The sequence below is a fragment of the Mesoplasma grammopterae ATCC 49580 genome, assembly GCF_000701525.1.
GTDB classification, from domain to species: Bacteria; Bacillota_I; Bacilli_A; order Mycoplasmatales; family Mycoplasmataceae; genus Mesoplasma; species Mesoplasma grammopterae.
In genome coordinates, this window is record NZ_KL370789.1 from 115,344 (window position 1) to 173,014 (window position 57,671).

A 57,671-nucleotide genomic window follows, 5' to 3' on the forward strand; every position below is an offset into this window, starting at 1 on the left:
AAGAAAAATAAATTGGAATTGTTTAATTATCAAAAGGACGTTATTGAAGTTATTAATCAAAGGGAAAAAAAGGGAATTAATAAACACTTAATAGTAATGGCTACAGGAACTGGAAAAACAATAACAATTGCTAAGTATTTTGAAGAATTATTTTATAAAACGTCTAAACCTTTAAAGATTTTATTTTTAGCCCACCAAAAGGAAATTTTAGAACAAGGAATATCAACTTTTGAAAAAGTTATTCCAGGTTTTAAAAATCAAGTTTGTGAGTTTTATGATCAAAAAAGTAAAATAGAAGACTTAAAACTAAAAAATTATATTTTTGCCACTTTTCAAAGTTTACTTAAAAATTTAAACTTCATACAAAATTATAATTTTGATTTAGTTATTTTAGATGAAGTACATCATATTGAAGCGAAAAGTTATCAAAAAGTTTTTGATTTAGTTTCTTCAAATACAAAAACTCTGATTGGATTAACAGCGACCCCACAAAGAACAGAAGGAATAGATATTAATAAATATTTCAATTATGAGTATGCATATGAATTGAGTTTATATAATGCATTGTCAAATGATTTGCTTGCTCCATTTGATTATTACTTTATTCAAGATAAAACAGTTGATTTAACTGGTATTGATTTAAATAAAATAGAAAAATTAAGTGAAATATTAAGCTCTGAACAAAGAAATAAATTTGTTTTAGAAAACATTAAAAAAATGATAGGAATAAATAATCGTGATACTTCAACGGTTCTATTTTGTTCGTCTATTGAGCATGCAAATAAATTAAAAAAATTCCTGTGTGAAAATAATTTAAGATGTGAAACATTAACTAGTGAAAATAATAGAATTGAACGAGAAAATATAATTAAAAAATTTAAAAATAAAGAAATAAATTATTTATGTGTAAGGGATATATTAAATGAAGGGGTTGATGTGCCTAACATTGATAGAATAGTATTTTTAAGACCAACAAATTCATTGCTTATCTACTTGCAACAATTGGGAAGAGGTTTAAGAAAAACACCAGATAAAAAATTACAAATTTATGATTTTGTAAATAATGTTGATTTGTATGTTAACAAGCAATATGATCCATTTTTATTGTATAAAGCATTTAGAAAAGAAACAAATATTAAAATTAGTGAATTAATAAATAATAATTTTAAAATTGGTTCTTTTTTACCAGCAGGGTCAGAACTATACATAGATTATTTAACTCGAAATGATTTAATTGAAAAAATTAGAAAGTATGAATCAAATAAAAAAATAGATAATATAATTCTTGAATATTCTAAAGAATTAAGCTATGAAAATTACAAAAAAATGTTTATTGAAAATCAAATAAGAAATAACTTTACTCCATTTAAAATTTATTCGAAAGGTAAAACATTTATAAAGAGTAATTTTGATTTTGCAAAAGTTTTATCAAGAATGTCAATTAATAATAATAAACAAATTATAAGTAGATGAACTAAAATAGTAAAAACAAAAGAAATAAATTTAAATAATTTGGAAGATAAATTATTTATGGCAAATTTTTGTAATAATAAAATAACAATGAATAATAAAGAATTTGAAAAAAACCTTTTAAAATATTGAGAGTTCATAAAAACTAGAACAACTGTCTTTGAAGAATTACTTTATTTATTTCAATTTAAAATTGAATCTGAAACACTAATTGATAATGATATAGAAAATTACGAGTTATTAAGCATTGAATATTTAAAAGATATGTATGTTACTTATGACCAAATTTATGTTCTTCTAAATAATGGAATAGAAAAAAATGAATTTAAAAAGAATTCATCTGTTCAAGGCATATTTAAGGCTTCTGAATCAAAATATGTAATATCAGCATCTTCTTTAACTCAAGAAAAAGAGCATAAGCATGCTAATTATTTTTCTGACAAAAATAAAGAATTAATTTGAGAATCACCTGATTCATGAAAATATGAAGATAAGGAAAAGATTGATTTAATATTAAATAAGTATTATGTTTTTTATCAATCACAAGAAACTGTTGAATTATTTGATGAAACTATTAGAAAATACATAGGTAATGTTAAGTCTATTGAACTAAGAGAATCAATAACTAATAATAAAGAGAATAAGAAAGAAAAAATTAGATATAAATTTAAAATTTCATAAACTAAATTATTATTCTTGCAAAAAAAAAAAAAAAAGATAGAATCTTTCTTAGATGGGAAGATTTTTTTATGCAAAAAATTAAAGTTTTCGAAACATTTTCGGGTATAGGAGCTCAACATAAAGCTCTTGAAATTTTAAAAAGTAATCATATTCTTGATTATGAAGTAGTTGCCACAAGTGAATGAGATATTTGAGCTAATATATCTTATAATGCAATTCATTATAATAATCTTAATGTTGCTGTAAATTTAACAAATGATGAATTAGATTCTTTTTTATTAAAATTTACACATTCAAATGATTCTAAAAGTCCAATGTCCAGACAACAAGTTCTAAATTTGCCTCGCTTAGTTAAAGAGAACTTATATAGTTCTATTAAAAATTCCAATAATTTAGGAAGTATTACTGAAATAAAAGCTGATGCCTTAATTAAAAGTATAGATAATTTTGATTTACTTACTTATTCTTTCCCATGTCAAGACTTATCAACTGCTGGAAGTTTTCATGGAAATAATAAAGGAATGAAAAAAAATAGTGGCACAAGATCTGGATTATTATGAGAGATTGAAAGGATACTTAAAGAATTAAAGAAAATTAATCGATTACCAAAATACTTATTATTGGAAAACGTTAATAATATGCTCTCTGAAAGACATAAAGATGACTATATAGATTGATTGAACTTTCTAAATACAATAGGTTACAATACTCAAACTTATGCACTAGAAGCAAATGAATATGGAACTCCTCAAAACAGGAAAAGAATTTTTGCCTTTAGCGTTAGAAAAAATTTAACTAACGATTTTAAAGATACTTTTCGTGAGAGTAAAGGTCAAATAATTAAAGAAATTAATACTCCTATTGACGTAAGCAAAAAAATGAATATTAGAAAAGATATATTTGAAGTTCTTAAAGAAAACTATTCTATTAAAAAATACAAAGATGAGGCAATGAAAGCTACTCCTAATAAAACAAGAAGCAGAAAAAAGATGTTTGAAAATAATAAAATGCTTTCAACTAAGGTTGACACCAACATAAATAAACATAAAAATAAAACTTTTATAAAAGATGACAAAACTTATAGTAAATTTTCCTCAACAATTACAACCAAGCAAGATAGAGATCCTAACGGAGGAGTTATAAACTTAAAAAAAACTGTTTTACAAGATAAATTTAATGACAAAATGAACATTCAAAAAGCTAACTTCAGACTTTTAACGCCAAGAGAATGTTTTTTATTAATGGGTTTTGAAGAAAAAGACTTTCAAAAAATTTTAGATATTTCAAATAAAATAAATCTTTCTCATATGAAGAAAAATAAATATTTAGGTGAGGCAGTTTTATATAGACAAAGCGGCAATAGTATAGTTGTTAATGTTTTAGTCGCCATATTTAATAAAATTGCAGAAATCGAGGAGAAGCTCAAAAATGAAAACTAATGATTTTGAAAATGAAGTTAAAAAATTATATTTTAAAATTTCTGGATTAGAATTTGATTTAACAAATCCTAAATGATGAAAAGTTAAAACAAGTGTTAAAAGCATGATAGAAACTTTATATAAAATTAAAGGTAATTTTAAAGAATTAAATTTTACTTATAATGCAGAAACTAATAAGTTTTTTGTTAACGGAGATTTACAAGGTATTGTTGATAGCACATTTAGACAATACTTTATTATCGGTTACATTTTAGGTGTTTTTGAAATTGATAAAGACATTATTTTTGCTTCATCATTTCATGATTATGTTATTAAAAAAGAAAAATTTATGCTAACAAAAGAATTTTGTAACAAAGTTAATTATCAAATGTTTTTGATAGATTTAAATTTATTAAAAAGAATTAAAGAAGTTATAATGTGAGCAAATCCTGATTCATTTATTTGAGAACCAACAGTAAAATTTGTTTTTACTTTATGTAGTTATGCTGTTGCTTTCAAAAATAATTCACTTGAACTAATGATAAATTTTTTAGATTTATATAAGCAAAAGAAAAATACAAAAATCACAGGTGCAATTGATGAATATAATTATCAAAAAGAAATAGCAGTTAAGTTTGCTAATTTTATATAAAGGAGTTAAAGATGGAAGTCAATTTATTTAAAAAATTTTATGATTACTTATCACCACAAGAAAGATTAGATTTAAAAATTATTGAAACAAAAATATCAAGTGAGCAAGATGAAATTGCCAATAATATTTCAATTGAAGTATCTAAGATATTAGAATCAAAAATGAATCGAATTTTAGAAGAGAATCAAATTTATCTATCTATATATGAAAAAACTTCAAAGGTAATTTTTGATAAAATTTGCTATTTGTATTCAGAAGAAAAAAAGCTTGAATCAGGTTATAGAAAAAATACTCAAATACCTAAGATAATATTCTCAACTTTTTATTATATAAGAAATTGAAGAAATGATGAGGGTCATCCAAGCGAGATAGGAATTAAAAGAAGTTTTGCGGATACAATTCACTTAGTTAAGTGTTTTGATTTAGTATTATCATTTTTAATTAATTTTTTTAATGATTCAGACTTTATGATAGATGATTTTGATGAAGATTTTCTTTTAAAAATTTTAAATCAACGCAAACATTTTATAGATGAAATAATCGATGAAAATAAAAAAGCAGATGTAGGATCTATTAAACTTGGAAAAATAGATATAAGTTCGTTTGTACTTAATCCTGAAATAAATTTCTTTATACCATCTTATCAAAGAAAATATAGATGAGATTCAGAGACTTGTAAAGAACTAGTAAATGGAATACTAAAAAAAGCAAACAGTATTGATGATGAATATTTTGGAACAATTGCTGTAACAATTGAAGAAAATACAAGAAATAATGATGTTAGAACAGTCAGATTAATAGATGGACAACAAAGAGTAACAACATCACTTATTATTTTTAGAGTAATTTTTGATTTATGAAAAGAAAAACAATTAAACTCTTATGAAGAAAATATTTTAGAAATGCCAAATGAATTACAAGAAACCTTTGTTAACGTAGGTTGTTCTAATAAATATAAAAATGTAACAGGAAATCAAGTTGAAAATAAATCAATAGATTTTATTTTAAATGAAAATTTATCTTATAATGAAAGAAAAACGAAAATAACAAATTTTGAAACAATCGGTAAATCACAAGTTGCTAAAAATTATTTTGCCATTCATGATATGTTGGTTTCATTGTCTCAAGATGAATTAAGTTCTTTCTATCAAAGATATGCATACAAATTTTTAATTTCATGTGTTGATTTTAATAAAACTCCTGCCGAAGAAATGGAAATATTTGAAACATTAAATTCAAAAGGCACTGAATTAGATTCTTTTGATATGATTAAAAACTTTTTATTTAATCTAGTAGATAAAGATATTTTTTTAGAAAAAGAAGAAGAAATTACAAAAATATTTAATGAATATATCAGCTTTGATGATTTAAAAATTGAAGAAGATAAAAAAAGAAAAGTTCAAGAAGCATTTTTATTTAGTTATTGTGAATATAAATTATTAGAGTTTAAACAATCAGATAATAATTTAAGCAAAAATAAAAAGTCAATTTTAAAACATTTTAAAAAAATATATGAAACTAAAAATAATATTGATGTAGATGAATTTAAAAAAATAGTTTCAGAAATTGGAAAATATGTTCTTTTAGCTAAATCATTTGAGTCAAAAAATTATGAAAATAATACGTATGATTTATTATTTCCATTAAGATATAACATTGCAAATATTGCACATAAGGATATTTCTTTATTTATAATCTTTTATATAATTGATGTTTTTGCAAAAAATAAATGAGATTCTTATAGTAAAACAATAAATTATAAACATAAATTAGAATTAATGAAAAATACCTTATTTGAATTTGAAAAATGAATAATTTCATTATTGCAAGTCTCAGGAACTGGTCAATCATTAACGAAACCAATTTTAAGATTATTTAGATTTTTAAATTTCTTTGATACCTCTAATCGTGCTATACAAGAACAAATTCCAAACATGATAAAAAAATGATTATCAATGGAAGAAGAAAATTCATTTACATTTCAAAGTAAAGAACAAAAAAAATTATTACTTGAAAATATTGATTTAAAAATTCCTACAAGTGAACAGCTATATAATTCTTTAATAAGCAAAAAAGTTCAAGATAAAAATATAGCAATGGTTTTACTAAAAAGATTAGAAAGTAAATTAATTAATAATTGAGAAATAAAACGAGACAAAAATTCATTAGAACATATTATGCCAAAAACAATTAAAAAAACAAAATGAATAGATTATTTAAAAGATAATAACTTACAATTAAATGATAAAGAAATTTTTGATAAACATGCAGAATATATAGATAAGATAGGAAATTATTTAATACTTGACAAAAATAAGGAAAATTCTAAATTATCAAATGCTGAATTTAGTTTAAAAAGAATGGATTTTGAAAAATGAAATAATCCATTGTGTACATTGATTTTTAATTTTAGCAGTAACGCCAATTTGTTAACAACAGAAAAATTTGGATTTAAAGAAATTGATGAAAGATCAAAAGCTATTTCAAAAATCATAGTTGAAGAAATTTATTTTAAAAACAATTAACTGCTTAGTATATCTAAGCTTTTTTTGTTAAAATTAAATAAATATTATAAAGTTAAAGGGGTATAATGAGCAAAAAAGTAACATTGATTTTAATAGCTGGAGGAACCGCTTCTGGTAAGACAACTGTGGCTGACAGAATTGCAAATGAAATACTTAAGGGTAAATCAGTTACCCATATTTCAATGGATAATTACTATAAAGATTTTGGTGAATTGACTTTAGAAGAAAGAAGAAAAATAAATTTTGATCACCCAAATAGTGTTGATAGTGAATTACTTTTAAAAGATTTACAAGCTTTAAAAGATTATCAACCAATTAAAGTGCCAGTTTATGATTTTAAATCTTCTTCAAGAACCAAAGAAACAATTACAGTTAAACCAAGTGATGTTGTAATACTTGATGGAATTTTTGCATTAGCAATTAAGGAAATAAGAAAACTTGGTGACATTAAAATTTTCATTAAAACATCTAATGATTTAAGATTTATTAGACGTTTACAAAGAGATATTAATGAAAGAGGCAGAACTTTAGAAAGTGTTGTTGAGCAATACCTAAATGAGGTTAAACCAATGCATGACGCATTTATTGGGCCAAGTATTGAATACGCTGATTTAATTATTCCTTATAAAGAAGGAAATGATGTTGCTGTTGATTTGGTAGCAACTAAAATATTGAGCTTAGTTAGCTAATATAATTAAAAAAATCAAGGTATTGTTCTTTTGATTTGTAAAAGTTCAAAATTATCATTAATTATAGCTAATGTTTTGAACACTATAATGTGTTCATTTTTTTCTTCTTCTACAAAAATATCCAGCTGAGTTTTGCTTTTTAAAACTCACAAAATTTTAGCTTCGCATTTAAATTCATATTCTTTTTGCCAAATATTAGTTATTTCAATATCTTTAATCTCAATATTTTTCACATCAATATTGATCTCATAAAAAAGCTCAGGATAATTTAATTTAATTTCTTGTAATAGAATTTCATTATAAATAATCGGTTCAATACTATCATTAATTTCTTTATTAAAAAAATTAATGTAATTATAATTAATCATTTCTAATTGTGAACAAGCTTCGCACTCATTACAATATCCTTTTTCACAAATAATATGTCCATTCTTTTCATTTAATTTCATGTCTAATTCATTTTTATTTTCAAAATTTATACAATTAAAATTTTCATAATTAATGAAAAGGTAGTTAGCCATTTCCAATAAATCTAAATCTTCTGTTAAAAAATAAAACAAGTTATTGTTTTCTGATTTGTTAATATAATAATTAATTTCCATTAGAATAATAAAATCTTTTACTTTTATTTGTCTTTTCCCTGAATTTTCTTTTCTAAATAAAAAATCTATAAACTCACTTTTGCATATTTGCAATTTGAAGTTGTTCTTTATCTTTATATTTTTTTTCTTATTTTGCATTTTAAAAATTTGTTTAATAGCTTCAGAATTTATTTTTTCTTTTCTTACTGAATTCGGAATAACTATAATTGTTTCCTTTTTATTAGAAATGTATTTTATAAAGGGAACAGATTTACAATTTATAACAGAAGAATCCAAAAAAAAATATTTCATCTAATTAACACCTCATTTTATAAATAATTATACAAAATAAATAATGATGATTACTATAAATTAAACAAAAATATTTTGATTAATTTATAATTAATATATTATGAGATTTTATGTGTAGAGGGAGAATACATGGCAAAAGAAGTAAAATATGATGAATCGGCCATTCAGGTCCTTGAAGGTTTAGAAGCTGTTAGAAAACGTCCAGGGATGTATATTGGTTCAACTGATGTTAGAGGACTACACCACTTAGTATGAGAAATTGTAGATAACTCAATCGATGAAGCTTTAGCTGGATATTGTACAGAAATTAATGTAACTTTAGAAAAAAATGGAAGTGTGACTGTTGCTGATAATGGACGTGGAGTTCCAATTGGAATGCACTCAACAGGAAGACCAACACCTGAAGTTATTTTTAGTGTACTTCATGCTGGAGGAAAATTTGGTGGAAGTGGTTATAAAACATCAGGAGGACTTCATGGAGTTGGTTCATCTGTTGTTAATGCTTTATCTAAAAAATTTAATGTAACAATTTATCGTGATAAAAAAGTTAATGAAATTGAATTTACTAATGGGGGAAAATTAAATTTACCTTTAACAGAAGTTGGAACAACTAACAAAACTGGTACTGTTGTTAACTTCTTACCAGATGATTCGATTTTTAATACTACAAAATTCAACTTCACAACAATTAGTGAAAGATTAAAAGAATCAGCTTTACTAAACTCTGGTTTAAAAATAACTATATCAGATAAAGTTAATGATAAGTTTGTTGAATATCAATTTGAAAATGGTTTAGTAGAGTTTGTTAAAGAATTAGCAAGTGAGTTTACTCATATTACTGATCCTGTTGTTATTACTGGAGAATCAAAAAGAATTGCTTCAGAAATTTGTATTCAATATACAGAAGATTTTAATGAAACTATTTTAGGTTTTGCTAATAATGTTAAAACTGGAGATGGTGGAACACACATTACAGGTTTTAAAACTGGATTAGTTAGAGCAATTAATGATTATGCTAAAAATAATAAAATTTTAAAAGATAAAGATCCAAGATTAGACTCAAATGATTTAAGAGAAGGATTAGTAGCTATTGTTACTGTTAAAATTCCTGAAGACTTAATTGAGTATGAAGGACAAACTAAAGGTAAGTTAGGAACACCAGATGCTAAAACAGCTGTTGAACAAGTTACTTATGACTTTATGAACTTCTGATTAATTGAAAATAAAGTACCAGCAACTAAAATTATTGAAAAAGCAATGTTAGCAAGAAGAGCTAGAGAAGAAGCTCGTAAAGCAAGACAAGCTATTCGTGATTCAAAAGGTAAAAAAACTACAAGAGCAATGTTAGGAAAATTAACACCAGCTCAAGGGAGAAAAAAAGAAATTAATGAATTATATCTTGTTGAAGGGGATTCAGCTGGAGGAAGTGCAAAATCTGGAAGAGATCGTACATTCCAAGCTATTCTACCTTTAAGAGGGAAAGTTATTAACTCTGAAAAAGCTAAATTAACAGAATTAATGAAAAATGAAGAAATTCAAACAATCATTACTGCAATTGGTGCTGGAATTGGTCAAGACTTTGATGTTAGTGACATTAACTATGGAAAAGTAATTATTATGACCGATGCTGATACTGATGGGGCGCATATTCAAACTTTATTATTAACATTCTTTTACAGATATATGAAAGATTTAATTATTAATAAGCATGTATTTATTGCATTGCCCCCATTATACAAATTAACTTTTGCCGATCGTAAATTTATTTATTTATGAGATGAACAAGAATTAGCTGATTTTGCTAAAACAGCTACTAAAAAATATGAAATCCAACGTTATAAAGGACTTGGCGAAATGAATGCTGATCAATTATGAGAAACAACAATGAATCCAGCAGAACGTAAATTAATTGTTGTAACTATTGAAGATGCATTAATGGCGGAAAAATCATTCAGAACTTTAATGGGTGAAGATGCTGAAAAACGTAAAGTATGAATTCAAGAAAATGTTAAATTCACTTTAGAAGATAATGATGATGCAATCATCTTAAATGAACAACAAGAGGAACTCCACAATGGAAACATTAAATAATATAAAAACTGATCCTAAATTAATTTCTATAAAAACTTTAATTGATAATAAGGAAAATAAAATATTGACTTTGCCTCATTTTCAAAGAAATAAAGTTTGGACCAAAAAAATGAAGGATGATTTTAAAGAAACTTTAAAAAAAGATTTTCCATTTGGTTCAATTCTTATTCATAAAAAAGCTGATAGTGACAAACAAACTCTAATTGATGGGTATCAAAGACTTTCAACAATAGAAGAATTTTGTAAACAACCGTTCAATGATTTAAAATGAAATGATCTTGGTGTTGCTGATGATTATTTTGTGAGTATTTTTGATGAAAACATAAAAAAATACAAAAGTTTTCAAAAATTTTTTGTTGAAAACTTAAAAGAGATAAAAAACAATTTGGATACTTATACTATTGTTGAAAACACTATTTTACAAATTTTTTCCAATGAAAAAATTGATCAAAATCAAGTTTTTATAAAAGCAAGCAAAATAACTAAGGAAATTTCAACAAAAATTCTCGAAATTAAATCAATAAGTGATGAATTTCAAAATAAACAAATTCCTGTTATTTATGTAACAACGTTTAAAGAACATGGAGTAATCACTGATATATTTACAAAATTAAATACTTCAGGACAAAAACTCTCTAAGTATGAAATTGCAGCATCTGATTGAGAAAATATAAAAGTGTCAATAAAAGATTACGAAAAAAGCCAATTGGCAGAAGAAATTATAAATAATTTAAAAAATAAGTATGATTATTATGAACATAATAAACATAAAACTGGTATACAAATGAATAAAAACTTCAATGATATTGTATTCAATGAGGAAATAGATCTATTTGAACTTTTATTCGGCTTTTCAAAAGTATTAGAAGAAAATTCAACTAATTTATTCAATAAAACTAAGAACCAAAAAATTGATATATTTGAAGAAGGTTTTGAATTGATAAATTATTGCTTAGGTGGTACAAACAAGACTTTTTCAAAATTAAATGATTTATTTATTGATAAGTTTAAAACAAATGAAGGATTAGTGAGTTTATCGAAAATTTTATTATTTTTTAAAAATGTCAATATTGTAACCAAGTCAGTTAATGATTATTTTTTAGAAGATAACACAAAAATACTATTGGGATCAGTAAATAATAAAAATATATCTTGAGGTAAAACCAAAAATGATAATAAATTATTAAAGCCTAGTAAGTTTCAATCAATTTCGTTTATAGTTGAAATTTTCAAATCTGTTTTTAAAAATGAAAATGATTTTAATTTTAACGACAGTGACAATGATATTGTTAAAAAAATAATAAAAATAATAAAAGATGAATTTTATATAGGACACCACTTTATATATGATACGTTCACAGATCTATTTTCAAGTTCTTCAAACAAAACTGTTGATGCTATAGTTAATGAAAATAAATTTAGATATTCAGATTTTATACCTAAAGAAGAAATGAAAAAAGTTATAGAAGAAGTGATAAGAAAATATAATAATTCAGTTTCTCATACAGTAAGACCAAAAATTGATAAATCAATAAAAATTATAATATCGATAGCATATAATGGAATATGAAATAAAAATTTAAATAATCACAATTGTAATATTGATCATTTAATTCCGTTTGATTTAAATAAAAAACTTAACAAAAAAATAAAAATAAATAGTTTAGGAAATCTTGCATTGTTGAATTCCACTTCAAATTCTATAAAATCTGATAATGATTTATTAAGATTAATACAAGAAAATAAATTTAATAAAACTGATGTTTCAAATTGAACATTTTTGGAAGAAAATGATTTTAAATTATTCTCATTTGAAAATAAGGAAGAATCAGAAGTAGAAAAAGACTTTGAAAAATTAGCAAATATTAGAGAAAATGAAATTAAAAATAAATTACTTAATTTCTTATATAAAAACTAGAAAGGAGAAATATACATGGCAAAGAAAATAGATAATTCAAATATTGAATCTGAAAAAGGAATAATTAGTTATGCTTTAGAAGATTTAATGGGTGAACGTTTTGGTAGATATGCAAAATATATTATTCAAGAACGTGCATTACCAGATGCTAGAGATGGTTTAAAGCCAGTTCAAAGACGTATTTTGTACGCAATGAATGAGTTAAATCTAACTTATGATAAACCATATAAAAAATCAGCTAGGGTAGTTGGAGAAGTTATTGGTAAGTACCACCCACATGGTGATACTTCAATCTATGATGCAATGGTTCGTATGAGTCAATGATGAAAACTAGGAATGCCTTTAATTGACATGCAAGGTAATAATGGATCAATTGATGGTGATAGTGCAGCTGCAATGCGTTATACTGAAACTCGTTTAGCTAAAATTAGTGATTTAATGTTAGATGACTTAAATAAAAATACAGTTAAGTTTGCGCCTAACTTTGATGATAGTGAAAAAGAACCAACTGTTTTACCAAGTTATTTCCCTAACATTCTAGTTAATGGATCAACAGGGATTGCTGCTGGTTATGCTACAAATATGCCACCACACAACCTTGGTGAAATTATTGATGCAACAATTAAATTAATTAGAACTCCAAATACTAGAATAGACACTATTTTAGAAATTGTTAAAGGACCAGATTTTCCAACTGGGGGAACTGTTCAAGGACGTAATGGAATTAAAGATGCATTTACAACAGGTAAAGGTAAAGTTATTGTTAATTCAAAATGGCATGAAGAAGATAATAATATAATTATTGATGAAATCCCATATGAAGTTGTTAAACAAGATTTAGTTAAAAAAATTGGTGATGTTATTGATGCTAATCCCGGTTTAGGAATCTTAGAAGTAAGAGATGAAACTGATCGAAATGGATTGAGAATAGCAATTGATTTAAGTGATAAAGCTAATTTAGATACAGTTAGAAAATTTTTATTTAAATCAACTCCATTAAGTATTTCATATAACTATAACAATGTTGCTATTGTTGATCTACAACCTAAACAATTAGGAATTGTTGAATTAATTCATGCATATATTGCTCACTATAAAGAAGTATTTACATTTAGAACTCAATTTGATTTAAATAAAGCTGAAAAACGTTTAGAAATTATTTTAGGTTTAATTAAAGCAATGAGTATTTTAGATCAAGTTATTGCAGTAATTAGAAGTTCAACAAACAGAAGTGATGCTATTGAAAACTTAATTTCAAAATTTGTATTCTCTCAACCTCAAGCAGCAGCTATTGTTGATATGAGACTTTATCGTTTAACTTCAACTGATGTGGTTAAACTACAAAACGAAAAAGAAGAGTTAGATATTAATATTGCTAATTTAAAAGCTATTTTAAATAGTGAAGAAGTAAAGGATAATGAAATTATTAATCGTTTAAGAGAAGTTAAAAAACAATTCCCAACTCCAAGAAGATCAATTGTTGAAGACAGTATTGAAAACTTAGATGTTGAACAAAAAGAAGTATTAGTTGAACACGAATATAACTTATGAATTTCAAAAGATGGATATTTAAAAGCTATTGAATCAAAATTAATTAGTAAAAATGATCCAGCTGTATTTGGTAGAAAGCCAAATGATATGTGAATTGCAGCTGGAGAAGTAAGTAATTTACAACATTTAATCTTAATTACTAATAAAGGAACATACTATTCAATTCCTTTATATAAATTACCAATGAGTAAATGAAGAGACATGGGAGTTCATGTTAACACTATTGCTACAATGGATCCAAGTGAACATATTGTTAGTGCATTTGTAGTTAAAGAATTTGTGGATGCTTTACAACAAATCTTAATTACAAGTAAAAATGGAAACATTAAACGTATACCAGTTAAAGATTTAGAAACAAAAATCTTTACACGTGCATTTAGAATAATGAAATTAGATGCAGCTGATGAAATTATCAGTGCTAGTTTAATTACTTCAAAAACTAGAACTTGTGGAATTATTACAAGAAATGGTTATGGAGTAAGATACCATATTGAAGATATTCCAGTTCAAGGAACTAATTCAAAAGGGGTTAAAGCAGCTAATTTAAAAGAAGATTATATAATTGCAGGTTTAGGATTAACAAGTGAAGATACTATTATGTATTTAACTGAAAAAGATGGAGTTAAAAAATTCAGAAATGAAGATTTACCAATCTATATTAGACCAAAGCGTGGAGTAAGAGTATTACCAGAACGTAAACGTGGAACTGAATACATTACTTTTGCATTTAACTTTAATGCAAATAATGAAAACATTATTAAAGCAATTGATACTCAAGATATGTATCAAGAAGTTAACGTTAATAAATATCGTCATATTGAATTAACAAGTGTAACTGGTAATTTTGATATTAAAGATGTTGCATTTGCTAGTTTAAGCGAAATTAACATGGTTAAACCAAACGATATGCCACCAGGTGCTTTAAATGCTGATGATGATGCTGAAGGATATGTGTCTAAAGAAGAAATTAGAGCACGTCAAGAAGCTTACAAAGGAAAAGTATCAGCTAAAGTAGTGGTAAGCAAAAATGTTAAAGAAGAAAGCGAAAAACGTATTCAATCATTAACTGGTGGTTTAAGTGATTTACTAGGAGATATTTCTTCAGTATTAGGAACACCAAGCAAACCAAAACCTAAAAAAGAAGTTAAAGATGAATTTCAATTAGATCTAAGTGATCTATTAGAGGAATAATATGGAAATCCATGATAAATATGATTTTACAAATAAATTATTGCCTATTTTTAAAACTAAAATTGATTCTTGATTTAATGTAAAAGAAAATAATGAAATTAAGTCTTTTGGCTTGTATGGCGAATGAGGTAACGGAAAAACAACACTATTAAAGTTATTTAATGAAAAATATAAGGCATATAATTTAATATTTGTTGATCTTTGAAAATATGAAATATTACTAGATGATAAAACTAAAATACTTGAAAATATATTAGAAATGTTAATAAATATTTTGGAAATAAATATCGATAAAAAATATGAAAAAATTAAAAAGGCAGCGAAATATATATATAATACTGGTGCAACTTTAATTAATTCAATTAGAATTAAAACTGACAATGTAACTTTTTTTACTGATTTACCAAAATTAGATTTACGTGAAGAAGAAGACTTATTTCTATTTGTAAAAGAAATTAATGAAAAAATTAAGGATAAGAAAATAATTGTTGTTTTTGATGATTTAGACAGATGCTCAAGAAATAAAATAGAAGAATATATAAGTTTTATAAAAAATATAGCAAACTTAATAGATGTAAAAATAAAAACTTTAATGGTTTTTGATTATACTTTTGTTAATAGTCTTCTTTTTAAAAATGATTCAATTTTGAATTATTTTGACAAAATAATTTACGATAGTTTCATGATCGACGAATTTGTTGAAAAAATATCTGATGTGAATTTGTCAGAAAAGATATATCAAGAGATATTTGAAGATGCAAAAAAAATAGGCTATTCAAATCTTAGAAGTAGAGAAATCATAGACTTAAAAGTTGAAGAAATAATTACTTTGATAAATTCACAAAACATAAATATTATTTCTAATAATGAAAAATTTTACGTAAATTTTATTTTTATTCTTTGCGTTTATTCTTATTATTTAGACAGAAAACTTAAAATTAAAATTAAAAGATTCATCGAAGAATTAATATTAGAAATTAAAATTTATAGAATTTTGAAAAAGAAAATGAAAAATAATTATAAGCATCAAATAGAGTTTTATAAAAGGTATATTAAGGATTTTTCTTTTTCATTTGATTGAAATAACATAAACTCGGAATTTAATTCTTTACTAAAAGAAACTTCTATTAAACTAAACAATCAAAATCAATATAGGTATTTGGTTTTAGATTCCGAATTTTCTCTTGAGAATCAGAGTAATAAAATATTGGATGCTTCAAATTTTTCTATAAAGGATTATAATGTAAAAGCTGAAGTAGAAATGTTTAATATATTTATGGGATTGGTTTATAATAAGGATAATTTTAACGATACCAGTAATATTAATTTTGAGATTTTTTTAAAACATTTTGAATTAGATTTTTCTAACATTAAAATCGAAAGATTAAATTATTATTACAGTAGTTCTAGCAGCAAAGTGAGAGATTTCATATTAAAAGAAAAAAATAGTGAATATTCAATTAGTACTAAATTTGATAAAAGCAATAAATTAAATGAAAAAATAATTAAATATAATCAAAGCACTAATGATGAATTAATTAAATTTAATGATTGTTTTAATATTTTAGCTAACTACTTTGAATTTAATGATCAAGATATTTTAAAATTAAATGAAGATGTTTTAGAAGTTCTTGAATTAATAAAGGATCAATTATAAACAAAAAATGCAAATACTTTAAATTTAATAAGTTTTTGCATTTTTTATTTTACTGCAATTATGAGAAAATAATTTAAAGGAAAAGAACTATGAAAGAAAAACTATTCACGAATAAAGATGAACAAAAATTATTAGAAGAAATAAATAATGAAATATTAACTTCTAATGAAGTTTATTTAATCTACCCTTTCATATCAAAAAGTATTCTTAATAAAATAGCTCCAACTTTTGAATTCTGTGCTAAAAATAATATTAAAATTAAAATCATTTCAACAACATTTGATGATCTAGCTCAATATAATAATTTAAATGAACTTAAACTATTAGCTGATAAGTATTCTAATATTAAAATTAAAATAGAGGATAATTTAGAAAGAACTAGTGAAAGAATTCATATAAAAGCTTCAATTTTTAAACGAGATCATGAATTCTCAACAACAATTATTGGTTCTTCTAATTTAACTGTTAAAGGAATGGTTTCTGGAAGAGAATGAAACATTAAATTAACAGAACAAAATAACAAAGAATTAATAAATAAAATGATTAATGAATTTGATAATTTATGAAATGAAGAATTTGTTGATTTTTCAGATGAGTTTGAAAGAGAATTATTAATTCAAAAGATTAAAGAAAATCAACAAGCAGTAGTTCAATCAAAAATAGAATTATTATCGAATAACTTAACTAAAAAATACTTATATAAATTTCAAAAAGAAATTATTGATAAATTAAGTTATCGAAGACATATTAATAAAAATAAGAACTTGGTAATTATGGCCACAGGAACAGGTAAAACACTAGTTTCTGCATTTGATTACAAAAGACAAACAGAACAAGCTAAAAAAGACCTTAAAATCCTATTTTTAGCACATCAAAGAGAAATAATTGATCAAGCAATCAAAACTTATCGCCATGTGCTTGAGAATAATGAATTTGGTGAAGTTATGTATGATGGAAGTATTAATAGTGATAAACCAACTCACTTATTTGCAACGATTCAAACTTTATCAACAAGATTAGATAAATTTGGTCCAAACGATTTTGACATTATTGTATATGATGAAGCTCATCATATAGCAGCAAATACTTTTGATAAAGTATTTAACTATTTTAAACCTCAACAAATTTTAGGTTTAACAGCAACTCCTGAAAGAGAAGACAATAAAGATATTAAAGCATATTTTGATGATGAATACGCTACTGAATTAAGACTATGAGATGCTATTGATCAAAAACTATTATGTCCATTTGATTATTATTGTATAGATGATAGTAATACTAATTTACAAGGAGTTGATTTAAACTCTGACAAAGATATTTTTAAAGTAGTTAACACTGATTCTAGAAATGAATTGTTATTTAAAACAATTGAAAAGTATTTAGGTATTTATGCAAGACCAACAGCATTAATCTTTTGTGTTACAGTTGAACATGCTATTAATATATCAAATTACTTAAACTCAAAGAATTTAAAAGCAGAAGCTTTAACTTCACAAAATACAAAAGATCGTAAAAGAATCTTACATGAATTTAGTACAGGAAGAATTAACTATTTATGTGTTGTTAATATTTTTAATGAAGGAGTAGATATTCCTGAAATTAATACTATTATTTTGTTAAGACCAACAAATTCTAAAACAGTATACTTACAACAACTTGGTAGAGGTTTAAGAAAAACAGAACTTAAAAATAAACTAGAAGTATATGATCTAATTTCTAATATAGATAATAAATATGATATTACTTTAGGAATTAGAAATTTATTTAATCCTGCTATTAGAAGTAGTAAGTCAATTAGTGCTAAAGAAGGTTTACCTTATAATTGCACAATTAACTTAGAAAAGCATACTGAAGAAATTATTATTAACAGTATGAAGAGTTGATATTTAAATAAAAACTCAATGAAATCATATATTGTTGAATATTATGAAAGATTTAAAGAAAAAGCACTTAATAACATATTGAAAGATTATGACTTAACTTTAATAGATTTTTATAATAACTTAGATAATTTATTTATCCCAATAGCTAAACAAATTAATAAGTTTAATCAAAATGAAAATAACACTAATAGAAACAAAAATATTTTAAAACAGTTTTTATTTTTAAATAATCATAAAATTATTGATTACTTTTATAAAAGACTATCAAACCAATTATCAAGTGATCAAATTAACTTGGACTTAGATAATTTATTAATTACTTCATGTTTATATGAAATAACTAGTTTTGATAAATTCTTAGATATTTATCCTAACTATTTAGAAATTAATGATTTAGTAAAAAATTTTATAGATGAACATAAAGTAATTGTTGAAGAGTTAATTATGATTCTTAAGTATAAAATAAATAATGAAACCTTAATATTTGAAAACGAATATGAAATAAGTTTGAATATAAATTCAACTTATACTGTAAAACAAGTTTTATCATTAGTTAATCGTACTAACTTTTTACACTATCGAACTGAAATGAAAGTTTTAACATTTCAAGCAGGGTTTTTAACTTTTGATAACTCAAAACAAATCATTTTAGCTGATGAAGACAGTGATAATTATGGTAAAAAAACTAAATATGATGAATTGAATAATATATTCTATTGATCATTACCTGAAAAAATGACAATTAAAAATAAAATAATTAAAGATTTTGAGAATAAAAACATTAGAAAATATTTGTTTATTCAAGATAAACAAAACGTAGATAAAAAGAATTTATATTTAAAACTTTATAAGTTTACTGGTGTAGGAAAATTTGAAAAAATGTTAATTGAAGATGTTCTTACAGCTAAATTTAAGTTAAAATAGTTTAAATAAAAAGTACTCAAAAATTGAGTACTTTTTATTTAGATTGATTATCTAGTATTTCTATTAAGTTTGTAATTATGTAATTATTTAAAAAAATTTGTTGTATTTTAGAATTTTTAACAAGTTTAGGTCTTTCCATTTTGGGAAAAGCAAAGAAATTAATTAAAAAATCTATTCTTTTATCAATAAAAAATTCATTTATTGAAGTTATAACGCAAACCTTAACACTATTTGATTTTATTATATTTAATAACTTATGATAATCAGCTTGTGCGAATAATTCTGAAAAAAATATAACAATGTCATCTTTCATAAGAGCTTTAAATTTTGGAAGGTTACCATATACATCATTTGTAGAAAATGATACAAAATCCAAAAGATTTAACGAGTCGCTGAAATCTCTTGCAGCTAAGTAGCTATTACCTGTACCAATACATCAGATTCTTCTAGTTTGAATTAAAGTTTTAGAAAATCTTTCAATTTCATGTAGATTCATTTTTCTAGTTGTCTCATTTAAAACATAAAAATTATAATTTTTTAAACTTACAATCTTTTTATCATCTTCTTTTACGTTAAAAAGTGTGCTTTCATTTCTTAAATGAAATGTCTTCGTTAAATAAGATTGAAATGATCTATAATCTCTAAATCCTATTCTTCTAACAAATTTACTAACTGTTGAATTAGAAGCACCAATAAGGTTACCTAATTCATTAATAGACAAATTTATGTATACTTCTGGATTATTATTTATTTTTTTAACAAAATCTTTATCAGAAATAGATAACTTATTGCTTAATCCGTCCAATATATTATTCATAATTTGTACCTCTATTCTAATAATAGTAAAAAAATTTTCCTTTTTGTAAAAAATTTGGAAAATTATTATTTATTTTGGAAATTATTCTAACATAAAGATAAGGAGTAATTCTCCTAGGAGGGAAAATGAAAATTTTTAAAAAAGAATTTATTCAGTTTGCAGATTCTGTGTCTGATTGAAAAGAAGCTTTAAAATTAGCTTCAAAACCTTTAATAGAAAATGAAAATGTTAAATCAGAGTTTGTAGAAAAGTTGATAAGTGAAACAGAAAGATTAGGTCCTTACTATATATTAGCGAAGGATCTTGCGCTAGCTCACATTTCACCAGAAGAATCAATAAATAAAAATGGTTTGAGTTTATTATTTTTAAATAATCAAGTTAATTTTAAAAATGATTCATCAGGTAATGTTAAATTCTTGTTTATTTTAGCTGCTGTTGATGGTGATTCTCACCTTGACATATTAAAAGATTTATCTTTAGCTTTTGGAAATAAAGAATTTTATGAAAAATTTTATAATGTTAAAACATTTGAAGACATTATAGAACTAACAAAAATATTAAATTAAAAAAGGAGAAATTATGTTAACTATAAGCCTTAATTTTTTGGCTGACGTAAGCAACAATGTTGATAAAACATTTAGTGATTATGTTATTAACTTTATTTCTGGATTCTTTGGAACACCAGCGCTTTTAATTGGATTATTTGCGCTAATTGGTTGTATTATACAAAGAAAAAAATTCGCAGAAATAATAACATCAGTATTTAAAACAGTAATTGGTTTTTTAATTATTGGTGGTGGAGCCACAATTATTTCTGGTTCAATTGGAAAATTTGGAGAAGCCTTTGTTCTATTATTTAATAGAGAAGGTTTTGTTGCAAATAACGATGTTATGCCAGGAATTATAATGAGTTTTGAAAAATTACAATGAATTGCTACAGCAGGTTCATTAATTTTAATATTAGGAATGTTTTTAAATTTAGTAATTGCAAGATTATCAAGTTTAAAATACGTATACTTAACAGGACATTCAGCATGATATTTTTCAACAATGATTGCTTCAGTAATGGCTGTTGCAGGTTTAGATAAAGGAGACATGTGATTAATTGTTTTAAATGGTGCTTTATTAGTATCAATGTGAATGGTTATTTCCCCAGCTTTACTAAACAGACATATGAAAATGATTACAAAAGGAGATAAGTTAGCTCTTGCTCATACTGGATCAATAACATATGCATTGAGTGGATATATTGGTGAAGGTGTATTTAAAATTAAAAAAGGAAATGTTCGTTCAACTGAAGACGTTAACTTTCCAAAAGGTTTAAATTTCTTAAGAAATACAAATGTGTCAATTGCACTAACAATGTTAATTTTATTTTTATTTGTTTATTTCTTAGCTTGAGGTGTTCGTGGAAATGAAGCCATGATTGAAGCTGGAATTGTTGGACAAAATGATTCAATTTTTGTTCAAGGATTAATTCAAGCGTTCACTTTTGCAGCTGGAGTTGAAGTATTATTAATTGGAGTTAGAATGTTTATTGCAGAAATAACACCAGCATTTAAAGGGATTTCTGATAAATTAGTTAAAGATGCAAAACCTGGTATTGATTGTCCCGTTGTTTTCCCATTTGCACCAAATGCTGTAATTATGGGATTCATAGCATCAGTACTTGGTGGGTTCACAGCTTTTGCTATTAATATTGGTGTTTCTGCTTCAATAGGTAGTTCAGTTGCTAGCGCAACATGAGCAGCTATTATTATCCCATCTATTGTTCCTCATTTCTTTACAGGAGCTTCATCAGGAATTTTTGGAAATGCAAAAGGTGGTATTTTAGGATGTTGAATTGGAGCATTTGTTAATGGGTTTATAATTTCAATGGTTCCTTGAATTTTCATAGGATTACAAATGATACAGCCAGAAATAACAAATTCAACACCTGTTGTATGAGGAGACGCAGATTTCATTTTAGGAATAATTCCATGATTTATTATTAAATACATGGGTGGTAAATATGTGTTACTAGGATTAACAATAATTGCTTGAATTTCTATTCCATCAATTGGTTATGCAATTCATACAAGAAGAATGAATAATAATGAAGAATACAAAAATACATATAACTTAGTAAAACAAACAAGAAAAGAATTTAGTGAAAAAATAAAAGAAGAAAAAAATTCTTTAAAATTAACAATAAAAAATGTTAAAGAAAATGAAATTGACAAAAAAATAGCTAAAACTGAAGTTGAAAAATATAAATTAGAATTTGAAAAAAAATATAAATCATTAGATAGAGAACAAGAAAAAAGAGTTGCTGAAATTAGAGCAATTAAATAAGAAGGTAGGAATAATATGAAATTAATAGCAGTATGTGGACAAGGATTAGGTTCATCATTAATAATTGAAATGAATATGAAAGATGCAGTTGAGGAACTAGGTCTTGATGTAGAAGTTGGGCATACAAATCTTAATTCATTTGATCCGACAGATTCTTCAATAACAGCAGTTGTTTGTGGCTTAGACTTAGAAAGTTCAATTAATTTTGATAAAAAAATTATTTTGAATAATTTATTTGACAAAGATGAACTATTAGAAAAAATAGAGAAATTCTTTAATGAAAACGTTTAAAATAACACCTTCTCTTTATATGTGTGATACAACCAAAATTTTTGACGAAATTAAAAAGTTAAAAGAAGCGGGTATTGATCATTTGCATTTTGATGTAATGGACGGACAGTTTGTTAATAATTATGCTTTTGGTCCTAAAATATTAGATGATATTAAAAAACATTTTTCAGAAATTGAAATAGATTCTCATATTATGGCTAACAATCTTAATGACAAAGTTGAACTTTTTAAAAATTCAGATTACATAACATTTCATATTAATTCACTACAAAATGAAGGCATTGAAAATTTGATAAAAAACATTAAAAGTTTAGGTTGTAAAGTTGGTATAGCTTTGGATTTAGAAAATAACGTTAATGATATCAAAAAATATATTAAAGATATTGATCTAATTACAATCATGAGTATCAAATCAGGCTTTTCAGGCCAAATATTTAATGAGTCTACATGATTTGTAATAGATGAAGTCGTACAATATAAAAATTTAATAAAACCTGAAATTAAAGTGCAAATAGATGGTGGAGTTAGATGAAACAATATTAAAAAATTAATTGATAGCAAAATAGATTGGATTGTAGTGGGTTCTTTACTTTTTGGAGAAGAAAATTACAACGAAGTAATCAAAAAAATTGAAAATTTAAAGTAAAAGAGGAAATAAAATGAAAACTATAGAACAAAAATCAATAGATAGTATTAGATTATTAGGTATAGAACAAATCGTTAATGCAAAAAGTGGGCATCCAGGTATGGTCATGAGTGCAGCTCCAGGCCTACATGAACTTTATATGAATCACTTAAAAATAAATGTAAAAGACCCAAAATGAATAAATAGAGATAGATTTGTTCTATCAGCAGGACATGGAAGTGCTTTATTATATTCCATTTTATATGCTGCTGGTTTTAATATCAAAATTGAAGATTTAAAAAACTTTAGAAAAATACATTCTATAACACCAGGTCATCCAGAGATAGATGTTACTGAAGGAATAGATGTTTCAACAGGTCCGTTAGGTCAAGGATTTGCCATGGGTGTTGGTTTAGCAATTGCGGAAAAGCATTTAAGTGCTAAATATAACAAAAAAGAAAATAAAATAATTGATCATAAAACTTATATATTATGTGGAGATGCTGATTTGCAAGAAGGAGTAACTCAAGAAGCTATACAATTAGCAGGAGTTATGAAATTAAACAAACTTATAGTTTTATACGATTCAAATGATGTTCAATTAGATACTAAAGTTAATAATGTTCAAATAGCGAATTATAAAGAATGATTAAACTCAATGAATTGAAATTACATAAAAGTTGAAGATGGATTTAACCCAGAAAAGATAAATAGCGCTATTAATTTAGCTAAAACATCTGACAAACCTACTTTAATTGAATTAAAAACTATAATCGGTTATGGACATGACAATCAAGGTACACCAGCTATGCATGGTAATCCATTTAGTAATGAAGATTTATTTAAAATTAAATCAAAGTTTGAAATAGAACAAGATTTTGATTTAAATGAAGATGTAAAAGAATTTTGAAAAGAGAAATTGAATCTTAGAACTGATAAAGAGTATTCAGAATGATGCAATCAGAAAGATAAATACTTAATAAATTATCCTGATGATTGAAAAGAATTAAATAACATCAAAGATTTAAAATTAGATGATTTTAAAGAATTACTGCATAATGAAAGAGAAGCAACAAGAATTTCTTCATTTAAAACTTTAACAAAAATGCAAAATTTATCTGATCATTTAATTGGTGGTTCAGCAGACTTAAGTGCAGCAACAAAAGTTTTTGGAATTCATGGTGATTTTTCTAATGAAAATCCACTTGGTAACAATATACAATTTGGTGTTAGAGAGTTTGCCATGTCATGTATTTCAAATGGTATACAATTGCACAGCAATTTAAAAGCTTTTAATTCTACTTTCCTAGTTTTTTCAGATTATATGAAAAATGGTATAAGATTATCAGCTATTCAAAAATTACCTACTTTGTATGTATTTACACATGACTCGCTTGCGGTTGGATTTGATGGTCCTACTCATGAACCTATTGAGCAATTAGCGGGACTTAGAGCAACACCTAATTTATATAATTTTAGACCTGCTGACATGAAAGAAACTATAGGCGCATATGTTTATGCTTATAATCAAAAAAAAGCACCTTCTACATTGAATTTTTGTAGACAAGATGTTTCTCAACTAAAAAATACTTGTTGAGAAAAAACTCAAAAAGGAGCATACACTGTTTCAAATAATGAAGAAGATTTTGATATTATTTTAATAGCAACTGGTAGTGAGGTTAGTCTTGCACTAGAAGTTTCAGAATTACTAAAAAATGATGACATCATAGCAAAAGTTGTATCTATGCCATGCATGGAATTATTTGATGAACAAGATGAAGAATATAAAGAATCTATCATACCATCTAATTTTGAGAACGTATGTATTATTGAAGCTGGAGCATCATTTGGATGACATAAATATTCAGGTAAAAAAGGTAAGTTATTTACCGTTGATATATTTGGTCATTCTGGAAATGGTGAAGATGTAATGAAAACTTTTGGATTCGAAAAAGAATCAATAAGATTAGAATTAAAAAAATATTTAAAAAAATAAGAATACAAAACAAAAAATGATTGATTCAAAAAAATTTTAGAATCAATCATTTTTTATTATTTTAAATATAAATTAACTTAGGTATTTATCATTTTTATTTTTTAAGTTAAAATAAACTAAATTAAAGTATTAAAGGCGGAACAAATAATGGAAAATATAAATTACAAAAAAGCAAAGAAACAAATTAGAAAATATAAGTATACTTTTTTAAAAGTTTTAGGAACAATTATTTTATTTCCAATAGTATTTATCGTTAGTATAATTCTATCAAAATTCTTTACTCCATACTTATTCAAATATCCAAGGGCAGGTAATGATGAAAACGGACATGAAGTGAATAATTTAAATCATTATTTAGCCGATATAAAAGAAAAGAAACTAAAAAATTGAGAACTTACTAAAGATCAAATTGAAGAATTTGAAATAGGATCAAAAGAAGCAAGTATAAGTTGTTTAATCTTGAAAAATAATTCAAATAAATGAGTTGTTGCATTACATGGATTTAAAAGAAATAAATATATGGGTGTTAGAAACGCAATTCAATTTTATAAAAAGGGATATAACGTAATATCATTTGATGCATATGCTCATGGAAAAACATATGGGAAATATTCAGATCTTGGAGTTACTAATTCAAAAGTTTTAAATGAAGTTATTAATTGAGTTAAAAATAATAATGATGTTGATGAATTAGGTATTATTGGTGTAAGTATGGGAGCGGCAACAGCTGTTTATTGAGCGCAACAGTATTATCAAGTAAATAAAATTGATTGATTAATCTCTGATTGTGCATTGACTCAACCAGTAGAACAAATTAGATTTTTTCTTAAAAAATATTTTAAATGATTACCTTGATGAATTGCATCTTTTAAAATTAATTGATTCTTCAAGAAATATTCTAAGACTAATTTAAAAGATATGAATTTGCAAAAAAATTTAAATTCATTTAGAGATTTACCTGTTTTATTTATTCATGGTAAATTAGATTCATTTATTGATTATAATAATTCAATACTTATGTATTGTGAGAAAACAAAAGATTTAGATAATAATAAAATTAAAATATTTGATGATTCAGAGCATAGTAGCTCAATAGTTGATCATCAAGATGAATATGTTATAATTACAATTGATTTTGTAAGGGAAATAATGAGAAAAAAGTAAAAAGTAACTAAACACCAAATGGTGTTTTTTATTTTAACTTTAAAGAAATTCAATTTAATCATAAAATAAGTATAATGATATTAGAAATGAGGTTTTTTCAAATGGATCATGATTATATATATTCTTACATTGAAAATAAAATACTAAGTAATGAATTTAGTGCAGATCAAAAAATGCTTTCAGAAAATCAAATATGCATAAAATTTAATGTTTCAAGAACTTTAGCTAGAGATGTTTACAAGGAATTAGTAGTTGATGGTTATCTGTATAGTATTCATGGTAAAGGATATTTTGTAAATGACAAAAAATACTGAATGAAAAATATAGGATTAGATAAAAAGTATCCTCATTCAGAATATAAAAATGAAATTCTTGACTTCAAAATTGAATTACCTAATTGATTTATTGAAAATTATAAATTAAATAAAAATGATTATAATTGTTTTACAAAAGCAAGATATTTAAATAATAAACAAAGACATTTATCATATGTTTTTTTGAATAATAAACTAATTTTAAATATGGATCTTAAAGAAATAAAAAAATCAGTTGTTAATTATCTAAAGAAAGATTTTGAATTTAAAAAATCATATAATTTTATCAAAATAGAAAAAGCTACAAAATTTGATGCTGATTTTTTTAGTATTAATAAAAATGATTTTATTGTTTGTCAATATTCAGTAATTTATCATAATGATGAAATAGTATTGCAATGCTCATTAGATAAAAGACCAATTGAATATTTAAATTTTGGATACATAGCAAACGTTTAAAATCTTGTTACTACAAGTTACACTCACTAAAACCAATTTTATAATAATAATGTGAGGTGACAAAAATGTCTATAAGAGATAATATAACAAAAAAACAATATGCATATAACTGTGTAGAACATGAAAGAATTTTTTCTATTGAGTCAAACTATGCTATTGCATTAAGATTAAGTGACGTTTGAGAAGAAGGCAATAAGCTTTATGTGGAAGTTACTTTTAATAATTTTCAAAAAGCTTATTTATCATTTGCTGAATATGAAAACGGAATAGTTAATATAAGATATTGACAAAAACAAATCCCAGTAAATAGATATTATGATAAAAACCATGAAAACATGGTAACAACAAAAATAGAATATAAAAATGATAAAAATGAAATAGCAATTTCATTAAAAAATGGTGAAAAAATTATCATTACAAAAAACAAATTCCAATTGGCATTAGTAGACGCTAATGGTGAGATAAAAACAAAGACTTCTTTAAGACCAGGATGAGATCATTTAGAAGGATATTGCACACCACCTTTAGGATTTAAAATTGATGATAATATTCAAAAGCCATTTATGACAATGCAGTTAGCTAGTGAAGAGTTAATTTATGGATTAGGTGAAAAATTTAACAATTTTGTTAAAAACGGTGTTCAATCAACTATTTTTAATGTAGATAATGAAGCTGTTTCAAATGGTGATTATGCTTATTCAGGAATACCTTTAGTATATTCTTCAAAAAATTGAGGATTACTATTAAATACAGCTCATAAAACAGAGTGAGAAATTGGTTCACCAACAACCGAAAGTTTATCATTTATGTCTACAGAAGAATGTTTAGATATAATTCTATTTTCAGGAGATTCATTAAAAGATTTAGTTAAACAATATACTTTATTTACAGGTAGAATAACTGGTGTTCCAGATGAAGCCTATGGATTATGATTAAACAGACTTTATTATCATAATAAAAAAGAATTATTCACTGAAATTGAAAATTCAATAAAAAATCAGTATCCAATAGATGTATTTACATTGGATCCAAAATGAATCAAAAATAGATATACAAAATCATGTAATTTTGAATTCAATGATGATCAATTTGGAGATTTAGAAACAATGCTTAGTGAAGTTCACGAAAAAGGATTTAAAATGTGTTTCTGAATAAACCCTTATTTACAAATAGATAATTCTGAAATGTGAAATGAAGTTTACGAAAAAGGTTATCATGTAAAAAAAGCTGATGGAAGTATTGCACATATTTGAAGTGGTTTTGGTAATTACCAAGAAACAGCTTCAGCTATAGATTTAACAAATCCAGATGCTGTTGTATATTGAAAAAATAAAATAAAAGATTTAATGTACAAAGGTGTAGATTTTATTAAAACTGATTATGGTGATAGTGTTGATGAAGACGCTGTAATGTTTAACGGTGAAAAAGGAACAAGTTTTAAAAATGGTTATGCTGAATTATATCTAAGATATGTTTATGAAGCAACTCAAGAAGTGAAAGGTATAGATAAAGGTTTCTGTTTATCAAGACCTGGATATATTGGAACACAAAAATATGTTGGAAAATGAGCTGGAGATTCAGCATCAAGTTTTAATGAACTAAAAATGCAATTACTTTCTGGTTTATCAAATTCACTTTGTGGAACAGTAATGTGAGGAACTGATATAGGTGGCTTTTTAGATATTAATGCTAATGAAGAAGACTTATATGCAAGATGATCACAATTTGGTTTATTGACACCTTTTTCAAGATACCATGGTGTTGGAGCTAGAGAACCTTGATATTTTGGAGAAAAAGACTTAAATATTTCTAGAGAAGCCGCTAAATTAAAAAGACAATTACTTCCTTACTATAAAATCTATGAAAAAGAAGCTATTGAAACAGGATTACCAATAATGAGACCTTTAGTGCTTGAATTCCCTAATGATACAATTGCCGCTAAAATAGATGATCAATTTATGTTGGGTGAAAATATTATCGTTGCTCCTATTTTAAGTAATAAAAAATATGAAAGACAAGTTTATTTCCCTGAAGGAAACTGAGTTGATTTTTCAGATAGAAAAATTTATGAAGGTAACAAAAAATATAATATTGATTGTCCAATTGAAAAAATACTAATCTTTGTTAAAGAAAATTCAATTATACCTATGATAAAAAATCCTATGTATAAATTTAACAATATAGATAATGAAAAAATTAATTTAAGAATCTATGGAAATGTTTTAAATGAAACATTAAAATTTAGAATAAATGACAAAGACTACTCTGTTGAAGTGAGAGACAACAAAATAGTTAATGAAAATGAAAAATTCGAAGTAGAATAAGGTGAAATTTATGGCAGAAAGCAAAAACATTAAAATTTATGCTCCCGTAGATTGTCATGTAGAAGATATAAAAGAATTAAATGATGGGGTTTTTAGTGAAGGTTTACTTGGAATGGGTATTTTCTTTGAACCAAAGAACAATAAAATTTGTTCTCCAGTTTATGGAAAATGTGTTCAAATATTCCATACAAAACATGCTATTCATTTTGAAGATTCAAATGGTAATATTTTATTAATGCATATTGGTATTGATTCAGTTCAATTAAATGGTGAAGGGTTTGATTTAAAAATACAACCTGGACAAACTGTTGAACCAAAAACTGAAGTTGTAGATGTTAATTTTAAATTATTTGAAAAAAATAATATTATAAAATCAACACCAATAGTTATTGAACAAGATCAAAAGTATGATTATAAAATAATATTCTTAAAACCTGGTGAATATAAAAAAGGTGATTTAATTTTAGAAATTGAAAAAACAATTAAAACTGAAACAAATATTGAAAAAGAAGAAATCAACTTATTGGATGATCAAGGTAATACATTACCTATAATTTTTCAAGATAAATGAGAAGGTTTATCAGCTGAAGTATTAAAAGCGATTCAATCAAAAGATAATGTTGTTAATATTAACAACTGCAACACTAGATTGAGATTACAAATCAAAGATACATCAATAATAAATACTGAAGAAGTTAAAAATAATAGATGAGTTAAAGGTGTTAACCTAAAAGGAAATGAACTACAAATAATTATAGGTCCGGATGCTTATAAACTTAAAGACACATTCACCGAATTTATAAATAAAAAACAAGTTAGTTTAAAAACTAAAGCACCTACTGAATCATTTAAGTCAAAGTTTATTAAAATTGTTAATGGTGTTTTAGTACCTGTTGTGCCTGTTATCTGTGCAGCATCATTTATTACTTTAGTAAAAACTATATTAGAAACAACTGGAGTTATTGACAGTGTTTCATTAAACTATATTTTTAGTAACAATGAAAGCTTAATCAATGGTGGCATAAAAATACTATCTGACTATGGATTGGTGACTGGTTTATTCTTTATTTTAAGTCAAACTGCTTGGGCATTTGTTGGAATATATTTTAGTTACTCTACAGTCAAGTTTTTAAAAGGTAACGAAATAATGGGTATTTTAATTGGACTTACTTTAATTTGTCCATTCTTATTTGGAGGAGCAAAATGAGATCTTTTCTCACTTGGAAATTGAACTTTTAGTGTAACAGCTTATCCTTCATCTATATTACCACATATATTTGTTGGTGTAGTATACGTTTACTTTGATAGATGAGTAAGAAAATGAATGCCAGTTAGTGTAGATTTAATTTTTAGACACTCACTAACTTATGCAGTTTCACTATTATCAGTATTTTTATTTGCTGGACCATTATTGGCTTTAGTTGAAAGCGGGTTATATTTTGTTATTATTGATGGTTTAGCTAATATACCATATGGTATTGGAACTGGTATATTTGGTTTATTATGACAACCACTTGTTTTAACAGGTATGCACGCAGCATTCTATATTCCTATTAATCAACAAATCGGTGAAGGAACACCTTTAGTTTTAGGAACTGTTAAAGAAATCGGTTCTCTTGGTCAATTTGGAGCATGTTTTGCATTATTATTTATTACTAAAAATTCAAATTTAAAACAAGTAGCAGTTTCAGCAGCTCCGCCTGCATTATTAGGAATAACAGAACCCGCAATTTATGGTTGCAACTTAGTTAAAGTTACACCATTTATAGCAGGATGTATTGGATCAGGAATTGGTGGTATCTATTATGGTGTAACTAACACCCAATTGTATGCAATTGGTAATGGTGTTTTATGTGCAATAGGTGCTATTCCTGGTGGAACAATGAATCTAGTTAACTGTTTAATTGGATTTGTAATTACAATAGGTTCTGCATTTGTTATTACTTTATTTTTATATAAAGAAAGAGTTGATGAACAAAAAGGTATCAAAAAAATATATAAAAAAATATCAAGCTTAATTAACCCAAAAAATGAAGCAATAATATCATTTGATACAGAAATTTCAGAAATTTCAGAATTATATTCAAAAGAAACAAAAGAACAAATTAAACGTTTAGAAGATTTATTATACAAAAAAGGTATTATTGAAAATAAACTTGAAAAAATTAATGTAAAAAAAGATTTAAAAAAACAAAATTATTCTAAAAAAGCATTAAAAGCTTATAAAAAAGATAACAATGAAAAAGTTATTAAATATAATACTTTATTACAAAATGTTAAATCAAATAAAAAAGTTTTAAATGATAAGTTAGAAGAATACATTAGAGAGATTTTAGAATTAAATAGTCAATATAATAAAATAACAATTAAAGCAAAAGAAATAACTAATGAATCAGTTGACAGACTAGTTATGATCACTAATAAGTCAGAATTTAATGAAATAAAAAACAATTTTAATCATCTAATTATGGCTTTAGAAAATAATGCATTAAATCTGCCTAAAAACAATGAAGAATTATTTAACTTTAGCGCATATATTAAAAAACAAAGAAAGTTAAATAAAATAAATGTTTAATATTAAAAAACTAGAAAAATAATTTCTAGTTTTTTAATATTCAATTACTCTGATACTAAAGAATTAACTTTTTCTGAAATATCTTTTCATGCTATTTTTTGATTATTCAATTGCTCTCTACCAAGAGAAGTAATTTTATAACATTTTCTCATTGGCCCACTTGAAGATTCTTCAAAGAAATGTTCACAAAATCCTTTATCAACTAATTTCTTAAATATTGCATAAGTTGTTGATTCATTAGTTTCAACAACTTCATTAAGTTTTTTATTTAATTCATAAGCATAGAAAGTTTTTTGCGATAGAAAGTTCAGCACCAACATCTCCAATATACCTTTTTTAAGTTCTTTATCCATAATACTAAAATCTTACAATAATATTTTCAACAGGTATATTATTAATTTTAAAGTTATATGCTATTTCGTATTTAATTGGTGTAATTGAAAGGAATTTAGCATTTCAAGGTGCTGTAATTTTAAATTTTAAATAAAGTCTTCCTGAGTCATAAGAACTATTTTCATTTTTTTCTCAATAACTAGCTTCTGATTGTTCAGTTATTTTAAACTCATTACCCAAACTTTTTTTAATGTTAAAATGCTTTTGAATTGATATTTGATTATCTGATAAGTTTATATCCTGTTTAGCTTCAAAAATTGTTCAAGGAGTTAAACCTCAATCAAAATCAATGTAAATTTTTGATTCAGATGTAAATTCTGATTCTTTTCCAGCAAAAGCATTAGATATTGTTTCATCTAAATCAAATTTTTCAACTTCATTATGATTTAGATAATTTCCTGATAAAACTGATCCATATATACTTTGACTTCCAACAGTTGATGTTATAACCCCAATACCACCTATGCTTCCACCAATAATTATCATTATAAGCATTAGTCTACTTAAAATTTTCTTTTTATCTTTAGTTTCATTAGTTTTACCAGATCACTTGTTAAAAATAACCTTAACAGTTAAGTAAGAAGAATTACTTAGAAAAAAGAAGAATATTGCAACAATTACACCAATACCCATAACCCCAATCGCTAGTGGTAATACCACTAAGAACTCATAATTAATAAATGCTATAACTAATGCCACAGGAATTAAAATAATAATTCCAACAAAAGTTAGAAAAAAGATGAAAGATAACAATATTGCCATTATTGAATAAATAAATCCAAAGATTTTTATAAATGTATTATTTATAGATTTAATTCAAGAAGAAGTCACTTCAGATTTATTATTAACTATTTTAATTTTAGTTATATCTGATTTAGATTTTTTAATCACTTCAAATTCTTCATAAAGCTCTTTTGCTATTTCATCAATAGGTCTTAAACCTAATAAAATTTCATTAGGTGATTTATTTAATGATAATTCTTCATTTCATAAATCTCGATAGTTTTCAATTATGTCTTTGCGATCTGATGTTTTTAATCCAGAAAGCTTTTTAGATAAAAGATTTAATCATTTATCCATGATTTTAGTTGTTTTTTTATTCATTTTTATATTTTCCTTTTGCTTTCAAGGATAATCATATACTAACTATTCTACATTATCAAGTACTCTACAATAAAAAAATAATTTAATACATAAATTTAAATTTTATTAATAAGTTTTTTATTTATCAAATTTAATTTTTACTTGATCTACTAAATCGATTTCATTACCACACATATTTATTTCATTTTTAAAATTAGCTTGATAGTTTTTAGTTAAGTTTTTATACAAAAAGTTTATATTAACTTGATTATCTGAAATATTATCTAAAATAATTGGTTTAAAATGAGATATTTGATTTCTTAATTCGCGAATACCATCAAATTCATTACGAGAAATGATAGGTCTATCATTATATGCACTTTGAATTTTATTTAAGTGTTTGAAATATAGATTTTGAGCTTCACTCATGTTAACGTTTTCTTTTAAAAAGAATTCTACGTCTCTAACATCACAATTCATTAAAACAGCTCTTATGTACTCTTCAAAGAAACAAATATAACGATAAAGAATATATTTAAGTCTTAAATCATATTGAATAACAGCAGCTATTTTAGAATATTCATCAGTATTTAAGTATTTAGCTATGTATTGATGATATTCAACACCTTTAAGTTCTTTATATTTATTATATGAATCTATTTCATTTTGATTTTTAAATTTTATTTCAATCATAGTATCTCCGATATCATAATTATCACATATTAAATTTAAATTTATTCAAAAAATAAAATGTTAGTTTTAACTAACTTTTGTTATAAAATATATAAATATAAAGGGTGAGAAGATGAACGAATTATTAACTTTTAGAGGATATGTAGTTAAATATGGTTTTTCAAATGATGCTGGTTGAGGAACTGGTACATTTGCTAGTGAAGATAATTTAAAACAACATATGAGTATTAAAGGATCAATAACTAGTATGGATAAAAAAACTTTGTACGAAATAACTGGTTATTTTGAAGAACATCCTCGTTATGGTAAAAGTTTTAATGTTCAAACTTATCGAAAAGCACCCATTCACTCAACTAAAGAGCAAATTAAATTTTTAGCAGGCCCTGCATTTCCAGGTGTAGGAGAAAAAACGGCTGAAATTATAATAAATCACTTAGGTGATAAAGCAATTACACAATTAGTTAAAAATATTGAATTATTAAATGAAATACCAGGACTTAATGCTATTTATATTCCAATTATTAAAAAAGGGATAGAAGAGAATATCAGACAAGAAGGTCAAGAAAGATTAAGATATATCTTTTTTGAAAATAATCTTAAAACTTCTATATTAGATTGAATGGATAATCACTTTGATCAAGATAATGACATTATTGAAAACATTTTTTCAAATTCATTTTTATCATTTGCAAAAGATAAAGAAATTGCTTCATTTGAAGAACTTGATAAAGTTGCTGTTTATTTTGGATTAGAATTACACTCACCAGAAAGAATAGCTTACTGAGCTTGAAAGTTAGCTGATGATTTTTTATTTGCATCTGGAGATACTTATACAAACAAAGATTATCTTTCAAGAAGTTTAATGCGTAAGTTAAAAATACAAGATACTGAATTACTTTTTGAAGGTATTTTATATGCTAAAGAAAAAGGTATTTTAAAATTAACTAAAAATCGTATTTATACAGAAGAATCTTGAAGAGAAGAGCAAATTATTGCAGATAATATAATAAAGCTTAATATACCCACTAAAAATGCAAACAAAGAAGGTATTTCATGAGAAATAAATCAAATTGAAGAAGAAATAGCTTATGAAAATAAAATTAAAGATTTTAAATTTGATGAAAAACAAAGAGAAGCATTAGAATTATTTGCAAATAATAAATTATCTATTATTACTGGTGGACCTGGAACTGGTAAAACCACATTGATTAAAGGAATAGTTAAGCTGTTTAATCGTATGAGTGGTACTGAGGATTATGCAATAGCAACACCAACAGGAAGAGCTGCTGCTAGAATTAGAGAAACATACAAGAAATCATATGCAACAACAATACACAAACTATTAGAAGCAAAAGAACTTAATAAGTTTCAAATTACACAAAATAATCCATTAAATCAAAAACTTGTAATTTTAGATGAATGCTCAATGATAGATAATAAATTATTTGCAAGTTTTATACAATCTTGTGATCGAGTTAGAAAAGTAGTTTTAGTTGGTGATGCTAATCAATTACCAAGTGTAGGGTATGGAAATACATTTGCTGATTTATTAGAACTAGATTTTTTAAAAACAATTAAACTAGATACAGTTCATAGACAAAAGAATGGCAATGGTATTGTTGACTTAGCTTATAAAGTGTTAAATGAGACATTAGAGATAAGTGATTTAGAATCTATGAGTAATGTTGAAATCAACTTTGATTATAATAATCAAAACACCATGAACAAAGTTACTGAAATTGTTGGTCAACATTGAGATGATTTAGAAAAAAGAGCTAATCATTTACAAGTTGTTTGCCCAATGTATGGTGGTGGATTAGGGATTGATGAAATCAATGCTCAAATCCAAAATGAATTTAATGAAAATGTTAAAGATAAAAAGAAAGTCTATGATCGAGGAGATTATCGATTTGTAGTTGAAGATAAAATCATGTTTTTAAAAAATGACACTGATTTAGATTTAGCTAATGGTGATGTAGGTAAAATAATTAAAATTAATTATGATGCTATAGGTAGACTAAAAGATGTTTTAACTGAATTTAATGATAAAGAGATATTATTACAACCAAAAAACTTTAGTGATGTAAAATTATCTTATGCAACTAGTGTGCATAAGACTCAAGGAAGTGAATATAATAATGTTTTATTAGTTATAGATAGTCCTAAATATAATTCAGGTTTTATTAATAAAACATTAATTTATACAGCAGTAACAAGAGCAAAAGATAAAATAGTTATTTTAGGTGATAGTGATTTATTCTTTAATGCAATTAAAATAACACCACCTAGAAGAAATACAACACTTATTGAAACTATGCTAGAAAAGAGAGAAACAAATGGGTAAAAAGCAAACGTATTTAAAATATTTGGCAACTACTTCAGGATTATTCTTTTTAAGTACATTATTGGTTAAATATTTTGATTTTAAAAAAGATGTGTTTAATGGAAATACAACAGCCTTATTAATAACAGAAATCATTTTATTTTTAATTGGTAGTTTATTATTAGGATTTTATTGATTTGTTAAATTTTATGATTTAAATAAAGAAAAAGAATATGTAATGACTAAAAAAGAAAAAATTTATTTTTTTAGTTCCTTAGGTTTATATTCATTAAGTTTAATATTAACTATGATATTTATTGTAGTTGCTCATAATATTGTTAATATAACTGCATTGTTTTTTGTGATGATAGTATTTATATTATTAGGTTTAATAGTAGGATCAGTATTTGAAATGATTAGTCGTTTAGGATATCAAAGCTATGTAGCCAAAAAAGAATATGAACAAGCACAAATAATTAAAAAAGAACGTATCAAAAAAATGATTAGCGAAGATAAAAATATAACTGAAGAAGAAGCTAAAACTATAGTTAGTACAAATAAAAAAAGAACAAAAGAAGCTGAAGCATTATTGAAAGCTGATATTGTTAAAAAGAAAAAAGAAAAAGACACTAATCCTTTTAAAGATTAATGTCTTTTTTAAATTAATTTTTAATACTCATTGCTGATATTGAGTATTTATTTTTAACTACTTTAATTGTTATTGTAATAGTAGCAACAGTAGTTTTATCATTTATAACATACTCAAAATTATTATCATCAATTTGTTTTTCATTTGAAACTTCAATTGAATCAAATTGTTTTTGCATTTTTTGTTTTAATGTTTCTTGCATGTCTTTAAATTCTTTTGTTTTATTATTTAAAGCAGTAAATAAACCATTACTTCCTTTTGTATCATTTAATATTTTACCTAAATAATCAAAGAATGAACCTGATTTAATAAATTCTTTATCATCACCAATAGAAGATCTAATATATCCTAATTTAGTTAATAAATCTTTTGGATTTTCTTGTGCAACTTTAACAACACCTTGTAATTGATTTACTAAATTAGAAACATTATTGAAATCTATTTTTAATGGTTGATCATCTTCAGTTGTTAAATCAGTTAAACGAGTAAGTAAAGTTTTAATTGTGTAATCTCCACTAACCGGAAAACCTAAGATATTAACTTTCCCATTCTCATTTAGTTCTTTATTTGTGAAAGGTTTTAAAAATTTATCTCATGTAACATCTCATGGTTTTAATAAAACTCCCTTATTAATTAAATCAATTAATAAGTTAGCAGTTTTTTCGTTAATTGTTCCTAACGCAGCAGCTGCTTTTAAAGCTGTTGTAATTAAAGGTTTAAGAATAACTTCGCTTAGTTTACCAACTATATTATTATTAGAACTTACTAATCCTAATCCACCCACAAGCATACTTCCAATTGGTTTATCAGGTGTTGAAGTACCATTTAATAACGCTTTAAAAACTCCACTTAAACCAGCATCATCATATACTGTATTCGTAAAGTTATACATAAAACCATCTATATCAGGAATTAACCCATTAGCTGCTGGTTTATATTTATTGTGCCCTCTAAATAAAAATTGTAGTAAATTTTGGATTTCTTTACCACTTTCATCATTAAAAGTTTTATCTAAATATCTGATTAAATTTTTGATATCTAATTCATTTTTAACTTCAGAATATTTTGCACTTCTAATACTTTGTAAATTACTTCATGAAAGTGTTTCAATATTTGATTCTGATTTTTCTATAATTTCTAATCTTTGAGTAGCAAAGTTATTTAAATAGATAACTAATACTCTAGCAAAGTTAACAATTGAACATAATGAATCTCAATTATCTACAATATTTAAATTAACATTAGACTGTTTTGATAAATCTTGCATGGCTAAAACAGAACCATTTAATGCTGCTGCTCTTCATTCATTGGCTTCTTTGGCTGTTGAATTTTTATATCTTGCTTCTTTACCTGCAAAAACATTTAAAGCGTTACTAAAATCAACAATAGATGAATTTAAAACTTCTTCCATTGTGTAATTTTGATATTTTGCAGTTGAAGGACTTAAAGCATCTGCTAGTTTTTTAATATTGGCATCTGGTAATAATGCTGCTGCATAATCTAATAATCCTTGATCAGAAATAATTTGTGGCATTAAAGTAATTCCTAAATCTACTAAAAATAAAATCAGTTCAATTATTTGTCCATTACTCATAAATGAAATTAATGTAGGATAGATATTTGAAATATTCATAATCATATTAGGATCTTTTGGTGCTGTTCCAGAAATAATTTGAATATCACTTTTATCATTTAATTTACTACTTATTAATTCATTGCCAAAATATGTAGATTGAATGTCAGTAAAACGAGAATTATTATTTATTCCATTAGTATTTGATGTTTCAGCAGTTGCATCTAATTGCTTTATTCATTTATTCTTAATCATATTTTCATATACATAATTAAAATCATAATTTGTAGATTCATTTGAATTTAAATAATATGCCTTAGCTACTTGTTTAAGCAAAATATTAATGTCTTGAGAGTTATATACAACAGGATCTTTTGTTTTAGGTTGTATTTGACCACAAGCAATTACAGAAGCTGAGGCTGAAGCTGTTAAAGTTATAGCAGCCAATAAAGAAATTAATTTTCTCATTTCTTACTCAACTCCTTTGCATGGTCTAAAAGAATTTCAGAAACCAGTTCATGAACTTGTTTTGTTGGGTGAACAAAATCAGTAAAGAAAAAATTACTCATATCTTTATCACGCTCATCATTGATATATAAACTTCTTGAAGTTGTTCTTGTTGCTGAAATTGTAATGTCTAAAGTATTTTTAGCTCCAAATACAATATCACTTTTAAATTCGTTTATTACACTAGAAACATTATCAAATAAATCTAATTTTGGATCTGTATTAAATGTCATTTTCTCATTATTTAATTTTATTTCTATTGCTTGACCATCACTATATGCTTTATCAATAATTGCATCAGGTCCTGCTATTTTTTTAAATTCATTTTCTAACTCATTAGTTTTTTTGTATAAATCATATAATTCAATTGAATCAGGATAGTATTGTTCAACTTCGTTAAGAACATTCATTATTTTAGAATAATATTCATCACAAATATTAATTATAAATTCAGCCCTTTTCTTTGCTTCAGAGTTCCCTGCGTTAGCTTCATTAAAAATGTCACGATATCTTGGTGGAAAGTCCATTCTTGGAGGAGTCATAAAGATTATGTTTTTTATACCGTTGTTTAATAAATTAAATAATGCTGTTCTTATTCTATCAATGCTATCATTCATAAATTCTACTTGCTTTGCTTCATTTCCTTCAAAACCAATTAATGAAAATAAATCATTACCACCAATTTCAAAAAACACTAAATCATTGTTATTAATCTTATGTTGAGATAATAAAGCTTCAGTTTGTCTATCAATAGTTGCATCATTTAATAAAATACCAGTTGGAAAATCAAGTTTAGCTGCAGTAGCTCCACCAACAGAGTAGTTTTTACCATAATTTGTGCTTTCTTTTTTAGATAAGAAATTACTTGGTTTCATTTCCCCAAAACCTAATTTTTCTGACAAAATTGTTCCAGCTGTCATTCCATTACTAAATGCTGAATAATGAACATCATTTTTTTCATAGCCATAAGCCCCTGATAGACTTACATTTAAATCAACCATTTGATTTGCAAACTTAGTTTTGATTAAATTTGAGATTCCATCAGTATCACTTAAACTATCACCAACTATATAAAAATTAGTAAAACCATATTCACCTGGTTGACTGTCATCGATTGCTTTTGATTTATCAATTCCTTTTCCAATCATTAATGGATTGTTAGTGAATGGTTCTTGATTTTCACCACAACTAATAACACTAGTAACTACAGGGGTTATTAATGCTGTTGCCGCTAAAATTGCTAATAACTTTTTCATTTTATTCTCCTGCACTTTCGACTATTTCAGATTTTTCTCATTTTTTATATTTTCATATTCCAAAACCTAAGCATGTAGGTGAAACTACAACAGCTGATAACATAAAAATAAATGATAATTGAGCCATTGTAAGACCTCTTGTAAAGTTAGGGTGATATAAGTCGTCAATTGTTACATAATCAGCAACATCTTCAACTCTTAAGTTTTTGTCTACAAACGGATTTTGTAAACTTTGAATACTAATTGCGTATTTAATTGAATCAATTTGTTGATTTAAAAATCATACCTTGTTATTTACTAGTTTTGTTCCTGGTGATTGTTTTACTGTAATTCCTGTCAATCCAGGACCAGTAGATTCAATTAAATCTTCATATTCATCTTGATCTCATACTGATTGTTGCTTAATTGCATTTTCTCTTAAATCACTTGAAAATATTTCACTAATTCCATTTTTATGGAAAATTCATTGAGTACCAGTATTAACATAACCATATGATTGAAATTCTGATGCAATAGCTTGATCAAATTTAATCATATCTGTAGCAATGTCATAAAAATCAATATTTTGTTTTTGATCAATAACTGGTTGTCATCTTTCTGTATATCAATCATTTGTAAAATCAGTATATAAAGGTGTAAATTTGTCCTTTTCAGCTGCATTAAAAGAATCAATTGTTGAGATAGCATCAGCTAAATATGAAGTTCTAATAACATTATGCATAATTGGTTCATATAATGGGCTTTCTGCATCTAAAACATACTTGTCTTTTGGCATAATAATTTGTAATTGTTTTTTAACTGAGTTAATAAATCTAATAGATTCGATTCCAAGTCCTGGTATAGTAGAGGCAACTGCGCCAATACCGTATAAAGAAGATATCACAATAAGTGTTATCCCTTGTTTCTTAAGTCCAAACTTCATAAAAATTTTCCTCTTTTATAACTTTCGTTTAAATAATATTAAATATGATTATACATTAAATAATTATATTTTCAAAACTTTAAAATGAAAAGAAAATATCAGTTATAGATAAAATACCTATAAAAATAAAAAATAAGAATTTAATATATTTTTCCTTTAAATTAGAAACGGAACTTAATATAAAAATCTTTAGGCTTTTTAGATATCTAATTGCATTATGAAATCATCATTTTCATAAATATAGTGTGCTAAAATTAGTGTACAAAATATATAAAAATAGAAAGATTGCAAACAAAATGAATAGAAAAAACTATAAAATGTTTTCTAAAAATAGGGATACAAAAGAAGAGATTTATGTTAGATACAGGGATACATTTTTTTTAGAAAAAGATTGCAAAAAAATAGCAGATATTAAAGGAAGATTTGCAATCTTAGATCTTGAAGCTTTTGGGACTGGTGAAGATTTAATAAAAAATGAAAAAGAAAATATAAATAGATTTCCTTTTTATTGTGGAATATTAATATGTGAAATAAAAGATGGAAAATTGAAAGCAATTGAGGAAAAAAGTTTTAATTTTATTAATTTAAAATCAGAAGAAGAATTAAATTTTAAACAAAATAATTTAGGTAAAGAAATTGAAAAGTATTTAACAAATAATAGAATTAAATTTATATTTACGTACTTTAATAAAATGGAAATTACTTTTTTTAAAGAATTTGTAAAAACTAAGTATACTTTTATTGATATTTATTTATTTACTAAAACCTCATTATTTTCTTTTAACAGAAGAGAATTTATATTTGGTAAATATGACAAAAGTAATCAAAATTTAAATGGGAAAAAGGTTTTTTTTGAAGCAAGCAAAAAAATTTTTGATTCAAATTTAAGTGAAAAAGAATTAAAAGATTTTATAAACAAGTTAAATTTATATAATTCCCAAGAACTCTCAATGCTTTTTAAGTTCCTTGATGGTTTATTAAAAAAATATTTGAATAAAAAAAACCAAAAATATCTAATTAAAAAAGTTTAAATAGAAAGTAACAATAGAATTCTATAAAATATTTAAACGCTTCTATAAAACTATGTTTTTTTGCAAAAAGAGCATATTTAAAGTTAAATAATTATATTTTCAAAACTTTGTTGTTTTACCAGTTTATCCTTTTCAATTAAATTAGTCACTCCAATTCCAATTAAAGAAATAGATTCACCATCATAAATATCATCTAAAATCACTTTAACTCTTGAGTATAATTTTTCTATACTATCTGTATATTCGCCAAAAGTTTCACTATAAGTTCTTCTTTTTTTATGTTGTTTTTTGTCAAAATTAATTTCTTGATTATAAAACTTAATTGATAATGTTACAGTTTTTGCAAGGATATTATTCTTCTGCATTCTTAAAACAACTTTTTCTGCTAAATTAAATAATATTTCTTCAATATCTTCAATTGCCATATTTTTCTTATCAAAAGTTTTTTCTTTAGATATTGATTTAACTGATGTTTCTCAATATGCTATTTCATCATTTTTAATTCCATGTAATTTTTGATACATTTTTTGTCCAGATAAACCAAAACTCTCAGCTATTATTTTTTCATCAAGTTTTACAAAATCATTAACTGTTTTAACGTTTAATAATTCCATTTTTTCTAAAGATGAACTACCAACACCAATAACATCTTTGATTGATTTATTTCATATTAAAGTTTTAAAATTTTCTTTTGTTATTATTGTTATTCCATTAGGTTTTTTCATATCACTACCCATTTTTGAAAATAACCTTGTAAAACTAGCACCTATACTACAAGTTAAACCTGTTTCTTGATAAACTGCAGCTTGAATAGCTAAACATAAATTTTGAACATTTCCATATTTCTCTCAAATATTAGTAGCATCAATAAAACATTCATCAATTCCTAAAACTTCTACCTTATACGTAAACTGTTCTTTTATTAAATTAAATATTCTTTCACTATATTCTTCATATAGATCTCTATTACCTTCTTTAATTATTAATTCACCATAAGCCAGTTGTTTTGCTTCAAATATAGGCGTTCCTGCTTTTATTCCATATTTTCTAGCATCATATGAGGCAGCAATAATAATACTTTTATCATTATTTCTTGCTACAACAACTGGTTTATTTTTTAAAGTCTTGTCATTAGCTTGCTCACAACTTGCAAAAAAAGCATCCATATCAAGATGCAAAATTACTTTTTGATTCATGTGGATGCCTCCTTTTTTAAGTTAAGTATTTTCAAGATTGATTAACAACTTTGTTTAGTTCTTCATCTTTTCAATCCTTTTGCTTTTCTGTTTTTGTTAAATAAGCTAAATATTCAATATTTTGTTTCTTATTACCAACTATTGGTGAATAAGTTAATCTATCAACAGAGAAACCATTTTGTTTAGAATAATATATAAAATTTTTAATAACTTGCAAATGTGTTGATTTTAGATTAACTTTACCATTTTTAGCTAATTCACTACCTGCTTCAAACTCAGGTTTAATTAAAACAACACCACTTGTTTGTTCTTGGATTAAACCGTTTAAAGCTGGTAAAATTTTATCTAAAGAAATAAAACTTACATCACAACAAAAGAATTCTATATTTTTATCAAAGTCTTCTTTTTTTGCATATCTAAAATTATATTTTTGCATATCTTTGACTAAATTATTATTTTTTAAAGATTCATCCAATTGATCAGTACCTACATCAACTGCATAAACTAAACTTGCATTATTTTCTAAACATACTTGTGTAAAACCACCAGTTGAAGCACCAATATCTAAACATACTTTATTGTTCAAATCAATTTTTCAATCCTTAATAGTTTTTTCTAATTTTAAACCAGCTCTTGAAACAAAAGTGCTTTGCTTCAATCTAATATCAATTAAATCAGTTTCACTAACCATAAAACCAGCTTTTGTAATTAAAACATTATTTACATATACTTCTTTTCTATTAACTATTTGCTCTTTTGCCTTGCTTCTTGTAGAAACTAATGCCTTTTCTACAAGAACTTCATCTAAACGCTTTTTCATTAATTAAATTCTTCGATTTTATTTTCTGCTAAAACTTTGTTAATAGTACCTTTGTATTCAATTAGCTTTTCCTTTGCTAATTGAATTCTTTTAATGTTTTCTTCAAATATCTTCATAGCTTCTTCCATTGATATTTCACTTGATGATAATTTCAATGTTTCTTCTTTTAATTCAATAATTAATTGATCGTATGTTTTATTTTCCATGTTTTTTTACTCCTTTGATGATAGTTTCTATTTCACCATCTTTTAACACAAGTTTTATTTCTTGATTTATATCTACTTTGTCAACAGAATTAATAATTTGCTTATCTTTACTCATAATTAAACCAAAACCTTTGTCTAATGGCTTTTTAGGGTCTAATAAAGCTGTTTTTGATTCTATGTTTTCTATAAACATTTCATTTCTGCTAATTATATTGTTTATATTATTGATAAAACTTTTTTCAATGTAATTTAAATCAAGTGATTGTAAGTCATATTTATTATTAATCTTTAAAATATTTTGTTTTTTAAATTCTTCAATTTTTAATTGTTGATTATTATAAACGTTCTTAAATAAACGAATTTGATTTTCATAATTATATGCTAATTCTTTTAATAGTTCTTCTGTACTAATTGAAGCTAATTCAGCTGCTGCAGTTGGTGTTGCTGCTCTTAGATCAGCAACATAATCACTTAGTGTTATATCAGGTTCATGACCTACAGCACTAATTATTGGAATTGATGAATCAACTATGGCTTTTAAAACTTCCATTTCATTGAAAGTTCATAAGTCTTCATAACTTCCTCCACCACGACCAACAATTAAGATATCTAATTTAGGTTCAAATAAATTAGCTTGTTGTATTTTATTTGCTATATCAAACTTAGCAGTTTCACCTTGAACCATTGTTGGAAATAAGTAAATGTTTACAGAAGGCATTCTTCTTTTTAATGTTGTTATTAAATCTTTAATAGCAGCACCAGAATCAGTTGTAATTAAACCAATGTTTTTAGCAAATCTATTTATTGGTTTTTTTCTTGATTCATCTGTTCAACCTAGAGCAGTTATTTCTTTTAAACGTTCTTCAAAAATTTCTTGAAGATCACCTTTTCCTTCAACAGTTACATCAACAGCTTCAAAACTTACTCTTCCGCTTGGAACATAATAAGTTAATCTACCATAACATGTAATTTCCATTCCTTCTTTTACATTTAAGTTTGTTAGTTTGTGTGCATTACTTTTTCATATCATTGCAGCTATTGTGCTTTGATTATCTTTCAAAGAAAAATATACATGTCCCGATTTGTTAAAAGTTAGGTTGCCAACTTCTCCTCTGACATATATATTTTTAAAATAATTACTACCTTCAATAGCTTCTTTAAATATTTGACTTATTTCAGCTACTGAAAATATTTTGTTTTCCATTATAGTTTAATAACCTTATCCAAACATGCATTTACAAACTTGTAATCAAAATCAACTTCGTTTTCTTTTACCAAATTAACTAATTCATTAATTGTTACAGCTTTTGGAGTTGGAGTAAAAATAATTTCATATGCACCAATAATTAAAATTGATTGAATGTATGTTGGTATTCTATCTCATTTTCAATTAGCACTTAAATGTTTAATAATTTCTTTTTTTAGATCTGAAAGCTTTTCAGCGATATTATTTGCTATTAGTGTTGTTTCAACATCTAATTTTTCCTGTGTTTCATCTAATATATCTTGTTTAATATAATTAACATCATTATTCATTAATAAATATCTATAAAACATTTGAACTAGATATGTACGTCTTTTTGTCATACTTAATTTTTGTTCACTCATAATATCACCTACCTGCCCCTTGATTTATTAATTATCTCATATTTTATTTAACTTTTTTGGAAAAATTTTTATTAATTAGGTTTTCAATTTCTTCTTTATATGGAGGTTTATCTTCCACATAAGGTGTTTCTAAAATTTTTGGAATATCTATATATTCTTCATCTCAAAGTACTTTTAATAAATTGTCAAAACCAATGTAACCATAACCAATATTCTCATGTCTATCTTTATGAGCTAATAAAGGATTTTTAGAATCATTTAAGTGGAAACATAAAACTTTATCTTTTCCAATTGTTTGATTAATTTCTTCTTTAATTAATTCTCAATTATTAAAATCATAACCAGCATCATGCATATGGCATGTATCTAAACATACAGCAACTTTTTCTGGCTCGTTTACATTATCAATAACATATTTAAAATCTTTTAAAGATAAACCAACTTCAGTACCTTTTCCAGCCATTGTTTCTAATGCAATAACTACATTAGTTTGACTTGATGCAACAGCATTTAATCCTTTTACTAAAGCATTTAAAGCATCTGTATAATCACCTTTTAATCTTGCTCCTGGGTGTAAAACTAAAATCTTAACTCCAATATCTTCACAACGCTTAATTTCTTGTTTTAAAAAATCAACACCAAAATCTCAAGTTGTTTGATTAACAGGATTTGAAATATTAATAATATAAGGTGCATGAACTACAATGTGATCTTTGTTAATATTATTTTCTTTTAATAATTGATTAAATTCTTCAATATACAACTTATCAGTTGCAGTACGAACTGAGTTTTGTGGTGCACCAGTATAAAACATTAAAGTATTAGCTTCATAACTTAAAGCTTCTTTTACACTTCCGATTAAATATTCTCCATGTTTATTTGATTTACTCATACCAACATGGCTACCTAAAATTGGTTTTTTCATTTTCTATTCTCCTTTAAAATGTTTTATTGCATATGCTTTATCTTGATTTAATAAGTCTTTCAGTTCATCTAAGTTATTTACTTTAATACTTTCACGTATAAAATCTATAATTTCTACGTCGATTCCTCATCCATAAATATCTTGATCAAAATCTAAAATATGACTTTCAAATACATTAACTCCATTTTTATTAGTTCAATAAGCACTGATACTTGGATATGCTTTTTCATCATTTGGTAATTTAGTAGTTGTTAAATAAACAGCTTCTTTCAAAATTAATTCATCATTAATAATAATATTTGCTGTTGGGTAATTAATTGTTCTTCCAATGTGGTTACCATGTTCAACAAAACCTTTAAAACCAAAACTGAATCCATTTAACTTTTTATATTCTTGAATTTTTCCTAATTTTAAAAACTCTTCACTTTTTTTAATATCATTATTAAGTTTTTCATCATATTTAATAATTGTTTTATCTTCAAAAGCTGCTTCAATTTTGTTTAGATCTGCATTTTTATCAAATAAGTATACTTTTTGAATATTTAAATCTTGTTTGATTCTTTCATAATTATATTCTTGATTAAATGAATGTCATAAAACAACTTCACAATCTAAATCTTTAGCTTTTTCCTCAATTCCTTTATTAGGAATTATATTTTTAAAGTTACTAATTTCTTTTTGAATTAAAATAACTTTGAAATTATTCTCTTTTGCTTTTTTAATTAAATTAGTTTCATTTTCATCTCATTTATCAAATTCTGCAAATACAGCTACTGTTTGAGGTAAATTTCATAGCATCATTAGCATTTCATTATAGTGTATAGTCATTTTTTCTCCTCATTAATACAATTTAACTTAATTATATTTCTAAAATTCAAATTAATGTTGTACTAAATTACTATTTTATTTCTATTTTACATTATAATTATAAAATGTGAAAAGGAGAAATTTTATGGCAGAAAAAAAACAGGCTAAAAGCAAAATAAAAATCATTAAACCATTAAAAAAAGAAGCTAAACAAACTAAAGAGTTGCTTTCAGATTTAAATAGCAAAATTAATAATAGTGAAGTTTCAGAAAAAGATAAAAGATTAACTTTAGTTAAAACTCATAAAAAAATTACTAATCTTTTATTGCAGACTATTCCATATTTATTATTCTTATTTATATTGGATGTTGTAATGCTGAGTGTGATTACAGTATTATTTATTCTTTCAACATTCATACTTGATGGAACAGCTGCTGATATTGTTAGATACATATTATTAGGTGTTTCAGCTTTTATGTTAGCAAAATTTACTTACATGAATTGATTTTCAAAAAACTTATATTTCAAAAAGATTATTGTATTTAAATATAAATCAAAAGTTGACAGACAAAAATTTAAAGCAGTTAGAGAAATTTCATTTACACCAATTTGATTCTTGATATTCTTTGTCGCATCAAATTTTTACATTACTATTTTAGTAAACTTTGAAATTCAACAAAACTTTGTGTCGCCTAAAGATGGGGCCGAAAACATTGTTTTAATCTGAGCTATTTTAAGAACCACAATTGATATGATGCTTCTTCCATCATTCTTGAACTCATTTAATAAAATTGCTGATAAATCTAAAGCAATTGATGCAAACTATGTTAAATTGATTAAAGATCAATATTTCTCAAATAAATCATTATTTGAGGATGTCGAATTTGAAGATAATTACTTGAACTTAAAATTTAGTAAAAACAGTTTAACTTCAAAAAATGGATTATTTATTTTGATTAATAAGGATGATTTAACTAGACCTGATCAAGGTAGAATGATAGAAATAAATAATGAAATATTAGATCGTTATAAAGAAATATGAGAAAGTTATGTCGATTTATTAGAAAACAGAATGAAAGCTAAATTTAATAAAGCAACAGTTCACAAACTTTTCTGATTAGAAAGAATATATGACACAATTTTCTTAGATTTATTTGAAATTTAAAATTGATATTAAAAAACCTTATGTTAATTCATAAGGTTTTTTAATTTTTATCTTCAATTAGCTTTTCATTATAAACAACTTGAAATTCATTTCTGGCTATTTTTTCTTTAATAGGTAAAACTTGATTTAAGTATTTTGGGTTTGCTTTTCTACCAGCCATTATAGCATTGTAAATAACTCATCCTAAAATTGGGATAAATCATAATAATCTTAATCACCCAGCTGTTTTATTATCAATTTTACTTACATGTTTATAAAGAACTTTGTTTTCAACTTTCAGTTGAGCATTTTGTTTTATCAATTCTTCAACTGTTAAGTCTAAATTTCTTTTTAAAATTTGTTCACTCATAGTTTCTCCTATATTTAGTAATTTAACTACAATAAATTTTAACACAAAAATCTAATATACTATTTGATATAATAAATTTGTTACTGAAAGGATTTGATTAAATGTTTCCCTATTTAGGAATTATTATAGCTTCAATCTTTGGTTATTTATTAGGTAGTGTTCTTTGATCAGTTCCTGTTACTAAATGAGTCAAAGGTGTAAGTATTTATGAAGTGGGTTCAAATAACCCTGGAGCCACTAATACAGTTAGAATATTGGGTAAAAGATGAGGTTTAGCTGTAGCTTTACTTGATGGATTTAAAGTATTAATCACAGCTGCGTTTGCAGCTGGATTATCAATGATACCAAGTGAATTATTTAGTAAAACAAGTTACTTTATTCCATGTATCTTTGTATTGATTGGTCATTGCTGACCAATTTGATTTAAATTTAAAGGTGGTAAAGCTGTAAGTTGTTTCTTAGGTTTATTAGTTGTTGTTAATTACTTATACTTTTTAATTTTCTTTATCGTTTGATGAATATTTGCATTCAAATATCGTAAAGTTAGTTTATCTTCAATTATTGGAACTGCTACAATCTTATTATTAATGTGATTACCTTGAACATATGGTGTAATGGGTTATAGCTTATTTAATGGATATGATTCTTTCATTGTTGCTTGAGATAAGCACATTGTATTTAGTTTTTATAACTTATTCCATAAGTTTTCTTCTAATATACATGGTTCAAACTTTGCTGATGGAATGTTAACTGGACAAATTGTTATCTTAATTGGAATGGTTATTTTAGTTGTTAGACATAAAACAAATATTGTTAAATTAAAAAATAAAACTGAGCAACCAATTTATCCTAAAAAAGATAAAACTAGTAAAATGTAGCATAATAGCTACATTTTTTATTTGTTATAATTTTATAAAGGAGATTACTCATATGAATAAAGCATTAATTATTGTTGATTACCAATTTGATTTTGTAGATCCAAGCGGAAAGTTATATGTGCCTACTGCTGAAACTAAGAAAAATTATATAGAAGAACTTATAAAAGAATTCTATGACAATAAAGATCTTATTATCGCTACAAAGGATGTACATCCTATTGATCATTATTCTTTCAAAGAGTGAGGGCCTCATTGTGTTGTTAATACAAATGGAACTAATTTATATTTTGATGCATCAAAAATTAATAAAATAGTTGAAAAAGGTAAAAATAAAGAAACTGAAAGTTATAGTGCTTTTTTTGATGAGAAAGGAAACTCTAACTTTCTTGATGAATATTTAAGAGAAAATGATATTCAAGAATTAACTATTGTAGGAGTTGCATTAGAAGTTTGTGTTAAAGCAACTTTTGAACATGCAATTGAATTGGGTTATAAAACTAATTTAGATTTAAAAGGTTGTGCTGGATTTCAAGATAAAAAATAAAAATACTATTTTATTTAAAACTAATTGATATAATAAAGTTAGTATTTGAACAAATCGAATCTTAAAATTTTAACTTTTAGTTCATAATTTTATCCATTTGATCAGTATTATAGAAAGTAGACGACAAAATGAACAAAGTTATCTCAGTTAAAATTTCTGATATTGCTCCTTTTGGTGCATTTGCTATTTTTGAATTAGACGGTAAAGAATACAAAGGTTTAATCCATATTAGTGAAATTGCTAACACTTTTGTAAACGACATTAACGATTTCGTTAAAGTTGGTCAAGACGTTGAAGTTCTAATTTTAGAATTAAACGATGAAAAAGCTCAAGCAAAATTATCAATTAAAAAAGTTAACGCTTAATTAATAATTAAACGAACTAAAAAAGAGAACTTACTGTTCTCTTTTTTCTTTACAAATATTTTTACATTTATTGTTGAATATAAACACAACATTAATATATAATAATTTAAATAATTAAATATAAAAAACTTATACATGACAACATATTGGGTTGTCGACCTGCCTCTGGACCTATCCTTAGACTATAAGCGTGAGGTTTTTTTACACAAAAAAAGACCTCTTTTTTTATTTAGAAGGAGATTAAAATGAAAAATACTCAAATCTTGATTTTAGATTTTGGAAGTCAATATACACAGTTATTAGCTAGAAGAGTTAGAGAAGCTAATATTTATACAGAAGTTTTACCTTTTGATACATCAATTGAAAAAATTAAGGAATATCCACTACTAAAAGGTATCATTCTTTCTGGTGGACCTTCAAGTGTATATTTACAAAATGCTTATAAAATAGATTCTGAAATCTTAAATTTAGATATTGCTATTTTAGGTGTATGTTATGGTATGCAATTATTAACTCAATATTTTGAAGGAGCTGTTGAATTGGCTGATGAACAAGAATTTGGTAAAGCAATTATAACTATTGATGATAAAAAGAATTCACTTTTTAAAAATGTAAACACTGATTCTCAAGTTTGAATGAGTCATGCTGATCATGTTACAAAGTTACCAGTAGATTTCAAACAAATTGCACATTCTAATGCAAGTATTGCAGCTATTGCTCATAATACTAAACCAATTTATGGTATTCAATTCCATGCTGAAGTAACTCATTCTTTACAAGGTAAAGAAATGTTAGAAAACTTCTTATATGATATAGCTAAATGTAATAAAGACTGAAATCTTGATGACTTTATTGATCAACAAATCAAAGAAATCAAAGAAATTGTTAAAGATAAACAAGTTATTTTGGGTTTAAGTGGTGGGGTTGATTCATCAGTTGCTGCTGCTATTATTGGTAAAGCTATTGGTAAACAACTTACTTGTATCTTTGTTGATACTGGTTTATTAAGAAAAAATGAAACAATTGAAGTTATGAAAGCTTATGAAACTAATTTTGATATCAATATTAAGTTAGTTGATGCAAGCGATCTTTTCTTTTCTGAATTAAAAGGAATTAAAGAACCTGAAGCTAAAAGAAAAGTTATTGGTAAATGTTTTATAGATGTTTTTACAGATGTAGCTAGACAACATAAAGATGCTGATTTCTTAGCACAAGGAACTATTTATCCAGATGTAATTGAATCTTCTTCTCATGGAGCAAGTTCTAAAACAATTAAATCTCATCACAATGTTGGTGGATTACCTGAAGATTTAAAATTTAAATTAATTGAACCTTTAAGAAACTTATTTAAAGATGAAGTTAGACAAGTTGGTTTTAAATTAGGATTACCTGAAGAAATGATTAATCGTCATCCTTTCCCTGGACCTGGGTTAGGAATTAGAGTTATTGAAGAAGTAACTAAGGAAAAAGTTGAAATTTTACAAGAAGTAGATGCTATATTTATTAAAAAATTAAGAGAATGAAATTTATATAATTCAGTTTCACAAGCCTTTGTTACATTATTACCAGTTAAAACAGTTGGTGTAATGGGTGATAATCGTACTTATGATTATGTTGTTGCTTTAAGAAGCGTTAATACAATTGATTTTATGACAGCAACTAGCACACATCTTCCTTGAGAATTTTTAGATGAAGTAGTAAATGAAATAATAAATAAAGTAGATAATGTTAACCGAGTAGTTTATGATGTTACATCTAAACCTCCAGGAACAATAGAATGAGAATAAATATGAATAAAGATCTAAATGGAAAAATTATAAATGAAGCAATTACTTTTGATGATGTACTATTAGTACCTAATTACTCAGAAGTTTTACCTCATGAAGTTTGTTTAAAAACTAAATTAACTAAAAATATAGAATTAAATATTCCTATCATTTCTGCAGCTATGGATACAGTTACTGAATCTGAGTTAGCAATTGCGATTGCAAGTATTGGTGGTATTGGTATTGTTCATAAAAATCTAACAATTGAACAACAAGCAAATGAAATTAGAATAGTTAAATCAATTAAACCTACAGATGAATTTCCAAATGCTTGTATTGATGCTAATGGATTTTTAAGAGTTGGTGGCGCTGTTGGAGTTAATGATGAAACTCTAACACGTGTAGAAGGTCTAATTTCAGCTGGTATTGATGTTTTAGTAGTTGATTCAGCACATGGTCATAGTAAAGGTATTATTGATGTTGTAAAAGCAATTAGAGTTAAATATGCTAACTTAGATATTATTGCTGGTAACATTTGTACAGTTGAAGGTGCTGAAGCCCTTTATAAAGCTGGAGCTGATTGTGTTAAAGTTGGAATTGGTCCTGGAAGTATTTGTACAACCAGAGTTGTTGCTGGAGTTGGAGTACCTCAAATTACAGCAATTAATGATGTTTACAATTGATCTATTAATAAAGATGTAACTTTAATTGCAGATGGTGGAATTAAATACTCTGGTGATGTTGTTAAAGCTTTAGCAGCCGGTGCTCATTCTGTAATGTTAGGAAGTATGTTAGCTGGAACTGAAGAAGCTCCTGGTCAAGAAGTTATTATTAATAATAAAAGATATAAAACTTATGTTGGTATGGGTTCTTTAGCAGCAATGAAGCGTGGAAGTAGTGATCGTTACTTCCAAAAAGGAGCTAAAAAATTAGTTCCTGAAGGAATAGAAGCAGTTGTTCCTTTCAAAGGCACTTTAGAAGAAGTTATTTTTCAATTAGTTGGTGGTTTAAGAAGCGGAATGGGCTACACTGGTTCTAATACAATAGATTGTTTAAGACACAATGCTAAATTTGTTAAAATAACTGGAGCTAGTTTAAAAGAATCTCATCCTCATGATGTAGAAATTTCAGCTGAAGCTCCTAATTATAAATAATAAAAACTCACTTTTATAACAAAGTGAGTTTTTATTATTATGTTGTTGACTTTATTATTATAATGATAAAATGTAAGTGTGATAATTTTTTTATTACAAAAAGGAAAGACAAAGGCAAATCAATATAATGAAAAAAGAAGAAAATAAACAAATTCTTGAACATAATGAATTTGTAAAAAATAACTGTAATATTTTCTTATTTTATAAATTCTTTAATTAACTATTATTTAAAAATAGAAGTTAATTAAGATGTTTTGAAGTATTTTATATTTTATATCATTAACGCCTTGTATTATAGGTTTAATACAAATACATAATTTAGAGATTAAAAAAGAAAGCAACGATTATAATGATCATGATGAAATTAAAATTTATATTGTTTTAGTTTCTATTTTGGATCTTTTCATAACTTTTTGATTAATTTTAAATTTAGCTTTACTGATGGTTATTGTTTTAGATAGTAATTCACAACTACCAAGTCCTGGTTTTTATTACTCAATAATTTTATTAATTATTTTAATCATTTTTAAATTTTTAAATATCTTATTTATTTCAATTAGTAAAACATTTAAAAATAAATTTAAAAATGAAAGCTTATTTAATCAAAAAAGCAAAAAAATAATCTTTAATTTATTATTTCTATTACCTTTAGTCAACGTTATTTGATTATTTATTATACTTGTACCAATAATAAAAAAAGAAGGAATAAGAAAATAACTGCTTATATTAAAAAAACTCATTTAAAATGAGTTTTATTTTTTAATTATTAATTACTTGCTCTTAGATTTTAGACTTTATTTTTGATCTTTTAATTTACCAAAACTTTCATCAAATCATTTACTATATGATCACCTATATCACATAATTTTTGGTTCTGTCCCTCCATAAGTATCTGGTATCATACCTTCAAACGCATCAAAAAGAATTGATCATGTCATTAACCCTCTAATCTTAATCTCATCAGAATTTAATAAATTGTAAGCTTTATTGAAAGCTTCTTTTGAACCTGCTCCTCTTCCTGCTGGTTCATTTGTTGAAGCACCAATAATGAATTTATCTGTTGGTATTTGATAAAAACCATTTTGATTATTAGGCTTTGACGTAATATATTTTGACATTAAATAATAAAATTCACCACGCTTGTCAACATTATCATTTGTAATATATGTATTTTGTTGAACACCTGTTTTTATGGCATCTTCACTTGTTTCTACTTGAACACCATCTCCTCAACCATTATAAAATTGGGGATTTATTCAGTCATAATAACCATCAAGACCATCTAAAAATTCTTTATAGTTTCTACCCTCAGTATTTTTTCTAAGGTAAGGAAATTCAGGAGCCATAGTTATAATAAAATCTTTTCCTTCAGATTTATATTCATCTTTTAATTCTTTAAGGGCTTGAGCTGTTACCTTTTTACTTTCTGAACTATTTAAAGAAGCAGATTCTCAGTCTATGTCTATTCCGTCAAAGCCATATTCGTTAATCACGCTTTTAATGGCTGTTTTCAATTGTTCTTTTTGATCACTTCTAAATTTCATATGTTCAGCAGTAGCTCCTCCCATTGATATAAGTACTCTTTTACCTTGAGATTGTAACGCTTTAATTCCTTCTTTTATTGCGGCAGGATTATTAGGGCTATAAGTTGGCATTTGATATTCCACATTAGAATATAAAAATGATAAATTAATAACATTATAAGAAGAAGTTAACAAATCTTTATCATTTAATGCAATTTTATTTTCAAAATTTCCTCCTCAATCATAATGATATCCAACTAGGGTTTTTACTTCATATTGAACTTCTACACTACCTTTATATTTGGCTAAATTATTAGATTGAATCGTTGCTACTTCATTTGTTTTATTAATTACTTTTAAATCTTTTTCTTCAATTGTTGTAGTTGGGTTAAATTTTAAAATATTTCTAATTATTCCTGAATCTAAATTATCAGATATACCTTTTAAATTTCTTTTTTTTATTAAAGTACTTAAATCAACTGCATTTGATGTATCTATAATATATTTTATTTTAACTGAACCACTATATTTTGTTGGATCAGTTGATTTAACTAATGCGTTTGATGTAGTAATTGATTGTGAATCAATTCCTATTGCATTAATATCTATATTTGGATTTTTTGATTTAATAGCTTGTTTGATTGTATTTTCATCAGTTGAGGCTAATGTTCCTAAATTAGTTTCTTTTAATACAGAAGATAGAGGAACAACTTTTGAAGTATCAAGTTTAAAAGTTATGTTTATACTTCCTTTATATTTGCTTGGATTATTTGATGCAACTATTGCTGATGTTTCAGTTATATTATTAATATCTACGTAATTCACTTCTAAATTAGAATTCAATTTTGATAATTGATTTTTAATAGTTATTTCATCTAATTTATCTAAAGTACCTAAATTTGTATTTGTAATTACTGATGCTAAATCAGTAGCTAAAAGATTTTCATCTACTTTAAAAGTTAAATCAAGATAACCTTCTTTTGGATTGATATAAACATTTTCATCAGTTGAAGTAACTCTAGCTCAACCTCAACCACTTGAAGAATTAAAACCAGCATCATATATTCTTACATAATTAGAATTTAACTTAGAGTTATCTTTTACTAAAGCATTTAATATTATATCAGGATCTGCATTTGGTAAAACAGTTGTAATATTTTGATTAGTTATAACATTCGCTAAATTTGTTTTTTCTGGTTTTGTTCCATTGATAGTAAATGTAACATTTACAGAACCTGTATATCTTCCAGAAGCTGATGAATTAACTCTTGCTGATGTTTGAGTTATATAAGTGATATTAATGTCTTTTGTTGTTAATTTAGGATTTAATTTAATGACTGCTTGTTGAATTGTTAGCACGTTGTTATCAGATAAAATACCTAAATCTTTTTTAGTGATTACACTACTTAAATTTGGTTTTATTGCTTGTATTGTAAAAACAACTGTGAGTGAGCCATTATATATAAAATCATCACCTGTTATTAATGCTGATG

The 57,671-nt window shown here is 25.0% G+C and carries 46 protein-coding genes and 1 riboswitch (2 of these 47 cut by a window edge); of the genes, 29 read left to right on the top strand and 17 right to left on the bottom strand.

All coding sequences use genetic code 4. The annotated features are described in order from the left end of the window. From T314_RS0103215 to udk, 5 genes are all read left to right on the top strand, one after another. Positions 1-2,151 carry the 3' portion of a DEAD/DEAH box helicase family protein gene (locus tag T314_RS0103215; RefSeq protein ID WP_029512162.1) on the top strand. 843 nt of this gene lie to the left of the window's left edge, so only the last 2,151 of its 2,994 coding nucleotides appear in the window; its start codon lies off the left edge, out of view; the stop codon is at positions 2,149-2,151. 68 nt (positions 2,152-2,219) lie between these two features. Next, on the top strand, positions 2,220-3,590 hold the full coding sequence (gene dcm / locus T314_RS0103220) for a DNA (cytosine-5-)-methyltransferase (protein WP_029512163.1): 1,371 nt from the start codon (positions 2,220-2,222) through the stop codon (positions 3,588-3,590). Beyond that, positions 3,580-4,221, top strand: coding sequence for a hypothetical protein (locus T314_RS0103225; RefSeq protein WP_029512164.1), 642 nt, complete (start codon positions 3,580-3,582; stop codon positions 4,219-4,221). The genes dcm and T314_RS0103225 overlap by 11 nt, the downstream gene beginning before the upstream one ends. An 11-nt stretch (positions 4,222-4,232) precedes the next feature. Then, positions 4,233-6,746 (top strand): DUF262 domain-containing protein, encoded by a 2,514-nt coding sequence (locus T314_RS0103230; RefSeq protein WP_029512165.1) that lies wholly within the window; start codon positions 4,233-4,235, stop codon positions 6,744-6,746. Positions 6,747-6,811: 65 nt separating this feature from the next. Continuing rightward, entirely contained in the window at positions 6,812-7,435 is a 624-nt protein-coding gene (udk, locus tag T314_RS0103235; RefSeq protein ID WP_029512166.1) for a uridine kinase, read from the top strand. Positions 7,436-7,440: 5 nt separating this feature from the next. Here udk and T314_RS0103240 read toward each other — a convergent pair whose 3' ends face one another. Beyond that, positions 7,441-8,328, bottom strand: coding sequence for a hypothetical protein (locus tag T314_RS0103240; RefSeq protein ID WP_029512167.1), 888 nt, complete (start codon positions 8,326-8,328; stop codon positions 7,441-7,443). A 129-nt stretch (positions 8,329-8,457) separates the two neighbouring features. On the opposite strand from T314_RS0103240, the gene parE reads away from it, so the two are divergent. The 5 genes from parE (at position 8,458) to T314_RS0103265 (ending at position 19,543) form a co-directional block, all read left to right on the top strand. Then, positions 8,458-10,419 (top strand): DNA topoisomerase IV subunit B, encoded by a 1,962-nt coding sequence (parE, locus tag T314_RS0103245; protein WP_029512168.1) that lies wholly within the window; start codon positions 8,458-8,460, stop codon positions 10,417-10,419. Then, entirely contained in the window at positions 10,403-12,337 is a 1,935-nt protein-coding gene (locus T314_RS03900) for a DUF262 domain-containing protein (protein ID WP_029512169.1), read from the top strand. The genes parE and T314_RS03900 overlap by 17 nt, the downstream gene beginning before the upstream one ends. 15 nt (positions 12,338-12,352) lie before the next feature. Beyond that, positions 12,353-15,079, top strand: a complete 2,727-nt coding sequence (gene parC / locus T314_RS0103255) for a DNA topoisomerase IV subunit A (RefSeq protein WP_051612901.1) — start codon at positions 12,353-12,355, stop codon at positions 15,077-15,079. Between the two features lies 1 nt (position 15,080). Continuing rightward, positions 15,081-16,736 carry a P-loop NTPase fold protein gene (locus T314_RS03905; RefSeq protein ID WP_051612902.1) on the top strand — a complete coding sequence of 552 codons (1,656 nt, stop codon included), beginning with the start codon at positions 15,081-15,083 and terminating at the stop codon, positions 16,734-16,736. An 89-nt stretch (positions 16,737-16,825) separates the two neighbouring features. After that, positions 16,826-19,543 (top strand): DEAD/DEAH box helicase family protein, encoded by a 2,718-nt coding sequence (locus T314_RS0103265; protein WP_029512172.1) that lies wholly within the window; start codon positions 16,826-16,828, stop codon positions 19,541-19,543. 34 nt (positions 19,544-19,577) lie between these two features. On the opposite strand, the gene T314_RS0103270 is transcribed toward T314_RS0103265, so the two are convergent. Further along, positions 19,578-20,360, bottom strand: coding sequence for a MurR/RpiR family transcriptional regulator (locus T314_RS0103270; RefSeq protein WP_029512173.1), 783 nt, complete (start codon positions 20,358-20,360; stop codon positions 19,578-19,580). Positions 20,361-20,485: 125 nt separating this feature from the next. Between T314_RS0103270 and T314_RS0103275 the strand changes: the two genes are divergently transcribed. From T314_RS0103275 to T314_RS0103315, 9 genes are all read left to right on the top strand, one after another. Next, a complete protein-coding gene (locus T314_RS0103275; protein WP_036237563.1) occupies positions 20,486-20,926 on the top strand; it encodes a PTS sugar transporter subunit IIA in 441 nt (146 codons plus the stop codon). A 13-nt stretch (positions 20,927-20,939) separates the two neighbouring features. Beyond that, positions 20,940-22,694 (top strand): PTS ascorbate transporter subunit IIC, encoded by a 1,755-nt coding sequence (locus tag T314_RS0103280; RefSeq protein WP_106380177.1) that lies wholly within the window; start codon positions 20,940-20,942, stop codon positions 22,692-22,694. Positions 22,695-22,709: 15 nt separating this feature from the next. Continuing rightward, complete coding sequence (locus T314_RS04000) at positions 22,710-22,985, top strand: hypothetical protein (RefSeq protein ID WP_029512176.1); 276 nt, start codon at positions 22,710-22,712, stop codon at positions 22,983-22,985. After that, a complete protein-coding gene (locus tag T314_RS0103290; RefSeq protein WP_029512177.1) occupies positions 22,972-23,631 on the top strand; it encodes a ribulose-phosphate 3-epimerase in 660 nt (219 codons plus the stop codon). Before T314_RS04000 ends, T314_RS0103290 begins: the two co-directional genes overlap by 14 nt. 13 nt (positions 23,632-23,644) lie before the next feature. Then, on the top strand, positions 23,645-25,606 hold the full coding sequence (tkt, locus tag T314_RS0103295; protein ID WP_029512178.1) for a transketolase: 1,962 nt from the start codon (positions 23,645-23,647) through the stop codon (positions 25,604-25,606). 147 nt (positions 25,607-25,753) lie between these two features. Then, positions 25,754-26,770 (top strand): alpha/beta hydrolase, encoded by a 1,017-nt coding sequence (locus T314_RS0103300; RefSeq protein WP_029512179.1) that lies wholly within the window; start codon positions 25,754-25,756, stop codon positions 26,768-26,770. A 101-nt stretch (positions 26,771-26,871) separates the two neighbouring features. Next, complete coding sequence (locus T314_RS0103305; protein ID WP_029512180.1) at positions 26,872-27,543, top strand: GntR family transcriptional regulator; 672 nt, start codon at positions 26,872-26,874, stop codon at positions 27,541-27,543. Between the two features lie 65 nt (positions 27,544-27,608). Then, entirely contained in the window at positions 27,609-29,867 is a 2,259-nt protein-coding gene (locus T314_RS0103310; RefSeq protein WP_029512181.1) for a glycoside hydrolase family 31 protein, read from the top strand. 10 nt (positions 29,868-29,877) lie between these two features. Next, entirely contained in the window at positions 29,878-32,442 is a 2,565-nt protein-coding gene (locus tag T314_RS0103315; protein WP_029512182.1) for a glucose PTS transporter subunit IIA, read from the top strand. A 44-nt stretch (positions 32,443-32,486) separates the two neighbouring features. Here T314_RS0103315 and T314_RS0103320 read toward each other — a convergent pair whose 3' ends face one another. From T314_RS0103320 to T314_RS0103330, 3 genes are all read right to left on the bottom strand, one after another. Continuing rightward, a complete protein-coding gene (locus T314_RS0103320; protein WP_029512183.1) occupies positions 32,487-32,795 on the bottom strand; it encodes a PadR family transcriptional regulator in 309 nt (102 codons plus the stop codon). A 4-nt stretch (positions 32,796-32,799) separates the two neighbouring features. Then, positions 32,800-33,939: a DUF1700 domain-containing protein gene (locus T314_RS0103325; RefSeq protein WP_029512184.1), complete on the bottom strand. Its 1,140-nt coding sequence runs from the start codon at positions 33,937-33,939 to the stop codon at positions 32,800-32,802. A 117-nt stretch (positions 33,940-34,056) separates the two neighbouring features. Next, positions 34,057-34,611 (bottom strand): hypothetical protein, encoded by a 555-nt coding sequence (locus T314_RS0103330; RefSeq protein ID WP_029512185.1) that lies wholly within the window; start codon positions 34,609-34,611, stop codon positions 34,057-34,059. A gap of 112 nt (positions 34,612-34,723) precedes the next feature. Here T314_RS0103330 and recD2 point away from each other — a divergent pair, with 112 nt between their 5' ends. Together recD2 and T314_RS0103340 are read left to right on the top strand one after the other, a co-directional pair. After that, positions 34,724-36,955: an SF1B family DNA helicase RecD2 gene (gene recD2 / locus T314_RS0103335; RefSeq protein WP_029512186.1), complete on the top strand. Its 2,232-nt coding sequence runs from the start codon at positions 34,724-34,726 to the stop codon at positions 36,953-36,955. Next, positions 36,948-37,583 carry a hypothetical protein gene (locus T314_RS0103340; RefSeq protein ID WP_029512187.1) on the top strand — a complete coding sequence of 212 codons (636 nt, stop codon included), beginning with the start codon at positions 36,948-36,950 and terminating at the stop codon, positions 37,581-37,583. Before recD2 ends, T314_RS0103340 begins: the two co-directional genes overlap by 8 nt. 13 nt (positions 37,584-37,596) lie before the next feature. On the opposite strand, the gene T314_RS0103345 is transcribed toward T314_RS0103340, so the two are convergent. The 3 genes from T314_RS0103345 to T314_RS0103355 are packed head-to-tail and all read right to left on the bottom strand — an operon-like array spanning position 37,597 to position 41,841. Continuing rightward, entirely contained in the window at positions 37,597-39,624 is a 2,028-nt protein-coding gene (locus T314_RS0103345) for a lipoprotein (protein ID WP_029512188.1), read from the bottom strand. After that, on the bottom strand, positions 39,612-40,919 hold the full coding sequence (locus T314_RS0103350; RefSeq protein ID WP_029512189.1) for an SGNH/GDSL hydrolase family protein: 1,308 nt from the start codon (positions 40,917-40,919) through the stop codon (positions 39,612-39,614). The genes T314_RS0103345 and T314_RS0103350 overlap by 13 nt, the downstream gene beginning before the upstream one ends. A gap of 1 nt (position 40,920) precedes the next feature. Further along, the gene (locus tag T314_RS0103355) at positions 40,921-41,841 is read right to left on the bottom strand and encodes a hypothetical protein (protein WP_029512190.1); all 921 of its coding nucleotides are present in this window, start codon (positions 41,839-41,841) and stop codon (positions 40,921-40,923) included. A gap of 296 nt (positions 41,842-42,137) precedes the next feature. On the opposite strand from T314_RS0103355, the gene T314_RS0103360 reads away from it, so the two are divergent. Continuing rightward, positions 42,138-42,872, top strand: a complete 735-nt coding sequence (locus tag T314_RS0103360; protein ID WP_029512191.1) for a hypothetical protein — start codon at positions 42,138-42,140, stop codon at positions 42,870-42,872. An 83-nt stretch (positions 42,873-42,955) separates the two neighbouring features. Here the strand turns inward: T314_RS0103360 and T314_RS0103365 are convergent, their stop codons facing one another. From T314_RS0103365 to T314_RS03910, 7 genes are read right to left on the bottom strand one after another with little or no spacing between them, the layout of a single operon-like run. Beyond that, on the bottom strand, positions 42,956-44,068 hold the full coding sequence (locus tag T314_RS0103365) for a Y-family DNA polymerase (RefSeq protein WP_029512192.1): 1,113 nt from the start codon (positions 44,066-44,068) through the stop codon (positions 42,956-42,958). Between the two features lie 16 nt (positions 44,069-44,084). After that, entirely contained in the window at positions 44,085-44,888 is an 804-nt protein-coding gene (locus tag T314_RS0103370; RefSeq protein ID WP_029512193.1) for a TlyA family RNA methyltransferase, read from the bottom strand. Further along, positions 44,888-45,094, bottom strand: coding sequence for an exodeoxyribonuclease VII small subunit (gene xseB, locus T314_RS0103375; protein WP_029512194.1), 207 nt, complete (start codon positions 45,092-45,094; stop codon positions 44,888-44,890). Before xseB ends, T314_RS0103370 begins: the two co-directional genes overlap by 1 nt. Next, positions 45,084-46,298 carry an exodeoxyribonuclease VII large subunit gene (gene xseA / locus T314_RS0103380; RefSeq protein ID WP_029512195.1) on the bottom strand — a complete coding sequence of 405 codons (1,215 nt, stop codon included), beginning with the start codon at positions 46,296-46,298 and terminating at the stop codon, positions 45,084-45,086. Before xseA ends, xseB begins: the two co-directional genes overlap by 11 nt. Further along, positions 46,298-46,702 carry a transcription antitermination factor NusB gene (nusB, locus tag T314_RS0103385; protein ID WP_023025735.1) on the bottom strand — a complete coding sequence of 135 codons (405 nt, stop codon included), beginning with the start codon at positions 46,700-46,702 and terminating at the stop codon, positions 46,298-46,300. Before nusB ends, xseA begins: the two co-directional genes overlap by 1 nt. 43 nt (positions 46,703-46,745) lie before the next feature. Beyond that, on the bottom strand, positions 46,746-47,627 hold the full coding sequence (locus T314_RS0103390) for a deoxyribonuclease IV (RefSeq protein ID WP_029512196.1): 882 nt from the start codon (positions 47,625-47,627) through the stop codon (positions 46,746-46,748). A 3-nt stretch (positions 47,628-47,630) separates the two neighbouring features. Next, on the bottom strand, positions 47,631-48,455 hold the full coding sequence (locus tag T314_RS03910; protein ID WP_051612905.1) for a riboflavin kinase: 825 nt from the start codon (positions 48,453-48,455) through the stop codon (positions 47,631-47,633). A gap of 124 nt (positions 48,456-48,579) precedes the next feature. On the opposite strand from T314_RS03910, the gene T314_RS0103400 reads away from it, so the two are divergent. Beyond that, positions 48,580-49,599, top strand: a complete 1,020-nt coding sequence (locus T314_RS0103400) for a hypothetical protein (RefSeq protein ID WP_029512198.1) — start codon at positions 48,580-48,582, stop codon at positions 49,597-49,599. A gap of 40 nt (positions 49,600-49,639) precedes the next feature. On the opposite strand, the gene T314_RS0103405 is transcribed toward T314_RS0103400, so the two are convergent. Beyond that, on the bottom strand, positions 49,640-49,948 hold the full coding sequence (locus T314_RS0103405; protein ID WP_029512199.1) for a hypothetical protein: 309 nt from the start codon (positions 49,946-49,948) through the stop codon (positions 49,640-49,642). A 101-nt stretch (positions 49,949-50,049) separates the two neighbouring features. Here T314_RS0103405 and T314_RS0103410 point away from each other — a divergent pair, with 101 nt between their 5' ends. From T314_RS0103410 to T314_RS0103440, 6 genes are all read left to right on the top strand, one after another. Continuing rightward, positions 50,050-50,826 carry a glycerol-3-phosphate acyltransferase gene (locus T314_RS0103410; protein ID WP_029512200.1) on the top strand — a complete coding sequence of 259 codons (777 nt, stop codon included), beginning with the start codon at positions 50,050-50,052 and terminating at the stop codon, positions 50,824-50,826. Positions 50,827-50,878: 52 nt separating this feature from the next. Continuing rightward, on the top strand, positions 50,879-51,370 hold the full coding sequence (locus T314_RS0103415; protein ID WP_029512201.1) for an isochorismatase family protein: 492 nt from the start codon (positions 50,879-50,881) through the stop codon (positions 51,368-51,370). Between the two features lie 128 nt (positions 51,371-51,498). Next, positions 51,499-51,735, top strand: coding sequence for a S1 RNA-binding domain-containing protein (locus T314_RS0103420; RefSeq protein WP_011183238.1), 237 nt, complete (start codon positions 51,499-51,501; stop codon positions 51,733-51,735). A gap of 127 nt (positions 51,736-51,862) precedes the next feature. Further along, positions 51,863-51,925: riboswitch (nucleoside riboswitch) on the top strand. 55 nt (positions 51,926-51,980) lie between these two features. Next, positions 51,981-53,522 carry a glutamine-hydrolyzing GMP synthase gene (guaA, locus tag T314_RS0103425; protein ID WP_029512203.1) on the top strand — a complete coding sequence of 514 codons (1,542 nt, stop codon included), beginning with the start codon at positions 51,981-51,983 and terminating at the stop codon, positions 53,520-53,522. Positions 53,523-53,524: 2 nt separating this feature from the next. Further along, positions 53,525-54,655: an IMP dehydrogenase gene (gene guaB / locus T314_RS0103430; protein ID WP_029512204.1), complete on the top strand. Its 1,131-nt coding sequence runs from the start codon at positions 53,525-53,527 to the stop codon at positions 54,653-54,655. Positions 54,656-54,904: 249 nt separating this feature from the next. After that, positions 54,905-55,372 (top strand): hypothetical protein, encoded by a 468-nt coding sequence (locus T314_RS0103440; protein ID WP_029512205.1) that lies wholly within the window; start codon positions 54,905-54,907, stop codon positions 55,370-55,372. Positions 55,373-55,449: 77 nt separating this feature from the next. Here the strand turns inward: T314_RS0103440 and T314_RS0103445 are convergent, their stop codons facing one another. Continuing rightward, positions 55,450-57,671, bottom strand: the 3' portion of a protein-coding gene (locus tag T314_RS0103445; protein WP_029512206.1) for a glycosyl hydrolase family 18 protein. Its footprint extends 445 nt past the window's final position; 2,222 of the gene's 2,667 nt are visible here — the last part of the coding sequence; the start codon falls outside the window, past its right edge — the gene reads right to left on this strand; the stop codon is at positions 55,450-55,452.